Source organism: Peribacillus sp. NPDC056705, from assembly GCF_043656335.1.
In genome coordinates this window covers 1-57,671 of sequence record NZ_JBHTYI010000025.1, presented here as the reverse complement: position 1 = coordinate 57,671, position 57,671 = coordinate 1, and the positions used below count along the sequence as shown (strand labels likewise).

At 40.1% G+C, this 57,671-nt stretch carries 61 protein-coding genes and 2 riboswitches; of the genes, 12 read left to right on the top strand and 49 right to left on the bottom strand.

Annotated elements, in window-relative coordinates:
- Positions 1–233 precede the first annotated feature (233 nt).
- Positions 234–533: a hypothetical protein gene (locus ACFRAK_RS21560; protein ID WP_387603706.1), complete on the top strand. Its 300-nt coding sequence runs from the start codon at positions 234–236 to the stop codon at positions 531–533.
- Between the two features lie 763 nt (positions 534–1,296).
- Here the strand turns inward: ACFRAK_RS21560 and ACFRAK_RS21555 are convergent.
- From ACFRAK_RS21555 to ACFRAK_RS21540, 4 genes are all read right to left on the bottom strand, one after another.
- A complete protein-coding gene (locus ACFRAK_RS21555) occupies positions 1,297–1,608 on the bottom strand; it encodes an excalibur calcium-binding domain-containing protein (RefSeq protein ID WP_387603704.1) in 312 nt (103 codons plus the stop codon).
- A 120-nt stretch (positions 1,609–1,728) separates the two neighbouring features.
- A complete protein-coding gene (locus ACFRAK_RS21550; protein ID WP_387706583.1) occupies positions 1,729–2,286 on the bottom strand; it encodes a competence protein ComK in 558 nt (185 codons plus the stop codon).
- Between the two features lie 450 nt (positions 2,287–2,736).
- Positions 2,737–3,048 carry a protealysin inhibitor emfourin gene (locus tag ACFRAK_RS21545; RefSeq protein ID WP_394572478.1) on the bottom strand — a complete coding sequence of 104 codons (312 nt, stop codon included), beginning with the start codon at positions 3,046–3,048 and terminating at the stop codon, positions 2,737–2,739.
- A gap of 32 nt (positions 3,049–3,080) precedes the next feature.
- Complete coding sequence (locus ACFRAK_RS21540; protein ID WP_387603695.1) at positions 3,081–4,139, bottom strand: M4 family metallopeptidase; 1,059 nt, start codon at positions 4,137–4,139, stop codon at positions 3,081–3,083.
- A gap of 278 nt (positions 4,140–4,417) precedes the next feature.
- Here ACFRAK_RS21540 and ACFRAK_RS21535 point away from each other — a divergent pair, with 278 nt between their 5' ends.
- From ACFRAK_RS21535 to ACFRAK_RS21525, 3 genes are all read left to right on the top strand, one after another.
- Entirely contained in the window at positions 4,418–4,879 is a 462-nt protein-coding gene (locus ACFRAK_RS21535; protein ID WP_387603692.1) for a hypothetical protein, read from the top strand.
- A 423-nt stretch (positions 4,880–5,302) separates the two neighbouring features.
- Positions 5,303–5,434 (top strand): hypothetical protein, encoded by a 132-nt coding sequence (locus ACFRAK_RS21530; RefSeq protein WP_387706587.1) that lies wholly within the window; start codon positions 5,303–5,305, stop codon positions 5,432–5,434.
- Entirely contained in the window at positions 5,431–5,598 is a 168-nt protein-coding gene (locus ACFRAK_RS21525) for a hypothetical protein (protein ID WP_192206401.1), read from the top strand. The genes ACFRAK_RS21530 and ACFRAK_RS21525 overlap by 4 nt, the downstream gene beginning before the upstream one ends.
- 236 nt (positions 5,599–5,834) lie before the next feature.
- Here the strand turns inward: ACFRAK_RS21525 and ACFRAK_RS21520 are convergent, their stop codons facing one another.
- Both ACFRAK_RS21520 and ACFRAK_RS21515 read right to left on the bottom strand, forming a co-directional pair.
- Complete coding sequence (locus ACFRAK_RS21520; RefSeq protein ID WP_387603686.1) at positions 5,835–7,034, bottom strand: phosphoglycerate dehydrogenase; 1,200 nt, start codon at positions 7,032–7,034, stop codon at positions 5,835–5,837.
- A 137-nt stretch (positions 7,035–7,171) separates the two neighbouring features.
- A riboswitch (ZMP/ZTP riboswitch) is annotated at positions 7,172–7,250 on the bottom strand.
- Between the two features lie 167 nt (positions 7,251–7,417).
- A complete protein-coding gene (locus ACFRAK_RS21515) occupies positions 7,418–7,864 on the bottom strand; it encodes an ATP-dependent metallopeptidase FtsH/Yme1/Tma family protein (RefSeq protein ID WP_394572477.1) in 447 nt (148 codons plus the stop codon).
- A gap of 152 nt (positions 7,865–8,016) precedes the next feature.
- Here ACFRAK_RS21515 and ACFRAK_RS21510 point away from each other — a divergent pair, with 152 nt between their 5' ends.
- On the top strand, positions 8,017–8,796 hold the full coding sequence (locus tag ACFRAK_RS21510; RefSeq protein WP_394572476.1) for a VOC family protein: 780 nt from the start codon (positions 8,017–8,019) through the stop codon (positions 8,794–8,796).
- Between the two features lie 33 nt (positions 8,797–8,829).
- On the opposite strand, the gene ACFRAK_RS21505 is transcribed toward ACFRAK_RS21510, so the two are convergent.
- The 5 genes from ACFRAK_RS21505 to ACFRAK_RS21485 all read right to left on the bottom strand — a co-directional run bounded on the left by ACFRAK_RS21505 (position 8,830) and on the right by ACFRAK_RS21485 (position 11,741).
- Complete coding sequence (locus tag ACFRAK_RS21505) at positions 8,830–9,639, bottom strand: substrate-binding domain-containing protein (protein ID WP_394572475.1); 810 nt, start codon at positions 9,637–9,639, stop codon at positions 8,830–8,832.
- A gap of 5 nt (positions 9,640–9,644) precedes the next feature.
- The gene (locus ACFRAK_RS21500; protein ID WP_387603671.1) at positions 9,645–10,061 is read right to left on the bottom strand and encodes a VOC family protein; all 417 of its coding nucleotides are present in this window, start codon (positions 10,059–10,061) and stop codon (positions 9,645–9,647) included.
- A gap of 104 nt (positions 10,062–10,165) precedes the next feature.
- The gene (locus ACFRAK_RS21495; protein WP_260287038.1) at positions 10,166–10,657 is read right to left on the bottom strand and encodes a PTS sugar transporter subunit IIA; all 492 of its coding nucleotides are present in this window, start codon (positions 10,655–10,657) and stop codon (positions 10,166–10,168) included.
- A 69-nt stretch (positions 10,658–10,726) separates the two neighbouring features.
- Positions 10,727–11,116: an iron chaperone gene (locus ACFRAK_RS21490; RefSeq protein ID WP_387603665.1), complete on the bottom strand. Its 390-nt coding sequence runs from the start codon at positions 11,114–11,116 to the stop codon at positions 10,727–10,729.
- Positions 11,117–11,285: 169 nt separating this feature from the next.
- A complete protein-coding gene (locus ACFRAK_RS21485; protein WP_394572474.1) occupies positions 11,286–11,741 on the bottom strand; it encodes a hypothetical protein in 456 nt (151 codons plus the stop codon).
- Between the two features lie 207 nt (positions 11,742–11,948).
- On the opposite strand from ACFRAK_RS21485, the gene blaOXA reads away from it, so the two are divergent.
- The gene (gene blaOXA / locus ACFRAK_RS21480; RefSeq protein ID WP_394572473.1) at positions 11,949–12,740 is read left to right on the top strand and encodes a class D beta-lactamase; all 792 of its coding nucleotides are present in this window, start codon (positions 11,949–11,951) and stop codon (positions 12,738–12,740) included.
- Positions 12,741–13,113: 373 nt separating this feature from the next.
- On the opposite strand, the gene ppsA is transcribed toward blaOXA, so the two are convergent.
- On the bottom strand, positions 13,114–15,729 hold the full coding sequence (gene ppsA, locus ACFRAK_RS21475; RefSeq protein WP_394572472.1) for a phosphoenolpyruvate synthase: 2,616 nt from the start codon (positions 15,727–15,729) through the stop codon (positions 13,114–13,116).
- 969 nt (positions 15,730–16,698) lie between these two features.
- Between ppsA and ACFRAK_RS21470 the strand changes: the two genes are divergently transcribed.
- Entirely contained in the window at positions 16,699–17,103 is a 405-nt protein-coding gene (locus ACFRAK_RS21470) for a VOC family protein (RefSeq protein WP_394572471.1), read from the top strand.
- 168 nt (positions 17,104–17,271) lie between these two features.
- Here the strand turns inward: ACFRAK_RS21470 and ACFRAK_RS21465 are convergent, their stop codons facing one another.
- The 10 genes from ACFRAK_RS21465 to ACFRAK_RS21420 form a co-directional block, all read right to left on the bottom strand.
- Positions 17,272–17,559 (bottom strand): hypothetical protein, encoded by a 288-nt coding sequence (locus ACFRAK_RS21465; RefSeq protein ID WP_394572469.1) that lies wholly within the window; start codon positions 17,557–17,559, stop codon positions 17,272–17,274.
- Between the two features lie 104 nt (positions 17,560–17,663).
- Complete coding sequence (locus ACFRAK_RS21460) at positions 17,664–17,906, bottom strand: alanine--tRNA ligase-related protein (protein ID WP_394572480.1); 243 nt, start codon at positions 17,904–17,906, stop codon at positions 17,664–17,666.
- Positions 17,903–18,961: a threonine aldolase family protein gene (locus ACFRAK_RS21455; RefSeq protein WP_387603648.1), complete on the bottom strand. Its 1,059-nt coding sequence runs from the start codon at positions 18,959–18,961 to the stop codon at positions 17,903–17,905. The genes ACFRAK_RS21460 and ACFRAK_RS21455 overlap by 4 nt, the downstream gene beginning before the upstream one ends.
- 1 nt (position 18,962) lies before the next feature.
- Positions 18,963–19,406 (bottom strand): MarR family winged helix-turn-helix transcriptional regulator, encoded by a 444-nt coding sequence (locus ACFRAK_RS21450; RefSeq protein ID WP_387603645.1) that lies wholly within the window; start codon positions 19,404–19,406, stop codon positions 18,963–18,965.
- 1,006 nt (positions 19,407–20,412) lie between these two features.
- Positions 20,413–21,708: a hypothetical protein gene (locus ACFRAK_RS21445; protein ID WP_387706866.1), complete on the bottom strand. Its 1,296-nt coding sequence runs from the start codon at positions 21,706–21,708 to the stop codon at positions 20,413–20,415.
- Positions 21,709–21,888: 180 nt separating this feature from the next.
- Positions 21,889–23,208 carry an argininosuccinate lyase gene (gene argH / locus ACFRAK_RS21440; RefSeq protein ID WP_387706868.1) on the bottom strand — a complete coding sequence of 440 codons (1,320 nt, stop codon included), beginning with the start codon at positions 23,206–23,208 and terminating at the stop codon, positions 21,889–21,891.
- A gap of 33 nt (positions 23,209–23,241) precedes the next feature.
- Positions 23,242–24,807 (bottom strand): APC family permease, encoded by a 1,566-nt coding sequence (locus ACFRAK_RS21435; RefSeq protein ID WP_387706870.1) that lies wholly within the window; start codon positions 24,805–24,807, stop codon positions 23,242–23,244.
- Positions 24,808–25,430: 623 nt separating this feature from the next.
- Positions 25,431–25,838 carry a YbaN family protein gene (locus tag ACFRAK_RS21430; RefSeq protein WP_394572468.1) on the bottom strand — a complete coding sequence of 136 codons (408 nt, stop codon included), beginning with the start codon at positions 25,836–25,838 and terminating at the stop codon, positions 25,431–25,433.
- A 117-nt stretch (positions 25,839–25,955) separates the two neighbouring features.
- A complete protein-coding gene (locus tag ACFRAK_RS21425; protein ID WP_394572467.1) occupies positions 25,956–26,600 on the bottom strand; it encodes an MBL fold metallo-hydrolase in 645 nt (214 codons plus the stop codon).
- A gap of 212 nt (positions 26,601–26,812) precedes the next feature.
- A complete protein-coding gene (locus ACFRAK_RS21420; protein WP_394572466.1) occupies positions 26,813–27,358 on the bottom strand; it encodes a helix-turn-helix domain-containing protein in 546 nt (181 codons plus the stop codon).
- A 151-nt stretch (positions 27,359–27,509) separates the two neighbouring features.
- Between ACFRAK_RS21420 and ACFRAK_RS21415 the strand changes: the two genes are divergently transcribed.
- Positions 27,510–28,871 carry a D-serine ammonia-lyase gene (locus ACFRAK_RS21415; RefSeq protein ID WP_394572465.1) on the top strand — a complete coding sequence of 454 codons (1,362 nt, stop codon included), beginning with the start codon at positions 27,510–27,512 and terminating at the stop codon, positions 28,869–28,871.
- A gap of 254 nt (positions 28,872–29,125) precedes the next feature.
- Here ACFRAK_RS21415 and map read toward each other — a convergent pair whose 3' ends face one another.
- The 3 genes from map to azlC all read right to left on the bottom strand — a co-directional run bounded on the left by map (position 29,126) and on the right by azlC (position 31,383).
- Positions 29,126–29,866: a type I methionyl aminopeptidase gene (gene map / locus ACFRAK_RS21410; protein ID WP_387603630.1), complete on the bottom strand. Its 741-nt coding sequence runs from the start codon at positions 29,864–29,866 to the stop codon at positions 29,126–29,128.
- A gap of 432 nt (positions 29,867–30,298) precedes the next feature.
- Positions 30,299–30,631, bottom strand: coding sequence for a branched-chain amino acid transporter permease (locus ACFRAK_RS21405; RefSeq protein WP_192206430.1), 333 nt, complete (start codon positions 30,629–30,631; stop codon positions 30,299–30,301).
- A complete protein-coding gene (azlC, locus tag ACFRAK_RS21400) occupies positions 30,628–31,383 on the bottom strand; it encodes an azaleucine resistance protein AzlC (RefSeq protein WP_387603627.1) in 756 nt (251 codons plus the stop codon). The genes ACFRAK_RS21405 and azlC overlap by 4 nt, the downstream gene beginning before the upstream one ends.
- Positions 31,384–31,559: 176 nt before the next feature.
- Between azlC and ACFRAK_RS21395 the strand changes: the two genes are divergently transcribed.
- Positions 31,560–32,948, top strand: coding sequence for an aminotransferase-like domain-containing protein (locus tag ACFRAK_RS21395; protein WP_192206432.1), 1,389 nt, complete (start codon positions 31,560–31,562; stop codon positions 32,946–32,948).
- Between the two features lie 208 nt (positions 32,949–33,156).
- Here the strand turns inward: ACFRAK_RS21395 and ACFRAK_RS21390 are convergent, their stop codons facing one another.
- The 5 genes from ACFRAK_RS21390 to ACFRAK_RS21370 all read right to left on the bottom strand — a co-directional run bounded on the left by ACFRAK_RS21390 (position 33,157) and on the right by ACFRAK_RS21370 (position 39,545).
- Positions 33,157–33,843: an MBL fold metallo-hydrolase gene (locus tag ACFRAK_RS21390; RefSeq protein ID WP_394572464.1), complete on the bottom strand. Its 687-nt coding sequence runs from the start codon at positions 33,841–33,843 to the stop codon at positions 33,157–33,159.
- Positions 33,844–34,042: 199 nt separating this feature from the next.
- Positions 34,043–34,492, bottom strand: a complete 450-nt coding sequence (locus ACFRAK_RS21385; protein WP_394572463.1) for an NUDIX hydrolase — start codon at positions 34,490–34,492, stop codon at positions 34,043–34,045.
- Positions 34,493–35,136: 644 nt separating this feature from the next.
- On the bottom strand, positions 35,137–38,304 hold the full coding sequence (locus ACFRAK_RS21380) for a bifunctional cytochrome P450/NADPH--P450 reductase (protein ID WP_394572462.1): 3,168 nt from the start codon (positions 38,302–38,304) through the stop codon (positions 35,137–35,139).
- 68 nt (positions 38,305–38,372) lie between these two features.
- Positions 38,373–38,951, bottom strand: a complete 579-nt coding sequence (locus tag ACFRAK_RS21375; RefSeq protein ID WP_387603615.1) for a TetR/AcrR family transcriptional regulator — start codon at positions 38,949–38,951, stop codon at positions 38,373–38,375.
- 273 nt (positions 38,952–39,224) lie between these two features.
- The gene (locus ACFRAK_RS21370) at positions 39,225–39,545 is read right to left on the bottom strand and encodes a MazG nucleotide pyrophosphohydrolase domain-containing protein (RefSeq protein WP_387706360.1); all 321 of its coding nucleotides are present in this window, start codon (positions 39,543–39,545) and stop codon (positions 39,225–39,227) included.
- Positions 39,546–39,643: 98 nt separating this feature from the next.
- Between ACFRAK_RS21370 and ACFRAK_RS21365 the strand changes: the two genes are divergently transcribed.
- The gene (locus ACFRAK_RS21365; protein WP_192206446.1) at positions 39,644–40,225 is read left to right on the top strand and encodes an LOG family protein; all 582 of its coding nucleotides are present in this window, start codon (positions 39,644–39,646) and stop codon (positions 40,223–40,225) included.
- Between the two features lie 69 nt (positions 40,226–40,294).
- Here the strand turns inward: ACFRAK_RS21365 and ACFRAK_RS21360 are convergent, their stop codons facing one another.
- The 3 genes from ACFRAK_RS21360 to ACFRAK_RS21350 form a co-directional block, all read right to left on the bottom strand.
- Positions 40,295–40,711, bottom strand: coding sequence for an NUDIX hydrolase (locus ACFRAK_RS21360; protein WP_387603611.1), 417 nt, complete (start codon positions 40,709–40,711; stop codon positions 40,295–40,297).
- A gap of 33 nt (positions 40,712–40,744) precedes the next feature.
- Positions 40,745–41,170 (bottom strand): 3-hydroxyacyl-ACP dehydratase FabZ, encoded by a 426-nt coding sequence (fabZ, locus tag ACFRAK_RS21355; protein ID WP_387706380.1) that lies wholly within the window; start codon positions 41,168–41,170, stop codon positions 40,745–40,747.
- A 140-nt stretch (positions 41,171–41,310) separates the two neighbouring features.
- Positions 41,311–41,925 carry an undecaprenyl-diphosphatase gene (locus ACFRAK_RS21350; protein ID WP_387603608.1) on the bottom strand — a complete coding sequence of 205 codons (615 nt, stop codon included), beginning with the start codon at positions 41,923–41,925 and terminating at the stop codon, positions 41,311–41,313.
- Between the two features lie 193 nt (positions 41,926–42,118).
- Here ACFRAK_RS21350 and ACFRAK_RS21345 point away from each other — a divergent pair, with 193 nt between their 5' ends.
- Positions 42,119–42,739, top strand: coding sequence for a dienelactone hydrolase family protein (locus ACFRAK_RS21345; protein WP_387603605.1), 621 nt, complete (start codon positions 42,119–42,121; stop codon positions 42,737–42,739).
- Here ACFRAK_RS21345 and ACFRAK_RS21340 read toward each other — a convergent pair.
- The 11 genes from ACFRAK_RS21340 to ACFRAK_RS21290 all read right to left on the bottom strand — a co-directional run bounded on the left by ACFRAK_RS21340 (position 42,720) and on the right by ACFRAK_RS21290 (position 51,513).
- On the bottom strand, positions 42,720–42,914 hold the full coding sequence (locus ACFRAK_RS21340; protein ID WP_387603602.1) for a Fur-regulated basic protein FbpA: 195 nt from the start codon (positions 42,912–42,914) through the stop codon (positions 42,720–42,722). The two genes, ACFRAK_RS21345 and ACFRAK_RS21340, sit on opposite strands and share 20 nt — an antisense overlap.
- Positions 42,915–42,939: 25 nt before the next feature.
- Positions 42,940–43,146: a Fur-regulated basic protein FbpA gene (locus ACFRAK_RS21335; protein ID WP_387603599.1), complete on the bottom strand. Its 207-nt coding sequence runs from the start codon at positions 43,144–43,146 to the stop codon at positions 42,940–42,942.
- 188 nt (positions 43,147–43,334) lie between these two features.
- Positions 43,335–44,537, bottom strand: a complete 1,203-nt coding sequence (locus ACFRAK_RS21330) for a M20 family metallopeptidase (protein ID WP_387706362.1) — start codon at positions 44,535–44,537, stop codon at positions 43,335–43,337.
- A gap of 81 nt (positions 44,538–44,618) precedes the next feature.
- Positions 44,619–45,491 (bottom strand): MetQ/NlpA family ABC transporter substrate-binding protein, encoded by an 873-nt coding sequence (locus ACFRAK_RS21325; protein ID WP_387706364.1) that lies wholly within the window; start codon positions 45,489–45,491, stop codon positions 44,619–44,621.
- Positions 45,492–45,512: 21 nt separating this feature from the next.
- Positions 45,513–46,163: a methionine ABC transporter permease gene (locus ACFRAK_RS21320; RefSeq protein ID WP_053537357.1), complete on the bottom strand. Its 651-nt coding sequence runs from the start codon at positions 46,161–46,163 to the stop codon at positions 45,513–45,515.
- Positions 46,164–46,183: 20 nt separating this feature from the next.
- Positions 46,184–47,200 carry a methionine ABC transporter ATP-binding protein gene (locus ACFRAK_RS21315; protein ID WP_387603593.1) on the bottom strand — a complete coding sequence of 339 codons (1,017 nt, stop codon included), beginning with the start codon at positions 47,198–47,200 and terminating at the stop codon, positions 46,184–46,186.
- A 342-nt stretch (positions 47,201–47,542) separates the two neighbouring features.
- Positions 47,543–47,654: riboswitch (SAM riboswitch) on the bottom strand.
- Positions 47,655–47,782: 128 nt separating this feature from the next.
- Positions 47,783–48,088 (bottom strand): GNAT family N-acetyltransferase, encoded by a 306-nt coding sequence (locus ACFRAK_RS21310; protein WP_387706366.1) that lies wholly within the window; start codon positions 48,086–48,088, stop codon positions 47,783–47,785.
- The gene (locus ACFRAK_RS21305) at positions 48,085–48,255 is read right to left on the bottom strand and encodes a hypothetical protein (protein ID WP_387706368.1); all 171 of its coding nucleotides are present in this window, start codon (positions 48,253–48,255) and stop codon (positions 48,085–48,087) included. The genes ACFRAK_RS21310 and ACFRAK_RS21305 overlap by 4 nt, the downstream gene beginning before the upstream one ends.
- Before the next feature lie 95 nt (positions 48,256–48,350).
- Complete coding sequence (locus tag ACFRAK_RS21300) at positions 48,351–48,719, bottom strand: nuclear transport factor 2 family protein (RefSeq protein WP_394572461.1); 369 nt, start codon at positions 48,717–48,719, stop codon at positions 48,351–48,353.
- A 345-nt stretch (positions 48,720–49,064) separates the two neighbouring features.
- A complete protein-coding gene (locus ACFRAK_RS21295) occupies positions 49,065–50,375 on the bottom strand; it encodes an amidohydrolase family protein (protein ID WP_387706372.1) in 1,311 nt (436 codons plus the stop codon).
- A gap of 160 nt (positions 50,376–50,535) precedes the next feature.
- Positions 50,536–51,513, bottom strand: a complete 978-nt coding sequence (locus tag ACFRAK_RS21290) for a zinc-dependent alcohol dehydrogenase family protein (RefSeq protein ID WP_394572460.1) — start codon at positions 51,511–51,513, stop codon at positions 50,536–50,538.
- A gap of 211 nt (positions 51,514–51,724) precedes the next feature.
- Between ACFRAK_RS21290 and ACFRAK_RS21285 the strand changes: the two genes are divergently transcribed.
- Positions 51,725–52,063 (top strand): YmaF family protein, encoded by a 339-nt coding sequence (locus ACFRAK_RS21285; RefSeq protein WP_387603579.1) that lies wholly within the window; start codon positions 51,725–51,727, stop codon positions 52,061–52,063.
- Positions 52,064–52,207: 144 nt separating this feature from the next.
- Here the strand turns inward: ACFRAK_RS21285 and ACFRAK_RS21280 are convergent, their stop codons facing one another.
- The 5 genes from ACFRAK_RS21280 to ACFRAK_RS21260 all read right to left on the bottom strand — a co-directional run bounded on the left by ACFRAK_RS21280 (position 52,208) and on the right by ACFRAK_RS21260 (position 57,084).
- Entirely contained in the window at positions 52,208–53,053 is an 846-nt protein-coding gene (locus ACFRAK_RS21280) for an HAD family hydrolase (RefSeq protein WP_387706376.1), read from the bottom strand.
- Between the two features lie 118 nt (positions 53,054–53,171).
- On the bottom strand, positions 53,172–54,440 hold the full coding sequence (locus ACFRAK_RS21275; RefSeq protein WP_387603573.1) for a PTS ascorbate transporter subunit IIC: 1,269 nt from the start codon (positions 54,438–54,440) through the stop codon (positions 53,172–53,174).
- A gap of 30 nt (positions 54,441–54,470) precedes the next feature.
- Entirely contained in the window at positions 54,471–54,737 is a 267-nt protein-coding gene (locus ACFRAK_RS21270; protein WP_076372257.1) for a PTS sugar transporter subunit IIB, read from the bottom strand.
- A gap of 17 nt (positions 54,738–54,754) precedes the next feature.
- Positions 54,755–55,021 carry a PTS sugar transporter subunit IIB gene (locus ACFRAK_RS21265; protein WP_048883162.1) on the bottom strand — a complete coding sequence of 89 codons (267 nt, stop codon included), beginning with the start codon at positions 55,019–55,021 and terminating at the stop codon, positions 54,755–54,757.
- Positions 55,018–57,084, bottom strand: a complete 2,067-nt coding sequence (locus ACFRAK_RS21260; protein WP_387706378.1) for a BglG family transcription antiterminator — start codon at positions 57,082–57,084, stop codon at positions 55,018–55,020. The genes ACFRAK_RS21265 and ACFRAK_RS21260 overlap by 4 nt, the downstream gene beginning before the upstream one ends.
- Positions 57,085–57,671: the final 587 nt, after the last annotated feature.

Sequence of the window (57,671 nt, the reverse complement as noted above, 5' to 3'; positions counted from 1 at the left end):
CATCAAGCTCTTTTTATTTGATAGCACCAGAATCCCAATAGCGATAATAGGAAAACAATAACCTTTCATTTTAAAAAAACTTTTGACACTTCGCACTTGATGACCATTCAAGAGAATTGGCGTTGTTGCGGATTAGAAAATACAGGATTCGTTACTATATGGATTACGGGTAAGAACAGCGTGCGAATAGATTAATGCCATCAGCGGATAATATAAGCGAAGGAGTGAAATATATGCCACAAGATCATAACAATGATTCATTTAATAATGCCGGGAACCTTGATAGAGACCCAACTAATAATAATGATGACAACGATACAATTGACAGACCTGTAATGATTGATGATAGTTTGAACCCCGGATTTCAAAGGGAAGAACGTCCTGTGCCTAATGCTAATATCCCAACAATAGAGGGAGTTGCAAACATTAAAGAGCGTTTTCCTTCGGACCATGAGAGACTCATGAACAGAATTAATCTTGGTGATGCACTTATAAATCGAGAAAACACCCATTTTGGACGGTTTGAAAAATAAGGCTCTTTTCGTAAAGATTGTTGTTTTTATAACAAAACAATTTAAGGTTGATTGAAGCGCAAGTGCGAGACTCCTGCGGGAGCAGCGGGATAGGTGAGACCCCACAGGCGTTTACGCCGAGGAGGCTCACCGCCCGCCCCGCGGAAAGCGAGCATTTGAAGGGGAAATCAACCACACCGCTTTACTTGGTAAATAGCAACAAAGTATGCGAGAACAGCCAAAAATAAAAAAGAGAATTTTTAAAAACATAGTGGATTGGAACGGAAGGTACGGGACTCCAGAGGGAAAAGCGCGTGCCTGAAGCGGAAATCCCAGAACTTAGATCGAGTTCATTAAAACTAAACTAGAAGGCACAGAAACGATCAATGATATGTTGGAAATACAAAAGACCGCCAATTCGGCGGTCTTCCTCTTATTGGTTTAATTATCCCTTCCCTTTCACCCTGTAATGGACTCACCGCCCGAGTGCTTAACATTTATGTAAAGCAGCAATCTAAATAAAAGGCTCTTTTCGTAAATGTTGTTTTTAAAATGAACCGATTTAAGGTTGATTGGAGCGGAAGTGCGAGACTCCTGCGGGAGCATCGGGACAAGTGAGACCCCACAGGCGTTTACGCCGAGGAGGCTCACCGCCCGCCCCGCGGAAAGCGAGCATCTGAAGGGGAAATCAACCACACCTCACTACTTGGTAAATAGCAACAAAGTATGCTAGAACAGCCAAATAAAAAGAGACCTTCTTTTAAAAGGTCTCTTAGAATAATCCTTATTTCTCACAAGCGATCAAGTCTTTGTCACGATCGCTTTTTTTATTGGCATCATATAGCGCCTTTGAAACATAAGGTTTGTATTTCGTTTTTCCTCCTTTATTTTTAACGGAAGATGTACGAGCCACGCCTCCTTTGTAGTCTTTATTCAATGCTGTACAGTTTTTATACGTCTTCACCTTTGTTTTGGCACCGGCAACATCATTCGCGCCAAACGAGAGACCCAAAACTAGTCCAAAAGATAGTAAAATAGCAAATAATCGTTTCAAAATACGAACTCCCTTTCCTAAAATTAACTTTTTACTAATCATAATGTATCATTTCATTTTTTACAATAACTATATTTCCATATTTAAAATTAAACCCGCTCTCCCTTGATCTATTTCTAAAAAAAGACCGCCAATTCGGCGATCTTCTTCTCATTGATTTAATTATTCCTTCCCTTTCACTCTGTAATGGACCTCCCCAGGTTCTTTGCAAAAGGTGATTCCGCTTCCCGGCTCGTAATAAAAGGTCTTTCTGCCTAATGAGCGTTCATGGAAGGTCGTTTGCAAATAGGAGGCTTGATCCCTTTTGAATGAGAGCTGATTTTTGCTTAAGTTTACAGGAAGGCAATGTCCGTAGTTTGTGTGGACCAATGTTTCTTTTTCGTTCATTTCCTCGAGATCTCTAATATGGATGTAGGAAAACCAGATCCCTCCCCTTTTCCGGAATGATCGGGATGAGAACCAGACCATTCCCAGCTGGGCGTTTATGCAGACAGGCAGCCTGTATTTACCGCCAAGCACGGATTTGGCTGCTGCAAGTCCTCCATCCAGATCAAGCCCAAAGTGGTTTAGCGTGTTATTCAGGATTTCCTGTCGCGGTTGGGCTACATGGAATGTGTTCTCTCCTTCCACTACCGTGGTCATCTCCACACCATTGGAATCATAATGCTCCATCATTCCGACCGTTTCCATATTCAATAAATAGTTTTTTCGTATCATCATTCCATTCACTCCCCATTTCCCTATTCATTTTTTTTGGAGTATACTGGACATAGAGGCAGGTATACTCCTGCTCGCAAGCCCTTAGGTGATGTCTTCCAGGACGTCCTCACCTAGGGGTTTTTATTTCCGTCTCTCGCACTTTCCTTTCAGATATGTCACTCACCTCCATGCGACCATTATCCTATTTTATGTATTTTTTGTAAAATCAATCTGATTTTACCTCTATCAGAATTCTTTCCCTTTTGTGGCTGCATTGCCTGTTTAATTGGCTCACTCTATAAAAAATCTCGAATTTCCTTTTAATATCTGCTGCTCAGATCGCGATTTCCTTGTTATTTTGTGTCCATTTAGAGAACAAACAGCCAAAAAGTGAAATGAAATGACATTTTTGTGAAGTTTTAAGATACGTCAAAAAAAGCCTATCGTGATGATAGACTTTTTTTGACGTGGTTATTCTGCCATCTTTTTTTCAATCGCTAAATTCCGTAAATAATCCAATAAGGGCCGCACTTCCTCTGGAGCTGTTATGTCAGTAAAAGAGAAAGACTGCTTCTTCTTTTCATCCGCTATATCCAGTTGGTATGAAAACGCGTCGAATCCTTGCGCTTTTACTTTTTTGCTTTCGGCAGCATTAGGAAGATCAGCTGTCATCATTAAGTTCTGCAATTCTTCCTTTTGCTCTATTGGCAATTCATCTGTATCTATCTGGAAATTCAAGTCGAGGTTGGCAAATCCTCCTATGCAGCTAAATTTGATATGCATGTTAGATGAGTCCTCCTATTCATGGAATATGCCTACTCAGGCAATCCAACTGCTTTAAAAGCATTTTCAATTGTTCCTATGGCTGTTTCAGGCACTTCTCCGCTATCAACGAGTTTTTGCGCTGCTTTGATGACAATTTGCACGAATTGATTGAAGTTCGCCGTTGCAAATAAATTCTGCATCGCATTATACCAGATCAAAGCCGCCTTGTCCGTTCCGATCTCCATGGATACTAGATAAAAGGCCTTGTTTGGTATGCCGCTATTGATATGGACACCATGATTATCGCGTTCTCCTTTATAGAAGTTCTTCATATGATCTGGCTGAATATCTTTACCCATTAACTTATTGTCAAATGCAGTACCTGGCGCCTTCATCGAACGGAGTGCCTGCCCTTTCAGTGTTGGCCCCATTATATCAGCACCGATTAGCCAATCGGCTTCTCCTGCCGTTTGCTTTAAGTGAAATTGTTTTATGGCAACTCCAAACACATCTGAAAGATGTTCATTCAAAGCCCCGGACTGACCTTCATACTCCAATCCGCTTGTGAACTGCGTAACCCCATGTGTCAGTTCGTGTCCAATTACATCGAGTGAATTGGCAAAATTGCTAAAGATGACCCCATCGCCGTCACCAAATACCATTTCATCTCCGTCCCAATAGGCATTCGTGAATTTATTCCCATAATGAACGTTCAGAATGAGATCAAGGCCTTGGTTATCAATTGAATTACGGTGCAGGACATCCTTGAAATAGTCACGCACAACTCCGCTATAATCGTATGCAGCGTTAACAACAGGGTCTGCACTTGATCGATCTCCTTCTTTCCTTGCCTCATTCTGCCGGAGTTTCGTTCGCCCTTTACAATCGTAAACATGTCGGGCTGATTCACCTTGACGTTCAGATCCTGCATCCGTTAAAGCGATAACACCGTCAATATCATATTCTTTAAAGATTCTGCGCCTGCGCATTTGACGGCTTTTCGCTAAACTGATCCGTGCTTCTTCCACTTCATTTTGTGCCAAATTCTCAAGAATATAGTTAGGTACGATGAAACACTGACACCTTTTGGAACAATCCTTATTATGCATATTCGTCACTCCTTTAAAGTTTTTTAAGATTTATACCATTTCTTTTTTCAAGAGTGCTGCTTTTCTTCAACACATTTCTATAGATTACTTTCGCCGTATTTACCTCATTTCCCTTCATTCCATTCCTCGCGACCCGTTCAATCCTTTTTTCAGGCAGGGATGTAATACATCACCTTTGTTTATTGGATTATTCTGCCCGTGCTGCATATACTGGATTGTATCTTTAAACAAGGAGAGCTTCCTCAGAACATAAACAGCATTTAAGGGAGGGCATAGCATTGGTAACTTCACAGGGTACTGCTTCGGTTAGCTTTCCATTCCCATCAGTATGGGGTATCCACGCTTCAATAGCTGGCAGAACGATCATTTTGGGTACATTTTCCATTAACTCTATTACGGATAACAGGGTAATGGGTACAATTAATTTTCGGGGTATACCTATTCCGATTAATGGATTTTGGAATGAAAGCACTAAACAAATCTCATTTGATTCACCTTATGCCACATTCTCTGGCAATTTAACCATGATTGACGATAACCAGATTAGGATTCGGCATTTTATTCTACAAGGACGTTTTCTCATGAAGCCTCCCTCTCTGCAAGCAGGTGAATCTGGGTCTTGGATTGCCACCACTGATATACCTTTGAATCAATTTCCTGCTAGCGGTAGCGCCTATACCGAGCAATTACCTCCTGTTGGAGTTTTTTTAACATCGAGTATCCTTCATCATAATTTGTAGGGAAGTTGATATAGGGTAATCATGCTGTGCAGAAATCGTGTTTACCATAAGGAATCGTCTCTGTATCTCATTGGGACGATTCTTTTACGATAGCAAATTACCAAGCGCCTTATTGAACTGACAGGATGGATGAGCATTTGGAGATTATATTGATTCAGGTTCGCACCAAGTGACCCCTTGGCACTTTCACTTGCAATTCAACTGAAAGCATTGCTTATCCTGTTTGAGGGGTCTTCTGAATAAAGACATATGCCTTTTTGCCCATCCCACTAAGTAGATATTTATATGAGATAGTGATTTTGGTAGAAACTTTAACTCAAAATGAGTACAAATGGAATATAGATTGACATCATTTCCCCTGTCCTTCATACTATTGTAGTAATACGATCGACAGAATATTCTGTAAACTAAGGGGATGAAACTATGAAACCAGCAGATGTTCTTAAGGAAAATTATTGTGCAAGTTTAATGAAAGCAATAGCAGAAAATGATTTTCAAGTGGCTCAACTGCTTGATGTATTATTATTCGAGGATAACTGGGAGGATGACCTATGACTAAGCTGAGAATCCTTTTAACCATTCCAATTTTGCTATATGGAATTTACATATTTGTTGTCGTTCAAAACGATAAGAATATTCCACTTTATTTGCATCTTCTATTCGCCATCTACTTGATGTTGTTTGTACATTATGAAGAAAATCCGGATGTGAAACCATAACAGGTTTTTGATTGAAGAATTTCTATGCTTAGCAATTCGTGATGGGGGATGTTTTGATCTCAATTGAATGTATGGAGCTGCCAGGATGTGTTCGTTTTAAACCCTGGGTTCTCAACACGCAATAACTTGGCATTTCTATTACAAAAACCAATAACAAGACGTAAAAAAAGCCCCAGCTCCGTAAAGGAATTGGGGCTTTCACTTATTATTTGAGCAAGAAAGTCTTCCTGTTCAAATTAGATAATGCGAGTTGTAACGATGCCTTCGATTTGTTTGATTTTTTCTTCCAAGCCAGGAATGATATCGCCGTTTACTTCACCGTCAATGTCGATGATCGTATATGCATATCCCCCACGGCTTCTGTTAACCATGTCAGCGATGTTCAGATTAAAGCCAGATACAGCCAGTGTGATTTGCCCAACCATGTTCGGAACGTTTTCGTGGAAAGTTGCCACACGACGGTTTCCTGTATAAGGAAGGGAAGTATTTGGGAAGTTCACAGAGTTCTTGATGTTCCCTGTTTCTAAAAAGTTCTTCAACTGACGGGCTGCCATGATGGCACAGTTTTCCTCTGATTCAAGCGTAGAGGCCCCAAGATGCGGAATTGGAACGACATTTTTCATTTTCAACACGTTTTCATTCGGGAAGTCAGTAATGAACTTGCCTACTACTCCGCTTTCAAGTGCAGCTTGCATATCATCTTCATTCACTAGCTCGCCGCGTGAGAAATTCAAGATATGTACGCCCGGCTTCATGATGCTGAATGTTTCTTGGTTAAACATTCCTCTTGTGTCGTCAGTTAATGGAACGTGTACTGTAATATAATCAGATTCTGCAAACAATTCTTCAATTGTCATGGCGCGCTGTACATTGCGGGACAAGTTCCAAGCTGTATCAACAGAGATGAACGGGTCAAACCCAATGACATCCATGTCCAAATCCAGGGCATCATTCGCTACAAGTGCACCGATTGCACCTAAACCGATTACGCCAAGAGTTTTACCCTTGATTTCTTTACCAACGAATTGTTTCTTTCCTGCTTCAACAAGCTTTGGAATTTGTTCTCCTTCGCCTTCAAGCGCCTTAGTCCAAGCCACACCTGCAAAAAGGTTACGAGATGAAGCCATTAATGACGTCAGCACCATTTCTTTTACAGCGTTTGCGTTAGCACCAGGTGTATTGAAAACGACAATTCCTTGCTCCGTGCATTTATCGACCGGAATATTATTGACTCCAGCCCCTGCCCTTGCAATTGCCTTTAACTGATCGCCGAATTCCATAGTATGCATGTTAAAGCTGCGAAGAACGATCGCATCGGGGTTTTCACTGTCATTGTCGACCTTGAATTCGCCTTTATTGAATACATTCAGCCCGCTTTCGGCAATATTATTTAACGCTTTGATCGTTTTGACTTTTTCTAAAAGTAATGTGCTCATTTTGTTTGCTCCTCTTTTGCTTATGATAGTTTTGAAATTTCAAAATACTGACAGGATTCTTAAGCCCATGAAAATCTGCATACTTTAATCCTTCACTATCTATTAATATACAGAAAGAGGCAAGGGATAAAATCCCTTACCTCTGCCCAGGCGAACGGCTACGACACTATGTGTTCCCTCACGGTTATCCGTGTTTCGCCAGTTGCACATAGTCTTTTTCATTTATTTTATTCTATCAAACTATTCAGCAACCTTCAATATCATTTTCTTTTTTTTTGCAGAAGCCACCACTCATCAGAAATATCGACGAATTCTATAGGTTTATCTCCGAAATTAGAAATATATCGACGAAATCTACAGGTTTATCTTCGAAAGTTTCATTATTAACTAGGACGGTTCAATCTTTTTATTACAACTGTAAATAGTAAAACGACCAAGAACAGGATGAAAATGATTACGAACGGAATGGTCGTTGTAAAAAAGGTGACCCATCCACTTGTCTCTTTGTTTTCTGGGGTAAACTCTATTTTTTCTATATCATGTTCCTTTATGGCGTGATTCATTCTGTCTTGCCAAATTTTACTATCTGGTACAGATGCGATAAAGTATTGATCCCTTTCATACCCTGCCAACCGGCCTCTTATTTCATAAACACTATTTTGTGGCTCCACCTTTAAAAATGTCACTTTCCCATCTTCTAAAGTTGTAAAAAATTCATCTTCAGTTAATTTCTCAGTCCGTTCTTTATCATTATTAAAAACCAGCACAATTCCCAAAGTAACCAAAAAGATTAATAAATAAAATAATTTACTACGGAAAATCCGCTTCATCTCAAACCTCTCCCACAAAAACAAACTACAAAAAATAGTATCATATATAGTTAATTATTAACAATTAAACTATCGATGTATCGCTTGCTAAATAGATAATTTTAGTAAAAAATAGGAGATATAGCAAAATAGAAGTTTAAGGGGGAAAATTTTTGATTACTCATTTCGCGGATTTAGAATTACTGACAGTATCTATAGAGGGCGTAAAGCAATGCTATGCTAAACGCCTGCAGTTTCCCATTCTATTTGAATCTAAAGACTTTATTCAGTTTCAGCTTACGCCCTTTACGACGTTAAGTTTTAAAGAAGCGTTTGAACCCATTTCTCCAGCACACTTTGCTTTTCAAGTCCCCTATTCTCATTTTGATGAAGTCGCTGCATTTGTGCAACAATCCGGATTATTGGTCCTAAGCCAAGAACAGGGTCAGTATATGGACGAAACGAACGGTAGAAAAAATTTATATTTTCGTGATGGAGATGGTAACCTTCTCGAAATTATTGCCCATGGTTATGTGAATGAAGATGAACTGAAGGCATCCGGTATGCTACAAATACTTTATTTAAGAGAGATTGGCTTCCCTGTGGATTCGGTACCAAACTTACGAGAGTGGCTGAAAAGTCACTTTGGTATGAAAACGGAAAAAGATCAAGATATATTTAATTTCGTCATTAGCGGAACAGCACATGCAATAGTGGTTTCAAAACTAAGGCCTTGGATTCCTATTGCCATGAAGGCCTTACCACCAAAGATGGCGGTGACATTCGGTACACCCGATAATCGTTTTATTAATGACCTATCAAAACAAATGGATCACACTTTTTCAGATGGCTCCAAGAAACCATTTCTATCTAAGGATAGTTATTCCTTTTATATTGAACATACCCCTGAATTCAGTGAATCAATGGTTGAAAATCTGAATTTACCTATTTGAACACTTTTTCTTTGGCAAAACCAAAAACTCCTATTATTTAATAGGAGCTCCAGCTGATTTCCTGATTACCAATTCAGGCTTTAAATTGATTGTCCGATAGTCGACAGGACCGACTTCATCCACTCGCTCGATCACTAATTGTGTTCCTAAATATCCGAAATCGTAAGCAGGCTGTGAAGATACGGTTAAAAAGGGATCGAAGTCCGAGAATAATTCTAAGTCGTCAAAGCAAACGACGGCAATGTCTTCAGGGACTTTAATCTGTTTTTCTCGTAAACTTTTTATAATTTTGATGGCAATGAAATTGTTGGCGGCAAAAATCGCCGTTGGCCGCTCAGAGGGCGGGACATTCATCAATCCGTCAATGCCGTTCCATTGCTTTTCCTGTTTGTAATGGGTCTCTATGACGAAAGAGTGATCGATGGTCAAATCATTTATTTTCAGCGTTTCAATATAGGCCTGATAACGCTCTTTCGAAGTGGAGATCGTTAGCGGACCATGAACCATAGCGATTCGTTCGTGTCCAAAATCGATGAGATGCTGAAGAAGCTTTTTCGTTCCTTCATAGTTATCACCAAGTACCCGATCACAAGAAACATCTTGAATTTGCCTATCTATCAATGTAAATGGAACCCTGTTTTTAATTAATTTCTTTAAATTTTTCATCGATTGATCGCCTGTTGGTGCAATGATTACACCATCCACCCGTTTTGAAATCAATGCATCGATATATTCACTCTCTATTTCGTAATCCTCATCGGTATTGCATAAAATGAGCTGATATCCCATTTGATTGGCTTTATCCGCGGCCCACAGTCCTTCGGAAAGGACTGTGTCTTGCATTTCATTTAATTTTGATTAAATCCGCTTTCGTCCATGTAAAATACTTCCCAAGAATGCCCGTCGATATCAAGAAAACTCCAACCGTACATGAAACCATGATCAATGGCTTCATTGAAAGGCTTTCCGCCAGCATCCAGTGCCCTATTCACGATTTCATCGACTTCTTCCTTACTTTTAACGGACAGGGCGACGATGGCTTCCGTACTCGCTGCTGAATTCGGGATTTCCTTCTTCGTAAACGTTTTAAAGTAATCTTCCACCAATAACATGACATATATGGACTCGCTGATAACCATGCATGTTGCATTTTCATTGGTCATTTGCTCGTTAAACACAAAGCCGACCTTTGTGAAAAATTCTACTGAGGCATCCAAATCTTTAACAGGCAAGTTTACAAAAATCTTTTCCGCTTGAACTCCCATCCAATTCACCCTCGCTTGATTTATTTGTTCACTCACCTACTATTCGCTGCATTTTTCGATTATCCTGCTTGCAGCATAAAAGGAGAGATCACCATAAAATCTTCCTACTTCAAATAAACACTCATAATCTGTGTTTCGTTTATATTCGCTTGGGTGCTATTTGTTTTTTCCAATTTTTCAACTAGCTCGCCATTCGTGACAACAATCGGAGTTACGATGCTTGGGGCTTTGGACTTTATCAGATCGATATCAAATGTAACAAGCTTGTCTCCTGCTTTTACATTTTGCCCTTCTGCGACATGGACTTCAAATCCCTCACCATTAAGGTTAACTGTTTCCAATCCAATATGAATCAACAATTCAATGCCATGCTTTGTGCGGAGGCCCATTGCATGTTTAGTATGAAAAACCTGGATTACTTCTGCATCGATTGGAGATACGACCAACCCCTCCTCAGGAAGTATCGCTATTCCGTCCCCCATCATTTTACCGGAAAACACCGGATCTGGAACATCTTCAATATTTATTACTTGTCCATTAATAGGAGCAAGCAGCTGTTCCACACTTTCTTTTTTACTGAATAATTTTTTGAACATACTATTTCCACCCTTCTCTTTCGGTCTTGAATCTCACGAATATTTGATTAATTCTGATAATCATTTCTATTATTTATTCTTTTTTGATTTGCCTTCCGCTTTTTTCTTTATGTTCTCTTCCACTCTAAATATAACCATCTCGGTTATTAATTCATAAGGAATTGGCTTGTTTAGCGGAAACTGAACGGCCCCTTTTGAACATTTATATTCCGTTAAAGCAGATTCAAACGAAGTGATTGCGCTAGGGGTCGGATAGAATCCAATATGTTTTTTATAGGCAGCGAAATGTACCAGATTTCCATATAAAACAAAGGTAGGCATTTGATAGCTTATCTTTTCTTCTGCATCCGGCGCTGCATCCTTTATGACTTTTCTCAACGTTAGCAGTATCTCCTGAACTTCTTCGGGAAATTGTATAATATATTCATCAATTGAATGAAATGTATTGGTTCCTTCCATGGTTTCTCCTTTCTAAAACCAAATGATTAGTCATCAATACCTTTAATATAACATTTTATCCTTCCACTATCATGTTCCGTTACCTTTAAGGGAAAGGAACCCGGGCACTCGCGGCTAATTCCGCCAGTTTTCCCCAGTACAAATCATATGATTGGAGATCAAAAAATAACTATATGTGCTGAATGATGCTGCTCAATAATCCATCAAAAATCGGATCGAATTTCAATAGGGGCGTAAGCAAAATCATTTTGGCTTTCATAAACCGCTCACTTTTCATAATTCCGTTGATGATGGGGATGGTTCCAAGTGATTTACCTAAGAACACCGTTCCTTGATATTCATGGTTTTGAAGTACTTCCGTAATGACGGGATTTATATCATTAACGATCACTTTTGTTATATCTACCAATGGATGCTTGAAAATATCCTGATCGTAAGCGTAATGAACATGCACGACATCATACTGATTTTGAAGCATCACCATCGTCGAATAATAGAATAACGGCATCTCATACGTGTACCCCGCACCTGAAAACATAAAACACACGGCTGGACTTCCGTTTTCAATATGTGTGTATGTAATTTCTTTTTCATTACTATTTACTTTTCTTCGGTTAACCCTCATGATAGATTCCTCCCTTTATCCATTCTGGCATTTGCTCTATACACTCATTAGCCAGCCGCTGCATTCCTCCTTGACAGATACTATCTAGATAGTATCCAAGAATTAGGTTTCGTTTTTTATCGGGAATAGGTATACTTTATCCATTAACCTATTTTATGGAAATTACTTCTGATGATGTATCAATCCAGCCTTAAAGGAGAGTGTGTAATGAAAATCAAAACGTTATATTTCATTCTTGTCCTGCTAGTCACTGGTTCCATGGGTACGATTCAAGCAAGTGCAAACGATCAAAAGGTGAAAGAACTGGATATCGGGGAGTCTTTCGATGGTGCGGAAGGCACGATGGTTCTCCAAAACTTAAAAAATGATAAAGTATATATCTATAACAAACAGAAAAGTAAAGTACGCTATACCCCAGAATCTACATTCAAAGTCGCGAATGCATTAATCGGTCTACAGACAAAAGCGGTGAGCGATGAGTATGAAGTGAAGCGCTGGGATGGCGTAATCAGGGAATTTGAGGATTGGAACAGAGATCATACGCTGGCTTCAGCCATGAGGCATTCCGTGATCTGGTATTATCAAGCAATGGCCCGCGATATCGGGGCGGAAAACATGCAGAAATATGTGAACCTGATCAATTACGGCAATCGTGATATCTCCGGTGGGATCGATCAGTTCTGGCTCGACAGCAGCATAAAGATTTCTGCCCGGGAACAAGTCCAATTCATCGAAAACCTTGTAGAGGAAAAACTGCCTATCGATAAGCAGCATATGAGAACCGTAAAGAGAATCATGATCAATGAAGAAGCAGACTCATATGTCCTCCATGGAAAAACCGGTACACGCCTTTCTGATATGGGATTGGGCTGGTATGTGGGTTACATCGAAACGGACAAAGGCAAATGGGCCTTCGCAACGAACATGGACGGCAGCGGAAGCAAAGCCAAAACGATTACACTTGATGCCCTGAAAGAGTTGGATATCATAAAGGAATAATAGTTCACGCATGCTCAAAATTCTTGCTTTGTCTTAAAGATATCTAAAAAGTTGATTGGAATGCAAGGTACGAGACTCCTGCGGGAAAAGCGAGTGCCCTACGTTCCAACGCAGGCTTTGTGACTTGCTGAGAGAGTGCGTCCAACTCCAGAGGCTATTGTGAGTAAACGGAAACAAATTTCCCCAGAACGGTTCCCCTACAAGAGATTCGAACAAGCTAAAATAGCTTCACTTGAATAGATAACCGCGAATTTACGACGTTATTAAAATCGAAATATAAAAAAGCCCCATTCCCGGTGCTGCAGGCGGGAAATGGGGCTTTGGTTACTACATGAAAGCAAATGCTCTCCTTTTATGATTTACATGTAATGAATTATATTATTTCGATATACCCTTCTGTTCCATGCACGCGAATTCGTTGACCGTCTCTTATGATCTTGGTGGCATTTTCCACCCCGACAACCGCAGGTAAGCCATATTCACGCGCGATAACTGCTCCATGGGTCATCAGTCCGCCAACCTCGGTAATTAGACCTTTTATGGAAACAAACAATGGTGTCCAGCTAGGGTCGGTAAAGGGGGTGACCAATATATCTCCCTCATCTAAATCCGCATCTTCCATGTTTAAGATGACACGTGCCCTTCCCTCAATAACTCCGGAAGAAACAGGTAGACCTACAATAGCTTCGGCTGGCAGATTTTCTCGTTTGTACTCACCCACAATGATTTCACCATCAGACGTGATAACACGTGGCGGAGTTAGTTTTTCATATAATTTGTACTCTTCTTTACGTTTGCTGATGATCTTATAATCCAATTGATTTGTGCGTACGACTTCGTGAAGTTCTTCAAAAGTGAGGTAGTATATATCTTCTTTTTCACGAATGACTTTGGCTTGTAAGAGTTGTTCGGCTTCTTTCAGTAAAGCCTGCTTATAAACGAAGTAGCGATTAACCATGCCATATTTTGGATATTCCCGATAACCGATGAAATTCCGGACTAGGCTGATCATTCGTTTTGTTTCTTTGGCTTTTTGTTCACCATCCGGTAATTGCTTCAATCGATCTAATAACTCTTGTTCTTTTTTCAAAGCTTCCTGTCGCCCTTGCTCAAATTTCCGATTGCTGGCATTAGGCTCAAAGTTTTTGATATTGCTGAGAATCATAGGGATGAGTGTAGATGGTTTTTCGCTCCAACGAGTTTTAGTAATATCGATTTCTCCGGTACATCGCATTCCGTATTTGCGGAGATAATCATGGATAGCGTCTTGGGTTTCCTGTCCACCATCAAACTTAACCAGCTCATCCAAAAAGTTATCATCTTTTACATGTTGTAAATAATCAATTACTTCTGGATAAGGACGAATCACATCTGCGATATCCAATAGCGCCAGACCCATTTCCGAAGTAATATTGTTTGGTACAGATTGAGAAAGCGTATCTGCTGCGTTTTTTTCACCTAACCACTTGTTCATTTTTTCATTGATCCATGATGAAGCATTCATAGCAGCCATAAACACAGCTGAACTTTTTGGGTCAAATAAAATCTTCTTTAATATCTGGATATCTTCCAGAATAAAATCGAGTAAATCCGATCCTGATTTCGTTTGGATGTTTTGTTTTAACTCTTCTATCGATAGTTGACTGCTCTTAATCAAATCAGAAACGATTGTCGGGTCGTTTTCGATTTGTGCCCTAGAATCCGCGGACGACACACTTTTATTGCTTTTACCGGAACCCTGCCCTTCCTTATCATTTGGTAAGGGTTTTATGAAATCTCCTCGCTCTATTATGGTAATGAGTGCGCCTTTCATGAGCGGATCGTGTTGTCCCATGCCATCTAATAACATATTTCTGCTGTCAGGTGAAGCCAGCATATGTGTGACATCAACAAATAACCTTCCACCAGCTTTACGCATGGGTGCATTAGTCGTTAACAGGAAAAAGGACAATCCCAGCGGTTTCATGGAATCGGTCATCATTTGTTGGTGACCAACAGATACATACACGTGATTCTCCTGATCATTTGCTTCAGGAATGGGATGCAAAGTAGTGATGGGCCGGCTCTGGACAATATAAAATGTATCATCAACCAAACACCATTCGATATCTTGCGGGCAGCCAAAGTAAGCTTCGATCTGTCTTCCTGTGCGTGCTAGTTGTAATATTTGTTGTTCAGTAAGAGTTTGAGCCTTTTGCCGATCGGGATCGATCTGCTGGGTCTCCGTTCCGCCTTCTTTTAGTCCATGGATAGCCAATTTTTTGGTTGCTATCCTCTTATCGACGATTTTCTCTTCTTGCACTTTATAGTTATCAGCAGAGACCAAACCGGAGACCAATGCTTCTCCAAGTCCAAAACTCGCATCGATCGATAGCAGCTTTCGGTTAGAAGTAATCGGATCAGCGGTAAATAAAATCCCTGAAGCCTGTGGGAAGACCATCCTTTGAACGATAACGGATAAATAAACCTGATTGTGGTCAAATCCATTTTGCATACGGTAAATTACCGCGCGATCCGTAAACAGGGAAGCCCAACATTTGCTGATATGCTGAATGATGGCATCGACGCCGATGATATTTAAATAGGTGTCTTGTTGACCAGCAAAAGAGGCATGTGGCAAATCCTCAGCAGTCGCACTAGAACGCACTGCATAAGCATGTTCATCACCAAACAGGGAGAGATGGTGAGCAACAGCCTTCACTACATCGGAAGGAATTTCTACTTCCATGATGATTTTCCGAATCTTCCTGCTGATCTCGCCAATTCGATCTCGATCCTCTACTTTTAGCCGTGTTAGTTGATCCACCAATGCGCAGAAGGCTTCGTTTTGTTCAAGGGCTTTTTGATAACCTTCTGTCGTAACACAAAATCCTTCTGGCACTTGTATTCCCTGAATCTTCGATAGTTCCCCTAAATTCGCTCCTTTTCCTCCTGCGAGTAAAAGTTGCGTTTTATCGATCTCCCGAAACTCTAGTACATATGGTTTCATTTCTTTCCCTCCCATTTATCGCTCAATACCAAGACAAATCATTCTCTGATCAACCAATTGCGCGGTACACTCTTTCTTGGTCCTGGTGAAGTTCCATGTTCATCAAACACTACTTTAAAAAATAAAAAGAGGGGTTGACTGAAAAGGGCTTCATGGAGTATAATTAAAATAGGGATAGTTTATACAAAAATCCCACAAAGTTGTGTAACTATATAAATTTACCACAGTTTTTCCTTTTTATCAATGATTAAAGGAAGAAAAATTCCACAAGACAATTGACTCCAAAAAATGATATCCAAATAGACGATCATTTTTGGTTAACGTCAGGAAAATGCCGATTTACAATGATAATGAATTCAAATAGTAAAAGCCCAATTTCTATATAAAGAAATCGGGCTTTTTTCGTTCCCCCATTAAAGTGCCCTTTAATAAGGCTGTTTTCGCATTCTTTGTGCTATTTACCAAGTAAAGCTGTGTGGTTGATTTCCCCTCCAGATGCCCGCTTTCCGCGGGTGGTGAGCCTGTCCCGCTGCTCCCGCAGGAGTCTCGCACTTGCGCTCCAATCAACCTTAAATCGTTTAGTTTTAAAAACAACAAGCTTTACGAAAAGAGCCTTTAATAAAAACAATGAAGAAACTAGTTATCTCGAATTAACCTAGAATAGCAAGTGGATGCGAATCGGTCTTTTCTATTTCCATGATGGCTTTCTTGTTTTGTTGTACTAAATGAACGCTAAACCTTTTTCCAGGATCGCACCCGATTGTGGAAGATGATTATAAGTTTTGCTCACATTCCCATTATGGAAACCATTTCACCATGTTGCACGAGGAGAATAAAACAATGATATTTTTGTACATAATGATACAGGTGTAAGTTTTAGAAGTTTCCGCTTGAAAACAGAACCTATGTTCGTTTATACTTTAGCAGTTATCACTAAGGAATCCAATTTTAATTCAAAGGGGAATGAAAATGATTAAACCGTATTTAATGTTTAACAGAGAATGTGAAGAGGCTTTCAAACTTTATATGGAGGCATTTGGCGGGGAACTTATTGCGATGCAAAAATATAGCGATCTCCCTTCAAGTCCAGACTTTCCTGTTGAAGAGAGTGATAAGGAACTTGTTCTTTACTCACAATTAAGAATCACAGAAGATGGATTTATTATGGGTTCTGATTCAAAACGCGAATTGAATGATAGTGACAAAGTGGTTGTAAGCGTGGAGCTTAACTCGGAGGAAAAAGCCAGAAAGGCATGGAACCTATTAAAAGAGGATGGATCTATACATATGGATCTTCATGAAACATTCTTTGCGAAACTTCACGGTTCGTTGAAGGATAAATTTGGCATTTTATGGATGTTTACTGTCAACTAAATTGAATCCAATGCCAAAAGACAGCCCGTTATATGACTGGTTGTTTTTTTTATTCGGATCACAATCCTCATTTAAAAATCACTCAACAACCTGGCATTAGCTCCATAAAAATAGAGCTGCCAATGCAACTCCTTATTGAAGTAAGGCCTGCTTGTATCACCATACATTTCAATACAAGAAAAATAGTGTGAACCATACAAACGCAACACCAAAATCAATTAATATCCGGCTCTTATTTTCCTTTTTTAAGAGTTTTTCGAATGCGTCTATTATTGAACCAACCCCTAATAAGATTAATAAATATTTTATGAAATTAAAATTAAACTCATTTATTATTCCTAATATTAAATTCAAGCCCATTAATATTATCATTAAATATCTAATCAGAGTAAACGGTTTTGTACTTTCACTTTTTTCAAAAAACAATCCCATTACATCTTTCAACTTATTTGACATTAAATTTCCCCCATAAAACTACAAACAAATTTAATAAACTATACCATAACGCAAACTGGTCTTCTTCAGCAAAGCTAACCTTTTTTTGCATAAGAAAAGGAGCTTTAGATCAGCTCCTGGTAATGAAGTAAAGTAGCCGCTAATTGGATAACAATTGGCAGCTGTTTTTTTACTGTTAATATATTATAGGTTTCATCATCACCTTGTTTAATAACCCCTCGGTCACAAGGCTGCCCACCGCAACCTGGATAAAAAATGGTTTGATCGAACACGACAAACCGACCTTGTATCGAAACAATATTTGCCGAACATTCTTTTAGATATCTATTCTCTCTATATAACTCTATTCGTGCCCATTTTTTTCTCTTTTTATTGCCTTGATATCCTCTACCAGCATGTCAACATGTTCTTTTTTCGTAGCCCAACTAGTGCAAAACCTTACAGCACTGTGTGCAGCATCGACCTTTTCCCAAAAGGAGAATGAATACTTTTTGCCTAATTCCAAAATTACATCTTCAGGCAAAATCGGAAACTGCTGATTTGATGTGGAATCATATCGTAATGAAAATCCATTTTCAACAAATGCTTCTCGAATCATCATTGACATTTCGACGGCATGATTGGAAATTTCATAGTATAAACCATCTTCAAATAAGGTTTCAAACTGGATCCCCAATAGTCTACCTTTAGCCAGTAATCCTCCCTTTTGCTTGATAAAGTACCGGAAATCCTTTTTGAGGGCATCATTCATGATGACTGCCGCTTCACCAAACATTGCACCAACTTTCGTTCCCCCTATATAGAACACATCACATAGCCTTGCAACATCTGCCAAGGTTAAATCGCTGTCTTTTGAAGCCAAACCATACCCTAATCTAGCTCCATCCAATACCAATGGCAAACCACATTCCCGGCAAACTTTACTTAATGCTTCCAATTCTCCTTTACTATAAGTCGTTCCATTTTCCGTAGGGTTAGATATGTAAACCAAGCCTGGCTGTACCATATGCTCATGAGTAACATCATTCCAGTGAGCATCATATAATTCTTTCACCTGTTCAGCCTGAATTTTCCCATCATCACTCGGCAAAGTAAGCACTTTATGACCAGTGGCTTCAATTGCTCCTGTTTCATGTCCCGCGATATGCCCGGTAATTGCAGCAACTGCACCTTGATGCGGCCGCAAAATTGAAGCGATGATGGTTGTATTCGTTTGTGTTCCCCCTACTAAAAAGTGTATATCTGCATTCGCCGCATCACACTCTTTTCGAATGTAAGCTCTCGCGTTTTCACAGTGCTCATCCACTCCATATCCGGGTGTTTGTTCTTCATTGGTTTCTATTAATCGTTTCAGAATTCGCTCATGAGCACCTTCTGTATAATCATTTTCAAAACGTATCATCCTATATTCTCCCCAAACTATCCAGTTTCTTCTGAATGAACATCATAGAAACATGGATTTCTTTTATTTCATTTTGTGATAACCCTTGGAATAACCTCACTATTTGTTCATCAGATCTTTCATTAAGCTGGTTAAAAAGAGTCATCCCTTTAGAGGTCAACCGAATCAAACTAGTCCTGTTATCCAAGGTCGAGTTTTCCCTCATGACCAGTCCATCTTTACTCAGCTTGCTAATTATTCTGCTCATATAGCTGCGATCAATTTCCAGCTTATCAACCAAATTGTTTGCTATACACTGCTCCATCAAACCGATTTCTAAAATTACCCGTGCCTCAGTGAAGGAATACCCGGTATCCAAAATATGCTTATCCAATACACCAAGTATATTTGTATAAAATCTATTGAACTGCCGTATATCAGCCATGGTATTTTTACTAATATTCATTGTTGACTTCCTTTTTTAGTGGACTTTATCCACTAATACTTTATTGTAATTAGTGGACTTTGTCAACATTTCCATAATAAACTTGAAGAATCAATCGATCCACTAGTTTAACCAATTTCATAAAATTCACTTTTAGCTTGAAATTGGTGTAGGTTTTTTAGGATTTTTTATTCTCAAGGGAGTTACAATGATTCAATTGGAATTATAATAAAACCATTTGTTCCCTCGGAATCTGGTTTCATTGCATGCGGGTGGATTATTTAGGCTGTTTTCGCATACTTTGTTGCTATTTACCAAGTAATGTGGTGTGGTTGATTTCCCCTCCAGATGCTCGCTTTCCGCGGGGCGGGCGGTGAGCCTCCTCGGCGTAAACGCCTGTGGGGTCTCGCCTGTCCCGCTGCTCCCGCAGGAGTCTCGCACTCGCGCTCCAATCAACCTTAAAACGTTTCGTTTTAAAAACAACAATCTTTACGAAAAGAGCCATTATTTAAGATTGGGCAAATGAATGGAAATACCAAACCTCATTGGGTCCATTCATAAAAACATTCACTTATTTATATATCTACCAAGGACGATTTTTTTGACTTAAAATACTGTTACAATTTATGAATAAATTTCGTGACCTTTGAATTCAATATTAATTGAACAATCCTGCCCCTTTAGTTGCATAAGGGTAATTGGTCTGTTCCGGTGTGTAACAAGCAACCGGTTTAATTGGAAAGTTATATTCATATAAAGCTAAGGAACATCCTTTAAGTTTATTTGTTTATATATATATATGCCTAGACAAGCATTAAAAAAAGGCCCATACGGTTGTCAGGTTCACATAAAAAAATCAGGCACCCTTAATGGATGCCTTTAAATAGCCGAGCTATCTTGTATTTCATTTTCTTTATAGAAATCCTTTGGCAATATAACGGTAAAATCATGCGTTATTTTAAGATCTAGTTTAATGCTGCACTCAGGGATAAAAGCTAAATGTCTAAAAACACCCGAAAAATGGGTGCTATTTTAAACGATAAATTTTACTTGGTCTTCCTCGAGAAGAATAAGATTCCTCACCTATGATTTCTGCTAAATCTACTTCACATAAACTTACTACAATACGCCGTGCATTACTTTCATCCCAATAGAGATGCGTTGTTAAATCTTTTATTGTAAAATCGTTCAGTTTCAATCTGTTAACTAAAGCATATAATTTATTATAATTTTTCACACTTATTTTGGCTTTTTTTAGTTTTTCCATAAAATCCTTGTCATCTATCCGGTAAGAAAAACGCAATTCTTCCTCTTCACCCGCAGACTCGATCATTGTTCCGTCCTCTTGTACAATGACGATGCCCTTCTCTGACTTTTCTTTTGAAAGTTGGATCGCACGCTGAGCGTTTATTTCTGCTGAGTGAAGTGTTTGACCATATCCAATTCCTACGGTTACAGTAGCATTGGATTCATTTGACAACAGAAAGACAGTATCTTTTAAATCTTTGATTTTGGATTCAATTGTCCCCCGTGTACTAAAGATAAAGTAACGGCCATTTCCCTTCTCGACTAATGATCCCTCCAATTGTTCACAAAATCTAAGAAGAGTTTCTTTTAATTTTATCTCTAAAAATTGTAGATGGTACGAGCTTTTAGCTTTCTCAAATATTTTCTCAAAATGTTCAATTTCAATAATTTGAACACCAATTTGGGTGTCTCTAAAGTAAAAAGTTCTCGATTTTTCTGCAAGAATTCTTAATGATTGCCGAATTTCCATATCAGTTGTAGATATTCGATAGGTTGGTACTCCTGCTTCTTTTAAATTTAGATATACAGCCTCGAAGCAAGTTATTGCACCTTCCGTTTTTCCGGCTTTCCATAAATCAAGATGGAATGCGATTAATTCTTCCGTGCTTGAATTAATATTGAAGTTTTTTATGTACATTTCTTTTGGAGTAATATCAATTTGTTTTAACGCCTGTTCTAAATGGGTTGTAGTTATTTCATCGATACTTACTTTACTTAAAAATTCCTTTTGAAAATAGCCCATATGCAAAAGGCTTTTATAGATGCCTGATTCAGTATGATGAATATATAATAGGTTTTCCCCTATTCCCACAGTATTTTTTGCGACCATATATGAAATTTGGCCTGAAAAAAACCAGACATCCACATCTTTATTGAATTCCAAAACGATTTTTTCAGTTTCTCTAAAATCTTCATATGGGTAGGCTTTAAATTCCATGATCGACTCATATTCTTTACCTAAATTAATAATGCGCTCAACTGATGAATTAGGACCAACTACCCCAATTTTATACATATTTTTCTCCTTAGTTCAAAACTTAATTTCTTTAATCTTATCTTTAAAATGAAAGAAATTAAAGTTTAATCCTTCTTCTATTGGAAAAACATTTATTATGTTTTAAAAAAATATAAAGAGCTATTAGCATAGATCTTACTTATCTTCTATGCTAATAGCTCTTCAATTGGAAAAACCAGATTATTTTAATAAGTTCACCTTAATGCCTTTATTTAATATATTTTGATAATCAATAAAGTTATATAAGTCCCCTTCGATTAATGGATTTAAGCTCTTCAATTCGTCTAGAGTCAGCTCTTCTATTGCTTTATTATGATCTTCACAATAAATGACAATAGAACCAACGATACTGTGGGCATCTCTAAACGCAACCCCTTTGCTAACTAAATAATCAGCGACTTCTGTTGCATTGAGAAAGCCATATTTTACAGCTTTTTTCATATTTTCAGTATTAACCTTCATGGTAGAAATCATATTAGACATAATTTCTAGACAAGACAAAACTGTATCCAATGCATCAAAAAATGGTTCTTTATCTTCCTGCATATCTTTATTATAAGCCAATGGTAACCCTTTCATCGTTGTTAAAAGTGAAGTAAGAGAACCATATACTCTTCCTGTTTTCCCTCTTATAAGCTCTGCTGCATCAGGATTTTTCTTTTGAGGCATAATGCTACTACCTGTAGAATATGCGTCATCAATACTAATAAATTTGAACTCTTGACTGCTCCATAAAATCAGTTCTTCACTTAATCTGCTTAAATGCATCATGATGATCGAAAAACTAGACATTAATTCTAAAAGGAAATCTCTATCACTAACACCATCGAGGAAATTGTTTATAGGTTTTGAAAATCCTAACTCCTCTGCTGTCATTTCCCGGTCTATAACATGAGTCGTCCCTGCCAATGCTCCACACCCCAGTGGACTTTCGTTCAAAATTTCAATTGCATTAAGAACTCTTTTTCGATCCCTATCCAGCATATTAAAGTAGGCCATTAAATGGTGCTTAAGAGTTACTACTTGAGCTCGCTGTAGATGGGTGTATCCGGGCATAATCACATTGTTTGCTTTTGCCTTTTCTTCAAGGTTATTTTGAAGTTCTTCAATATACTCGATCACTTCTAACGCCTTATTTTTAGCGTAAAGCCTGATATCTAAAGCAACTTGATCATTTCGACTTCTTGCTGTATGGAGTTTTTTTGCTGTTTCACCTATTCGTTCAGTTAATGTCGCTTCAATAAAACTATGAATATCTTCATAATCCCCTTCGATCACTAATGTTCCGCTCTCGATATCTTCCAATATAGAAAGAAGTGACTTAATAATACTTTCTCCTTCTTCCTTGGTAAGCAATTCACATTTCACAAGCATATTTACATGTGCAATACTCCCTTTAATATCTTCAGAATAAAGCCTCATATCAACATGAAGAGAACTATTAAAGTCCTCCATTAATTTATTTTCTTCTTTTCTAAAACGTCCGCCCCAAAGCTTCATAACCATTTCTCCTTTTGTAAAATGAAGTTGCATTTAATTGTTATCCATATCCATCAATTCTTGAACATTCCCCTTTTTCCGCATGTACCAGACTCCGTTATAAACAGCGAAATAGTAAAAAACGAATCCTATTATTGCCACGATGTAAGACATAAATGGCTCTGGAATAATACCCTTACCACCAAAATTTCCGATTGATGATATCCCAACGAGCATCAGAATATAAATGACGAGATAGATACCACCAATAATTTCCATCGATTTATATTTATTGATAAAATGAGTAATTAAGTATCCAACAATTCCAATTGCTAATCCCCAAATTGCAAGTTGAACCCTACTCCAATTTGTCCAATAAATAAGTAGAGTGGCAAAAACAAAGGCTAAAGGAGCAATAAAATTCATGCCTGGGATACCGTTGTCTTTTGTCAAACCAACCTTACGAAACACCATTACTGTGACACATGCTGAGGCGTATTTAAAAATACCAATTGCTCCAACGATTGCTACAATTGCGGTCCAACTCTTTAAAGGGAACAAGAAAAGTAACCCAATGAGGAAGTTGAGAGTGAGTGCACGTGTTGGGACTCCAAATCTTTTATTAATAGTTCCGAAATAAGAAGGGAGGAATCCACTTTTCGCCATTCCAAAAACATGTCTTGAAGTTCCAGCCGTATAAGCAAGCGCCGATCCAGTTGGGGAAATCATTGCGTCCGCTGTAATGGTCCAAGACAGCCAAACCATATTCGCCATAAGTGCTAAATTCGCAAATGGAGAGTCAAATTTAATTCCGCTCCAACCATTAGCTAGCATTTCGGGCGGTACGGCCCCTATAAAAACGATTTGAAGTAAAACATATAAAATTGCTGAGACTGACAGAGATGTAATAAGAGCAAGCGGAATATTCCTTCTTGGGTTTACTACCTCGCCACTCATCATTACCACATTCCCGAATCCTGTATAGGCAAAAAATATACCACTAGTTAAGATTGCGCTTAATCCTGCGCCATATCCATTAGGGGCAAACCCATGACTTGTATAATTCTCTTCATGAAACCCTGTCATAAAAAAAGCAATGATGGTTAGGACAGGTACTATGAATTTAATCGTTGTAATAATGGTATTCGTGACAGCAAATAATTTCACTCCGAAATAGTTCACCACAACAAAGAACACCATTAAAACAGTCGATGCTAGAATTCCTGTTGTCGTTAGTTGCTCCTTAGATATATCATATAGGCCTGGCCAGAACTCATTAGCGTATTGAATAACTCCCGATGATTCAACGGGTGCAGTGGCACAGTAGCCAAGCCAAATCGAATAACTAGTCACTGTAGCAAGCAATTTCCCATGGGAATAAAGGGGATAACGACCTAAACCACCTGTTTCTGGCCTTACCCTTGCTAATTCAGCATAAACAAGAGCTATTAGAGTAATGACGAATGCAGCAATAATCCAAGACATAATAGCAGCTGGCCCAGCCATTTTTGCCGTATTCCATGGTCCAAAAAGCCAACTTGATCCAATAATTCCTCCAAGAGATAATGCAGTAAGTGACCAAAAGCCCATTTTCTTCTTCAAATATCGTTCTTGATTCATGAAATTCCCTCTCTCTTAATGGGGTATATTATTATTTGCAAACATGGATAGCTTAGTACTGTACCTAGAATAATTAACTCCTTTCAAATTTTTAAGGCAATACATCGGGAAGCTAACTTTACCTAATGGATGGAACAAAATCCAATCTAACAACTAGGACTTAGCTTAGCCAAAAAGGATTAGCTCAATTGCATATTTATTTTAAGGTTAAAAAAACGTAATTACCTTAAATTGATTTTATTTGAATCGTTTGCATTTTGCAATATTATTTTTTGAAAATTCACAACAAAACACTAAAGGATTTTTGTCACTGAGCAAATCATGATTCACCGCTTCATGCGGGCCCATTTGCATAAGAAAACAATGCATCCCAAACGAAAAAGTGCTTATGTTTTTTACAAACGAGCCCAAAAATTTCAATCTGGAGGAGTTATGGAATTTTAACTTGATGGTTATGTTGCAATACTCCATTAAGGGTACTTTTTTACATTCAAAAGGCCGCCAATTGGCGGCCTTCTTATCCAGAATACATTGATTTTTTTACTCCCTGCCCCGTTAATTCCATAGGAAAAGAGCTGCCGAAGCAACTCCCTTATTGAAGTAAGGACCATTTATTTGAAGGTTCAAAAAGCTCTTTGTTTTGTATTGTTCGGGTCGATTGTCTTAATTTTTTTAATGAAATAATAATGTTTGTAGAGGGCGAGCGCTATCAATAAGATTTTCACTAACAGGATGTCCACATAAAATACAGAAATTACGATGAAGAAATCGGCAATTACATTGATTCTGATTTTCTCTTTTCGAGTCATACCTTTTTTTTGCAGGAATGCTTCAACGTATTTTTCATATAATGAGGTGCTTTTGAACCAGTTTTCAATCTTCTTGGAACTTTTAGCAAAGCAAAAAGCAGCGAATAAGTAAAATGGACCGCCCGGCAGAACTGGTAACACAGTCCCTGCAATACCTATCAAAAGAGATATGGACCCAAGAAGAAAAAATAGGAAACTCTTTATTTTTTTAATTGTAATCACCTTTTTATTTATATTCTATCCCCTTATAACATAAAGAGGAAGTCTAATTGATTCAACGTCATTGATTAGTATCTTCCCTTTTTCTTTTCGAACTAACCTGCCCTCTTATCCATCCATTCATTCATACAGCATGGTTACGACACCAGCATATTCTGACAAATTTTCTTTGGAAATATCCAATGTCTCAGCTTCGGTTGTTCGCTGTCCGGAAATCTGAAGAAACTTATCTACCTTTGAAAACATCAGGCCAACGACTGACAATGCCTTTGTTCTATAGTGCATGGGAATTGTAATGGTAGATTTCAATTGACGCATCACTTGAGCAGCTTCTATTGCACTAATCGTGAATGTACCTCCTACAGGAATGATGAGAATGTCCACTTTTCCAATTTCATTTATTTGTTCTTCTGATAATATATGCCCTAAATCTCCACAGTGACAGATAGATAGCCCGTCCATTTGGAAACGATATAAAATATTGGGGCCTCTCTTCTCGCCATTTACCTTGTCGTGAAATGTCTTAAATCCACTAATCCTTACATCTTCGCGGATGTATTCCTTCGGCTCATTAACAAGCAAGTATTCACCTGTTGCAGCTTCAATCTTATTGTGATCGAAATGATTATGTGTAACGGCAACTATATCTGGTTCAACACTCGGCATACGATAACCGATGAAACGATGATATGGATCAATAAGAATTTTGGTTCCACTGTCGGATGTTAGTAAAAAGGCAGAATGTCCAAACCATTTTATTTTCATACTAAAATTCTCCTCACTATGCAATTGATTCAAAAGTATTAAAATCAAGCAACTTTTAAGCAAGCCCGGACCTACAGTTCAATATTTATCCATTTATTATAATTCCATTATTCATGAAATAGTCCTTCTTAACCTGATCTGCCCCTTTAGTTCCATAAGAAAAGCGATCCTCATCAAAGAATCGCGCCCAATCGTGAAAGAAAATTTTTTTATTAAAACGCAGGGGGAGTAACTGAAAATAATACAGCTGCATTCTGACTAAAATTGTTTTCCCATTTATGTTTGAAATTTGCTGGTATTTTCACACTATCACCAGCTTCCAATAAATATTCTTCTTCGCCTAAGTACAGCTTGATTTTCCCTTCCAAAATATAGGCCACTTCCTCCCCCCTATGTTCAATAGGGCTTTCTGACGAGGAGATATTTGGAGGAACTTTCATAATCGCTGTTGCTAGATTACCCGTAAAATCAGGTGACAATAACTCATAAGACAAATGATCAATGATCATTTTCTTACGTTTACTGGACCTAACGATTAAATCCTCCGTAATCGTTTCTTCAAGAAAAAAACTAAATGTTGGAACATTCAAGGTTTTAGCTAAGACCTTTAGGGTTTGAATGGAAGGATTCGCCAGCCCCCGTTCAATCTGGCTTAACATTGAAGGTGTAATTTCAGCTAATTTCGCTAACTCTCTACTACTCAATCCTTTAGCTTTTCTATATTTTTCAACTTTCTTGCCAATATCTATATTTTCCATAACTGAATCTCCTTAACGATATATTAAATCACACTTAAATAAAATTAATATAAATTAACATCGAGGTGATTGTGTGTTAAACTGTATTAAATTTTATTCAATTATAGTTTACAAAGTGACCTGTTACAAGAAAATGAGGAGGATCAAACAAATGAAAGAGATTGAAAGTAAAGAATTACAATCATGGAAAGACAAATATCCTTTATTAAAGAAGCTCATATCGATGGATGAAGTATTTTGGCTCAACCCAAATGTCGAAAAATTTCAAACCGGAATTAAAAAATCCCCCCTTACGCAAGAAGATGTAAGAGATGCAGAGGAAAGGTTGAAACGTTTTGCTCCATATATCGCCAAGGTTTTCCCTGAGACAAAAGGAACGAACGGAATCATAGAATCTCCTTTAGTGAGAATTTCTGCCATGAAGCAGTCTTTGGAACAGGATTATCAACAACCTATATTAGGAGAATTATTACTAAAGTGTGATAGTCACCTTCCTATATCAGGATCCATTAAAGCAAGAGGCGGGATCTATGAAATTCTCAAACATGCGGAAGAATTAGCCTTCCAACATCAATTGTTAACACTGGAAGATGATTATTCGATTTTGGATAGTGATAGGTTCCGAACCCTTTTCTCAAAGTATTCAATCGCAGTAGGCTCGACTGGAAATTTAGGACTTAGTATTGGCATCATCAGTGCAAAGTTAGGTTTTAATGTTTCCGTTCATATGTCAGCTGATGCAAAGCAGTGGAAAAAAGATTTGCTTAGGAGCAAAAATGTCAATGTCATTGAATATGAAGCTGATTATAGTAAAGCTGTAGAGGAAGGCCGTATCCAAGCGGATAGTGACCCAACATGTTATTTTGTGGATGATGAAAATTCCCACGACCTATTTTTAGGATACGCAGTGGCTGCATCCCGTTTGCAAAAGCAATTGGAAGAGTTAGAGATAATTGTAGATGAAAACCATCCTTTGTTTGTTTACCTTCCATGCGGAGTGGGCGGTGGTCCTGGAGGCGTAGCTTTTGGTTTGAAATTATTGTATCAAGACCATATTCATTGTTTCTTTGCAGAACCTACCCACTCGCCATGCATGCTACTCGGTTTAATGACTGGACTACATGATAAAGTTTCAGTACAAGATGTTGGCATCGATAATGTGACAGACGCGGATGGACTTGCTGTTGGAAAGCCATCCGGGTTTGTCGGTAAAACGATGGAACCCTTTTTAAGCGGCGATTATACGGTCAGTGATGAACAGTTGTATAAGTTGCTAAAAGAACTGGTCGATACAGAGGGGATCCATTTAGAACCTTCCGCACTAGCAGGCATGATAGGACCAAGTAAATTATGTAAAGAGGGCATCGATTATTTACAGAAGCATCATTTAACGGAAAAGATGAGCAATGGTACACATATTATTTGGGGGACTGGCGGAAGCATGGTTCCTGAAGAAATGATGAAGCAATATTATCAAAAAGGGTTGAAAGCAGCGTTAGGGAAACAGAAGTAATGTACGTGGCCATCAAACAAAAAAGACTGTAGGCAAAAGGATTCTATCTAACTGTTAAAACAAAGTTGATTGGAACGGAAGGTTCGGGACTCCTGCGGGAAAAGCGCGTGCCCTATGTTCCAATCAACGTTCGAATTTTCAAAAACTGTACTGTAGACCGCAGGAATGCTAGCTTGCCCCTTTAACTCCATAAGAAAAAGAGTTGCTAAAGCAACTCCCTTATTCAAGTGTTGGTTCACCGATCGAAAATTGAATTAAAGTGTGACAATGATCGGACCATTTTTAGTAAGGATAATCGTATGTTCCAATTGAGCTACATAGCTTTTTTCCGTAGCATAGGTCCAACCGTCTTCTTTTTGGAATACTTCTTCTTCAAAGGTTGAGATAAATGGTTCGAATGCGATAACCATCCCTTCCTTTAATAGTTCATTATCCCATGGATCATTATAATTACAAATATGGTCAGGCGCTTCGTGTATTCCACGTCCAACACCATGTCCTGTAAGGTTTTTGATAACGGTGAATCCATGCTGTCTCGCTGTTTCGAATACCGCTTTTCCGATTCTGCTTTTTTTGGCACCGGGTTTCGCTTTCTTAAGACCTGCTTCAAATGCCTTTTTGGCAACGTCGCATAATTTCGTTAATACTTCTTCTCCTTCCCCTACTACAAATGAGATTCCTGTATCTGCGAAATAACCGTTTTTTGAAGCAGATACATCTATATTCACTAGATCGCCTTCATGGATAACCCGATGACCTGGAATACCATGTGCCACTTCTTCATTAGTACTAATGCAAGTATAGCCAGGAAAATCATATTCACCTTTCGGAGCTGAAACTGCACCCGCTTTTTCCAAAAGTTCTCCGGCTACATCATCTAGTTCCTTGGTCGTAATCCCTGGAATTGTTCTTCGTACCAATTCATCTCTAATCGAGGCAACAATTTTGCCAATTTCCTTCAAACCGTTAAAATCTTCTTCTGTTTTAGCAATCATTTATTCCTACCTCATTATCTTTTATAGTCTAAAATCCATAAGCTAAATAAGTATTAATTGTACCTTTATTTTCCCGAAAAACAAAAGCGATGTAAATGATTCGCTACAATACCTTTTTTTGCAAGGTTACCATTAGTTTACCATAACTAATTCCAAGACGTTCTATTATTGAAAATTCCTTTACTAAAGCCCAATTGTTGAACAAAGGTCAAACAGTCCCCTTTAGCTCCATAAAAAAAAGCTGTCTTGAGGACAGCTCTGAACAATAACTATTGCAATAAAATAATGATCCTTACGGTATGACACTGCCTCCATCGTCTATTCGATAAAATCCTGTCATTTCCGTTGCACGAACACCATCTTGTCTCCGGGTTTAGCTGATTCAATAAACGGGAGTGTTGTGACGGTGTTTGATGTGCTGATTATTATCATTTAAAAAACCAATTGAACCAACATCATGTAGACAATCGTTCCCCCCGCTATGGAAAGGAGCATCATTTTCTTCCAAATGTGAAGCAGGGCAACTACCGCTATCGCCATAAATTCAGGGAGGCCATGACTTCCGGATTGTAAGCTCACATCCTTTAAACAATAAATGACCAAAAGCCCAATTACCGCGGATGGCAGTATTTTACCGAGATACTGTACATACTTCGGGGTGGGTTTACCCGATGGAAAAACGATGAATGGAAGAAACCTTGTAAGCATCGTGCCTAGAACAACCATTGCTATTGTAATGATTTGCTGTGTTAAATCCATTGTCATACGGCCTTGACCTCTACTTTCTCTAATGGCTTTCTAAGTAGGGTGAGTACCCCCAAAATTGAAAACATGGCAGGGATGATGAAATTGCTTCCGCCAAAAATAATAAGACAGACCGCTGACAGTCCAAGCCCTGCGAGAGCACTATGATGGTTTTTCTCTTTCATCCACTGTTCAATGAAAATGACTACAAAGAGGGCCGTCATAACAAAATCGAGTCCTTCTGTGTTGAACTTGACAAGGGATCCAAAAATGCCGCCAATCGTCGCTCCCATCACCCAGTAGGAATGATTGAGCAGTGTCACGAAGAACATGAACAAGCCCTTGTCTACATCCTTCGGAACATCAACGGTACAATTGATGGAAAAAGACTCATCGCAAAGCCCAAAAATCAGATACAGCTTTTTCTTCCCGGTCCCCCTGTACTTATCCAGCATGGAAATGCCATAAAACAAATGCCGTGCATTCACCATTAATGTTAGGAAAAGGGCGTTAATCGGATTGAATGCGACAAGCAATAAATTGGCTGCAACAAACTCCATTGATCCTGCAAATATTGTCAGACTCATCAATATCGGGTAAATCGCACTGAAACCTAATGAATTCATAAAGATCCCATAAGCGATGCCTAAAAATAAAAAGCCTGCAAAAATGGGCATTGTGTACGGAAAAGCTGCACGAAATGCAGGTAGCATTTGAGTTCTTTTTTTCATATAAATCACATCCTGATGGCTAAATTTATTTAAACGTAACATACAAAATCCGTACAAAAAACAAGTTAATTGTATGGATTACAATTAAAATAAAATACCCCCATTTCATTAAAATGGGGGTATTGATAGATATCCTTATATATCTCATCCCGTTTCATGATTAGAATTCCATACAAAAAATGATATGATTGTATGGAATAAGATCGTAGAGGTGAAGCATGCCAGTAAATTCATTTGACAATTATCCAATGTCCTGGAAACCTGATAAGAAAGCATTAAAGCGTCCTTTTTATAAATCCCTTGCATCATTACTTGAACAAGATATAACAAATGGTTTTTTAGCACCTGGAACGAAGTTGCCTCCGCAACGAGAATTGGCAGATTTTCTTGATTTAAACTTCACCACGATTACCCGTTCCTACAAAATATGCGAGGTAAAGGGATTAATATATGCGGTTACGGGAAGCGGAACCTTTGTGGCTCCCAACGCCACTCGTTCCATAACCATTTCCGTGGATAAAACGGCAAACAGCATTGATCTTGGTTTCGTGGCTTCTTTTGAGCAAACCAATGATATTGTATCAGAAACTATTCAAAAAACCGTGAACAAAAGTTATTTGGAGCAGCTGCTGAATTACAACGACCCGACTGGTATTCCACATCAAAAAACAGCAGCCCTAAACTGGATGGAATCTTTCGGCATTCACGCAGATCAAGAGCATATGGCCATCGTTTCCGGTGCCCAAAATGCATTGGCAGTTGCCTTGGCTGCCTTGTTTGAGCCAGGCAATAGAATTGCAACCGACTTATACACCTATTCGAACTTCATCGAGTTGGCAAAGATGTTCCATATTAAGTTGGTTCCCATTCCCGGTGACCAGTTTGGCATGCTGCCAGACGAACTTGAAAAGCAGTGTTGTCAAATAAATATTAACGGCATTTTTCTGATGCCCTCTTGCAACAATCCAACCACAATCATGATGTCGGATATTCGAAAGCAAGAAATAGCGGCGGTCATTCGCAAGCATCGTTTAATTTTGATTGAGGATGATATCCATGCATTTCTGACGGCAGGGATTATCCCCGATTACCGGCAGCCGATGTACCACTTGCTTCCAGAACAGTGCGTTTATATTTGCGGCACCTCTAAGTCAATATGTTCTGGGCTAAGGGTTGCCTATATGGTCTATGGGGATGCTTTGCGCGATAAAATTTCCCAGGCCATTTTCAACATAAATGTAAAGACCTCATCCTTTGATGCAGAGGTTATCACAGAGCTTATCCTATCAGGAAAGGCTCATGAAATTGTTTCTCAAAAGAAACAGCTTGCCAAGACTGCAAATGATATTTATTCAGAATATTTTCCTTTAAGAAAGGATGTTGGACATCCTCTCAGTCTATATCGCTGGCTTCCCATTCAAGGACATAACGATGCGTTACAGCTGGAAACAGATCTGAAAAAGCGCGGCATTCGAGTTTTTCATTCCAATCGTTTCCAAAGCGGGCAGACCACACCTGATATGCATTTGCGTATTGCACTATCTTCTACCAACTCATTTGATGAGTTAAGAATAGGATTAGACATATTAAAACAGTATCTCAACTGAAAAAAATCGGAAAATCGAGTTTTTTTAAAAAGGCTCATTTCGTAAAGATTGTTGTTTTTAAAACGAAACGATTTAAGGTTGATTGGAGCGGAAGTGCGAGACTCCTGCGGGAGCAGCGGGACAGGTGAGACCCCACAGCCGTTCACGCCTAGGAGGCTCACCGCCCGCGGAAAACTAGTGCCTGAAGTGGAAATCAAATTTTTTAACCCTATAAAGTGAATGTCCCACCATGATAACAATAGTAACTTTCAGCTTTAAGATCTTTAATCTTACTTAAAGACTGTTCTGCTTCCTCGACATTTAAACAGAATTGTCGATTGGCGATGCCCAATTCATGATTCTCTTTAACAGCTGCATCACCTGATATTACGCTTTTTATACTTGGAAAATATAATGAAATATGCCCTGAAGTATGCCCTGGTGTTGCTACTACCCTGCATTCGTTATCTAAAATCAAATCTCCATCATGTACCTTTTCATCAATTGAAACATGCTTCAATTTCTTTAATTGTTGTATAAACCATTTACCGAATTCGATTTCTTGATTTGGCATATTTTCCAGCATTCCTTCGGCTTGGACCAATCTCTCTGACTTCATTTCACCACTAATAAATTTCGATTCAACTTCACTGGCTATAATGTTAATAGAAGGATACTTTTCCTTGAAATCAAATAAGGAACCTATATGATCAATATCATAATGAGTAATGATTATATTCTTTAAATTCTTCATTTCATAACCATTTTTTATAATTTCATATTCAATTAAAGGTAAAAAATCAGGATAACCTGTATCGACCAAGGTCAGTTCATTCTTCCATATAATTAAACTAGGATTAATGTAATTTTTTTGCCCATTAAATTCAAATTCAATTGGCAGTTCTATTATCTTCATTTTTCCTCCTCCAGCCTCCCGTTTGTGATAACCGAATATTCTTTCTATTCTTCAACTACTCATTTTAACAGAATCTACCTTTCCCTGTCCGCAACGACCTAGTTATTGAAGCAAAGCAACTGTCAGTTCAAAAAGAACCCCTGTAACATATTTAAAGGGATACTAGTTAGGCAGTATCCCTTTTTAAGTAAGGCTGGTTTCATGAAATATATGTCTGGCCATTTTTGTAAGTGAATGCATGGATTCCTTCTTTTTTCAATAAAACCGGCAAATACTGCGCTACCATCTCGGCAATTCCGAGATTAAGCGGATGAAATATCCAATCAATGGATTTCCAATCAAGAATGCCTTCCCGCGTTTTTTTCGGTGTTTCATATAGTAAATCTGTATCCGCAATATACAAATATACATATATTCCATCCAATTCACCTTCTGGAGTTTCCCAGGTTACGGTTCCTTTAGAAAAAAAGGTCCCTACGTCTATGCCCGTTTCCTCATATACCTCACGCTGTGCACCTATATCAGGTGTTTCACCTTTCTCGATTTTGCCCCCCACCCCGTTCCAAACACCCATAATAGGAGCTTTCTCCCGGTTAAGCATGAGCAGTTCATTATTCTTCTTTACAAAACAGACCGTATACTTAAACATTATTCAAAGTGACCCCTTTATCGTTAATTAATGCACTTCATGGCTAGGCTGGTTAATAAGAGTGAAGCTAAAAAATACTTAACCCCTTTTTATAGGAAAGATCTTTACCTAAAAACATTGGCTTTTTTCACTTCTGCTGCCTCCAAAGTATTAACACACTCTCAAATTTTAACAATGAATATGGAATCCGTAAACGCTCTCCGCTAATGTATGAATGCACTCCCCATTAGTTCCAATACTTCTATTTTTAGCGCATTTATTCGTGAATTTGAGCGATATTACCTGAATTCACGCTATTTACTCGTGAGTTTGCGCTGTTTACTCGTGAATTCACGCTGTTTACTCGTGAATTCGCACTGTTTACTCGTGAATTCGCTGTTTACTCGTGAATTCACACTGTTTACTCGTGAATTCACGCTGTTTACTCGTGAATTCGCACTATTTACTCGTGAATTCACGCTGTTTACTCGTGAATTCGCACTGTTTACTCGTGAATTCGCTGTTTACTCGTGAATTCACACTGTTTACTCGTGAGTTCACGCTGTTTACTCGTGAATCTACGCTATTTACTCGTGAATTCGCATTTTTATCATTTCATGCATAAAGAAAGCAGCGATTCCCTTAAGAATCGCTGCACCTCCTATTTATGCTCCTGCCCAAACATCTTTGGCATATCTGCCATTTTCCTCTAATGATTGCAGCCATATTGTGGCTTCTTCTTTCGATGTTTGATAGAAATGCATATAGCTTTCGATTAGTGTTCGTTCAACATCGGGTGCCATTTTGCTTCCGTCTCCGCAGATGTATAGGTGCCCGCCTTCTTTTAATAAAGGAAGGATTTCATGGGCGTTTTCCGCTAATCGGTTCTGGACGTATGTTTTTTCTTGACCGGGACATCTGGAGTAAGCGGTGTGCAGTGTTACAAGGCCTTCTTGTTCGGCTTGCACGAGTTCTTCTTGATAGAGGAAATCGTGTTCCGGATTACGGCATCCAAAGTAAAGGTGAGCAGCCCCTAAAGTTTCACCTTTTTCTTTCAAAGCGCGGCGTGCCTGTATGAATCCCCTGAATGGTGCAATTCCTGTCCCAGGTCCAATCATGATGATTGGTTCTCCTGTTTTCTCTGGAAGTTGGAAGTTGGATTGCGGCGTATTGATAAAGCAGGCCATTTTGTCTCCTTGGGAGCGATTAGCCAAATAATTCGATGCAATTCCTTTGTATTCCCCGTTTCCGCTCAAAGCTTCTCCACGGACGACGCTGACGGTGATGCTTGCTTCTCCTTCTTTGTGGAGTGGTGAGCTTGAGATAGAATAGTATCTTGCTTTTAAAGGTGGCAGTAAAGCCAGGAAACGTTCAAATGGGATTTCACATGCAGGATACTTTTCTATAAGGTCAAGCATGGTTATGCGCTTGTTCAGGATTTCTTGTTTATAGGTACTGTCCAAAAGTAGATCTTCAAGTTCTTTTACATGCGGAGGACATACCGTATGAGCGGCAAGCGCCCGAATTTGAGACCGGGTGGCGGGTTCTTGGAACTCCACATGGTTTGATAGTAATTCTTCTAGTTTTACCGGTTTTCCTGTAGGAAGATGGGCAGCTTTTCCGGAATCCCCAGTCAGATTCACGTAATCTTGACCGTTCAGATTAAATCGACTGAGCACTCGCTCGACAAGTTCCGATGGATTTTGCGGAAGTACCCCGAGATGATCGCCTTCCTGATAATGTATTCCCTCTGGCAGAGTTAATTCTATATGCCGTGTACTTCTTCCGCTATCTTCATGTTGTAATTCTACATTCCTTTTTACGATGGAAGTAAAAGCATGATGGGTGCGGGCAAGTGGTGTGCCGCTCACATCACTTACGAAGTTCATCGTAATCGAGCTGACTGCCCGATCATTCCTATTCACTTCAATGTTCAGGGTTTTGGCAAGATTCTGCCAAAGGGCTTCTGTCCATTTCTCGTAATCTCCTTCAAAGTCATCGCTTGCATCTCCATAGCCTGTTTCCGACAGCCGCACTGCTCCTTTTTGTTCCAGTTGCTCATCAATGACGATTGGAATGCGTTGGTACGTATTGGCCCAATTGCGGTCCCCGCAGCCGAAGATCGCATATTGAACACCATCCAATGTGTTACCCTTGCTTTCCTTCAGCCATGAAACGAAGTCACCTGCATTATCCGGTGGATTTCCATTATAAGATGCCGTGACTATAAGAACAGCTCCTTCTTGAGGAAGCCGATCGGTGTAATCATTTAAAGGGGCAACCTTGGCTTTGAAGCCTTGTCGCTTCCCTGTTTCGGCAAGGTCACGAGCAATCCCTTCCGCTGTTCCCATATTTGACCCAAACAGGACGAGTAATGGTGTCCCATGTGCTGATTCGCTTGAAGATACCGTGGCTTTTTTGTCCACTGGCTTTGATTCTGGAGGAGCAGCGGTAAATGACATCGCCGGCTTCCTCGGTGAAACGCGCATGGTCAATCCGTCCGGTTTGAGAGTCAAAGTTTCTTTAACATCCAATTGATATCCTTCATGATCGATCAAGTCAAAGTGCTGTAAAACCATACCAAGCATCAGTGTCGCTTCATGAAGGGCAAACTGCTGTCCGATACAGGCACGCTGCCCGTTTCCAAACGGTTTATAAGCATGATAAGGGATGGAATCCAAATCCTCGAACCGCTCTGGAATGAACGATTCAACATCATTACCCCAAACGGATGGATCACGGTGTAGTTCGGGAATGAGCAGCGAGAACACATCGCCTTTCTTCACATTATATTTTCCACCCAGCATGGTATCTTCTTTCGCATAAACGGAAAACGCCGGAGCTGTCGGCCACAGACGAAGCGTTTCATTCAGCACCATCCTTACATATTTCAGCTTTTTCACTTGTTTGTAATCAGGAACATCATCACTTAGCACTTCATCGACTTCCTGCTGCGCTTTTTTTAACTTATCTCTGTTATTCATGAGGAAATAGATGGCGAACGATAGGAGACCGCTCGTCGTTTCATGCCCAGCTATTAAAAAGGTAATGATTTGAAAGCGAATATTTTCATCATCCAGTGATAGGCCCGTTTCGGGATCGACTCCTTTCAACATATGGGAAAGAAGGTCATCTTCTCCCTGATCACCATTTTGTTTTCGGTCAGCAATCAATTCATCCACTAGAGAGACCATATATTGAATGTCTTCCCTGAATTGTTTTTTAGATTTGATCATCAGTTTATCTTGGATGCCAAGCCGCTGCGTTTGGCTCATCGCTTCATCCAACGCACGCACCATACTGGTGACAAATGGATGGGTGGTCTCCCGATAAAAGCTGTTAAAACGGTAATTGAACCCGCAGAGTCCAATCGTATCCAAGGTCAATCGTGTCATATCTTCAGGAACATCTATCCCATCAGCCGGATTCAATCGTGCCCATTTTTGAATGAGTTGGGTAGCAAGATCCACCATTTTGGCATGATATCCCTTCATTGCTTGCTGGCTAAAGCTGGGCAGCAGGATGTTATGGGCCTTTTTCCAATTTGGCTCCTCCGTTTCACTTGTGAAAAGGCCATCGCCGCCAAATGCTCTCACTTTTTGCAGGGCTGGACCGACTTTCTTATCAAACCTTGTTTCATCACAAATTTCTTTTGCGAGGTCGGCACTGGATACGAATGTAGTGATTCGACCCGGAAATTGAAACTGAAAAACCGGCCCAAGTTCTCGTGCCAGCTTCATGAAGGACTGAAGCGGCTTATCCTTATCAATGATAGGCAGGCTGCCTAGGGGGCCATATGTCTTTGGCTGTGGAAACTGAGTTGTGTTTTCCATTTTATTAGCACCTCTTTACAATAGTTTAGAATGCGGAATGAACGTTCATTCTGTTTACGTGTTAAAATTTACCAATAATGCAATCGGACTGCATCCCAGAAGCTTTCCTCCACATCTGCCAAAAGTTTTGGGTCAGGATCTAACTCCCCGATGCGAACAAGTCGCTCAAGTTCAAGAAAAGCTCCATAAATGATGGCAATCAAAGCGGATGAAGGAAGCTCCTTTATTTCTTTTTTCTCTTTTCCTGATTCAAAGAAATTTCTAAATATATCCAATAACCCTTGAAAGCTAGCATGACTATCTTCATTTAAAAAATGGGCTCCACTATGGATTTTAATAAAATAAATTGCTTGCTCCTGCTCGGTTGTAAAGTGAACCATTGATTTAAAAATATGGTGAAACTGATTGCGAATTGAATCATCATGAGGAAATCCATTCTTGACCGTTTCAGTAAAAATATCCAAGTACTCTTGAAAAATCTTGTTGCCCAGCACTTCCTTATTCTCGAAATAACGATAAATGGTACCCGCTCCAACTCCAGCCGATGTAGCAATCATCGGAATCGTCGTCGCATCATATCCCCGTTCTGCGAATAGCTCTAAAGCGCTGGATACTATACTGTCTCGTTTATTTACTGCAGTGATCATAATGATTCACCCCTTTTTTTCAAGATGCGGAATGAATGTTCATTCCTTTCAGTGTAAGTGTATACCCAATAAAATCCCATCTCAATCGCGCATACTACCCAGATTTTGTGAATTATTTGTTAACAAAGGGGGATTAAAGTCTGGATTTTTTTATTTTCGAGGAATCAAACAGGTAATACGAACTATCATTTACCCATAAAAAAAGCTGTTAGTCACAGCTCTTCAAGTTTAAAACAGGATGATTTTCATGTTAATCCATTGAATCAAAGGTTCTTATGCATGATGATAGCGTTCAGATAGTTTCTTTTTATGGGCATTGAACACTTCTTCCAATGGGATATTGTACTTGTTCGCAATCACAATCAAGTTTCCTAGCACATCTCCCAATTCTTCGGTTAACTCCTGTTTGTTTTCTTCATACGAACCATTAACCTCATCAGGTCTATCCCTGCCAATTTCAAGGGAGCGAATGGCTCGTGCCACCTCGCCAGTTTCTTCTGCCAAAAAGCCGATGCGAATGAAAATGTCCAATTCTGACCATCCTCGTGCTTCATAATAATCTTTTACCCATTGTTGAAATTCAGTGACGTTCATATTCATCCGCCTTTCAGTTAGATTAATTCAAGTTTAACAAATCTTCCTGAATTTTGTATGATAAGAAAGGAAGATTACTAAAGGGGAGATGTGATATTTTGAAAAGTCTAGCTGTATTTTGTGGATCAAGCAAAGGTGCATCTGCTGTCTATGTAGATGAGGCTAAAAAACTGGGTGCGGAACTGGCAAAACGTAATATTACCCTGGTCTATGGAGGCTCAAGTGTAGGGATCATGGGCGCAGTTGCAGATTCCGTTCTGGAAGCAGGCGGAAAAGTAGTTGGCGTCATGCCAGATTTTCTAGAAAAAAAGGAAATAGCGCATAAGAACTTAACTGAATTGATCGTGGTGGAGTCCATGCATGAAAGAAAAGCAAAAATGGCTGAGCTTGCAGATGGGTTCATGGCTTTGCCAGGCGGGCCAGGAACATTGGAAGAATTCTTTGAGATTTTCACTTGGGCTCAGCTCGGTCTTCATCAAAAACCTTGCGGACTCTTAAATATCAACCACTATTATGATCCTTTGGTCGCTTTATTCAATCATATGTCCGACGAACAGTTCCTGCATGAAAAATTCCGTTCCATGGCGCTGGTAGATGTTGAACCAAATGGACTTCTTGATCAATTTAATACATATGAACCGCCAAGCGTAAAAACTTTCATTACCGAAAAACAAACCTGATCATAAAACAGCCGGCCAAGATCAATAATGACCTTGGCCGGTTGTGATAAACTGCTGCCTACTTAATGGTTACGGAAATATCAGGTTTAAATAATCTCCATGCCCTTTAATAAGTTGCACTTCATGTTCGGATGAAATCCAGAAGAAATGAAATGTCAGCCCCTCTTCATCTCCTCCACCCGTTGGCTGATGGTCCCATTCATCAGGAACATCATATACACGTATTTGATAAAAATATCTGTTATGTATGGCACCATCTGCGTTCTCCCAAAAATCTTCTGCAATAAACATCTGCACATGAAAATTTTCCAGACCTGTTTCTTCTTTCATTTCCCTAATCACCGCCTGGCAAGCATCTTCTTGAGGCCTCACTGTTCCCTTGGGTATCTGTATACCCGCTTCCTTAATGGGATGTTGAAAAACCAATACCTGTGTTACTCCCTTATTGATTCTTGTCACATACCCGTAGGCTTTTTTTATCGGCATCACCATCATTCCCCCGTTATTGCACATGATAGATCAATCACCAAAAGCAAATATGAGCTCTGTCTCGCATACAATTTCTCCATCGACAGTAGCCCTTCCTTTTCCTTTACCAATGGGACCTTTCAAGCGAGTAATCTCTACTTCTAAACGTAACTGGTCCCCTGGCCTTACTTGCTTTCTAAAACGACATCCATCGATTCCAGCCAAAAGCCCGATCCGCCCTTTATTTTCTTCTTTTGTAAGCATGACAACAGCACTAACCTGCGCTAATGCCTCCACGATCAATACGCCTGGCATCACTGGATAATTTGGAAAATGGCCAGTAAAAAACTCTTCATTTGCTGAAACATTTTTAATGGCCGCCGCTCTCTTTCCTTCTTCCAATTCCAGTACTCTATCAACTAAAAGAAATGGATAGCGATGCCTGATAATATCTTTGATTTCCTGGATATCAATCAATATTAAGTCCCCCATTGCAATGGATTGTTTTCCCTTTATTTTACCATCCAACAACATGATGTGGATATTTTTGTATTTATCACACTGCACTCCGTTCAACAAAAAAAGGCTGCCTGAGCAACCCTGTTTCTTGATTCCGCCTACAAATCCTTTGATCTTTTTTCCTTCGATTTTGTCAACGGGGATAGAATCATTTGTTCACACCTCTCATAGCCCCCTAATAATTTATGAATCAAGCTTATTTTAGGAACAACAATGTAAACCGCCAATCCTGAAATGGTGCTCAGGATAGCTCCGGCCAGCACATCCGCCGGAAAGTGGACACCTACCCAAATACGGGAAATGCCAACAAGGAAAGCCAGCATGATCCATAACAGCCACCATCCTCTTTTGAAAAGCCAAAAGGATATACAAAACGAGAAAAACAAGATGGTGTGATCGCTTGGAAATGAATTATCCACTGCCTTTTCAATCAGCTTATTAACATTGGTCAATTCAGCAAATGGCTGATTGTTTGAATGCAATTTCCCTGCCATCTTCCCCATCATTTCTGCTATTACAAATGTAATCATCCCACAAACAACCATCATTCTACTCTGTTCATTTCGAGTGAACCATATTACGATGACAGCTAATGCTAAGAAAAAAACCATGTACTCGGCAATGAAAATGGCAGAAGGGTTTAAATAATCATATTGTTTCCCTAGGTCATTGATCATTCTAAATACATTGATATTCAGCTCAAAAATATCCATTCCTTACCCAACCTTCCTCTTTTTCTTTCATATTAAAAGAGAAAGGAAGTAAATCTCCATCGTTCTTCCTAACAGTTCGATCCATTATCTTACAACTTTGTCACACGCGTGTTAGTTCCGCTAGTGTATTAAATCTTCTTGTATATTTCCTGAACACTCTATATAATCCATTAAAAAACGAGGAGGGATAAAAATGCTCCACATTCAGAAAAATTCCGATACTGTCATCATTGTCATCCACGAAATATATGGACTGAACCAACATATGCAGGGTTTTTGTGAGTTATTATCAAAACAGGGTTTAGATGTGATTTGTCCCGATTTGTTAGAACGGGAGACGCCTTTTGATTATTCCCAAGAGGAGGCTGCGTATCGGCATTTTATGGAGAACGTAGGTTTCACGGGCGCTTTACATAAAATAAAGGATATATTATCGGATATTAAAGATGAATACCAAAAGATTTTTATCCTTGGATTCAGTGCAGGGGCAACTGTAGCATGGCTGTGCAGTGAGGAAGAATGTGTCGATGGAATAGTTGGATACTACGGTTCGCGCATTAGGAATTATGCAGAATTAGCGCCACAATGCCCTGCATTGCTATTTTTCCCACTGGAAGAGCCTTCATTTAATGTGGACGAGTTAATTTCAGCTTTAGAAATACAGAATCTCGAAATTCATAAATTCAATGGAAAACACGGATTCAGCGACCCTTACAGCTCAAACTATCATGCAGAATCAGCACAGATAGCCGTTAGCAAAATGATGAAATTTTTTATGGATCATGAACATCGGCCTAATGCCGTTTTGCATTGATCCAATGTATCGAACCCGCATCACTATGGGGATGACAGTCATTTTGAACCTTTTTATACTCTGTTTCCAATTCTTTTAAAGTTAACTTCTTCAACTGTTCCACACTCTTATTTACAGTATGGATCATCAGTTTATAGATCAATGCCTCCCGCCTTTCTTCCACGCCCTTCCTCATTTCTCCATCTCCTTTTATTCTGAGATTATATGAAATTTATCCTTAGACAGGGGGAATGACCGTCGGATTCCTTCTCCCCGATTTTCCTTATTTTCATATATTCATTCTCTAAATCGGTTAAGGTCAATTCAAAAAGATGGCTGTCATTCTTTTTATAAACCCCCTCGTTAATTAACTTGTTTATCAGGAAGTTTCTTTTTTTCTCAATCGCTTTACGTAATAATATCCCCATGATAAATCCTCCTTATAATCTTTCGGCTTGCCCATTCAAAAAAACCGGAGACACCTCTTTACATGAAAGAAAAGTCTCCGGTTTTCCGGTCAATTAACCTATAATTCCTATTTAATTACTAGGTATTATTATTTTTAATGATACTAACTCTGTAATCCGCAGTCAATAATTTTTTTCCTGCATCTTATTTATTTTTGCTTCGCTTCATGAAATGCTGCTTTCACTTTATCCAACAGGTCTTGATCCGAAATCAATTTATACCCTGTAAGTGCAAGGGCTTTTGCTCCGGTCAGGATGGCTTTGTCTCCAGCAGGAGATTTGGCACAGTCGCGGAATTCATTCGTATGGGCAATCAGCTCATCATGGCCAATTTTTATGTAAGGATGTGCTGTCGGCACTACATGGCTTACATTACCTGCATCCGTCGAACCATAGCCGCTCTCTTTTCGAGGAGCCACCGCTTCCCCTAATTGAGCCAGTTCTTCTTTTAACAGTTCATCCAGGACTGGATTAATGACAAAATCGAGCACTTCATTTTGGAAGCGTTCAACTTTTACGTTACTTCCTGTGGCAAGTGCAGCACCTTCAGCAACAGCACGTATTTTTTTGGACACTTCTTGGCAAAGTTTCCATGTTGTTGCTCTAATGTAAAATCTGGCGGAAGCATATTCAGGAATGATGTTAGGCGCTTCCCCGCCATTGGTGATGATTCCGTGGATTTTGACCTCGGCTGGTAGCTGCTGGCGCAAAGCATTAATGCCATTGAACAGCTGAATCACCGCGTCAAGTGCATTCACGCCTTCTTCAGGTGCTGCTGCTGCATGCGCTGACTTCCCGTAAAAATGAAAATCAAGGGGGTCGACAGCCAAAAACGGACTTGTGACACCCGTTTTCCCGGCAGGGTGGATAAGGATCGCCGCATCCACCCCATCAAATAGACCGTGCTTCACAAAACTGCCTTTTGCGCTTCCATTCGGCCCGCCCTCTTCTGCCGGTGTTCCGAAAACAATCACCTCTCCGCCTGTTTCCTCCAGTACTTGAGCCAAGGAAATGCCAGCTGCAACACTCGTCGTGCCGATGATATTATGACCGCAAGCATGGCCTAAACCCGGCAATGCATCATATTCGGCTAAAAAGGCAATTGTGGGTCCTTTCTTTGAAGAGGTTTTTTTGGCGATGAATCCTGTTTCATGTCCGGCAATATTGCGGGTCACTTCAAATCCTTCGCTTCGAAGTATTCCGGTTAATGTATCCGAAGCGAAGAATTCTTGATTCCCAATTTCGGGTTTGGCATGAATGGCTTGACTCGTTTCGATATATAATTTGGAATGAAGGTCGATGTGATCTTCAATGATCTGCTGATGCTGCTTCTGCACTAATTCTCTCGCCATATTCGTATCTCCCCTTTTTGGTTTAAGGAGCCGGATAGGCATCTTGCATCCATCCGGCATTCCTCCACTTGGTCTCAAGCATTATTTTTCATTTGCTGGTTTTGTCCAAGCATCCTGGTAATTGACCAATTCATCGACAGAAACATATGCAGGAATGGTGTTTCCTTTAAACGTTTTTTCTATGAACGCTTCCACTTTTTTCGATTGATAAAGCTCCACTAATTTTTGCAGCTCAGGACGATCGGCATTTCCCTTTTTAACTGCAATGATATTAATATATGGTTTCGCCGTTTTACTTTCATGGAATAATGAATCTTTTAAAGTAAGGCCCGCTTCGACAGCAAAGTTATTATTGATGGCTGAAGCATCGGCATCATCCAATAAACGAGGCGTATTGCCGGCAGCAACAGGCTGGATTTTCAATTTTTTCGGATTATCCTTAATGATTTCCAATGATCCCGATCCATTGAATTCCTTTTTCAATGTAATCAATCCAGCTTCCTGAAGAAGGAGCAGTGCACGGCCGAAGTTTGTCGCTTCATTCGGAACGGCAATCGTAGCACCATCCGGAAGATCCTTAAGACTTTTATGTTTTTTCGAATAAAGGCCCATGGGCGCAATGACAGTCGACCCGATGGCCTCTAATTTCAGATTTTGATCTTGAACGAATTCATCGAAGTAAGCGACCGTTTGGAATGAATTGGCATCGATTTCACCTTCACTTAACGCAAGGTTCGGTTGGATATAATCATTGAAAGTGACCAGTTCGATATTAAGCCCTTCCTCTTTCGCTATATCGACAATATATTCCCATGTTCTCGTATCCCCGCTGCTGACACCGACTTTCACTGTTTTCACATCATCCGAACCGCCTGATGCACCTTCTTTTTTCCCGCATGCTGCAGACACGATGGCCAATGCCAATACGATGATCGTTAATAAGATTTTCTTCATTTCTCCTACCTCCTGTTATGTTTATCTTCTTCTGATTTTTCTTGAAACGAAATTCCCGGTGGATTGCAATAATTGAACGATGATCACGAGCGCCGCCACCGTGACGATCATCGTCATCGTATCGAACCTTTGATAACCGTAAGCCAAAGCTAGATCTCCGACCCCGCCTGCACCGACGGCACCTGCCATGGCCGTAGAACCAACAAGCCCGATTGTCGCTGTTGTAAATGTAAGGATCAATGAACTAAGTCCCTCGGGAATCAAAAAGCGGTAAATGATTTGCCATGTCGTCGCCCCCATCGCCTGAGCTGCCTCGATGATCCCTTTGTCCACTTCCAACAGGGAGTTCTCCACAAGCCGGGCAATATAAGGGGCCGCGTAAAAGATTAACGGAACAATGGCCGCATTCGTTCCGATTGCACTGCCTACAATCATTCTTGTAAACGGAATAAGTGCTACAAGCAAGATGATGAAAGGAACCGACCGCAATATATTGATGATCGGGTTCAATACATTAAAGACCCATTTATTCTCCAGGATGTGACCCTTTCTTGTAATGACAAGCAGGATACCGAGCGGAAGCCCAATCAATCCGGAAAATACCAATGAGATGGCTACCATATAAAGTGTGTCACCGAAAGCTGTCGACAGCTGATCTGCCGTTATTTCCATTCCCCAAAGCGTATTAACCATTAAATCTGCACCTCCTGGACGAGAATCCCCTCGTCTTTAATATATTGATAAGCCTTTTCCACCTCATTTTTGTTCCCGGTCACTTCGATGATCAAATTCCCGAAAGGCGTTTCCTGAATTTCAGAAATATTGGCTGATAAAACACTTAAATGAACATCATATTTCTTCGAGATCGTTGAAAGTAAAGGAGTACCCGAAGTAGTTCCAATAAAATTAATTTTCCAAATAATCGGGATATGGGACCCTATGCTTTTTAGGAAACTTTGTGGGATTTCGTCATGTATGACCGTTCTCACGAAGTTTTTTGCAATATCCGTTTGCGGCTTCGCAAAAACTTCGAAAACCGAACCTTGTTCAACGACACATCCGCCCTCCATGACCGCTACCTTATTGCAAATTTCCCTAATGACAGACATCTCATGAGTGATTAGCAGAATGGTGATATTGTATTCTTTATTGATTTTCTTTAAGAGCTGCAGAACAGCACTCGTTGTTTGTGGATCCAATGCCGAGGTAGCCTCATCACACAATAAGATCGATGGATTGGTAGCCAATGCTCTCGCAATGCCGATCCGCTGCTTTTGGCCGCCGGATAATTGTTCCGGATAACTCTTTGCTTTGCTCGATAAGCCAACGAACTCCAACAGCTCTCCTACCCGCTTTTTGATTTCTTTACCAGGGGTTCCCGATAAAATCAGCGGCATGGCGATATTATCAAAAACGGTCTTTGAGTTCAGCAAATTAAAATGCTGAAAAATCATCCCGATTTTTTTCTTTTCTGCCCGCAATTCCTTCGGGTTCAATTTGGTTAAATCCTTGCCCCCAACAATCACCGAACCATCTGAAGGATGTTCAAGCAAATTGACCAACCTGATCAACGTACTCTTCCCGGCCCCGCTATAACCGACTACACCGAATATATCCCCCTTTTCCACTGTCAAATTGATGCCCTTCAAAGCCTCGACAGTCTGTTTCTTTGTTTGATAAACCTTTTTGACATGTTGAAACTCAATCATCCAATCTCCCCCCATGCTGTTTATTTGTACGAATTCATTATCTAGAGAAGAGCTTTGCCAAGTTTCATAATGATAGGGTTAAATTTTTGGAATTCACGAGTAAATGCGCGGAATTCACGAGTAAATGCGCGGAATTCACGAGTAAATGCGCGGAATTCACGAGTAAATGCGTGAAACTCACGAGTAAATCTGCCAAACTTACGAGTAATTGCACCAATTCTCCAAATAACCATATACATTTTGAATAAACAAAAGAGGCCTCTTCCGTCATCAGACAGAAGAGGCCTCTTTTAGACATAAAAAAAGAGTAAACTCTTAAATTAATTATCTAAGAAAAGCTCCTTCTTATCTTTCAAACTTTCGTCCGTTGGAATTAGCACAGTATTTTTACAAAAGTAAAAACCCGCTGCCGAGGTATCATAGGGCCAAGTCCCTCCACATCTCTTGATAAGAATTAACGTTATATTTAATTATGTCCTTCACTATATATTCTAATTTCTCTAAAGTCAACCATATTTTTCATCACGCTAAATATTTTTATAGTATAGTGAATTGATAGATTTTAATTATATCAATATAACTTTAAATCGATTTGCTCATTCTCCATACAAGGTATTTTTCATTTTCTTCGCTTATCTTCTTCATGCCTGAATTCGTATATAAACGAATCGCCCTTCCATTATCCGGAGAAACCCTTAAATGATATTCGGAGACGTTAAATTGCCTGAAAAAGTTTTCTGCATAGCGAACCAATTCCTTGCCAAGGCCTTTACTGCGGTAATCGGGAATAAGATAAAAAAGATTCACATAGCCAATCTCTGTTCCTTCATACTCCCGAATTTGAAGTTCCATCTGGCCAATCGGTTCTTGGTCCTTTTCAATGATCACCTGTCATCCGGAAATTTCCGGACCCGTTCTTTCATTCGTTGCAGATATGTATTCTCATCTCCAAAACCATCTTCAGATCCAAAACTTACAACATAGGAATCTTTCCTAAATTTAATGATAATCTCTTTATCTTTATCGGTATCAATGGTACGAAAGATCAGATTCACCCACCCCAATCATTTTATTGAAATATTTTTTTAAACAAGCAAATCTCATTTTACTTACGCATTTTTATGATAATTCTTATTCATAAATAATAGGCCTAGCGGGGCCCTTTCGTTTTCGTGCCTTGATGAAAAAACATTTGCCATCTTCCATTCGTACATTTCCAGATTGAACTCCTTAAGGTATGTTCCACTTTATCTTCATCAAAAATCCGGTACGTCGTTAAAACGGTATCCTCAGACAATGGATGCATATCAAATTGACTTATTGTCCTCTTCACCGATCCGGCTCCCTCTTGTCCCAAAAAATCGTTTTTAGACCATATGTTACCCGAACTGCCGAACTCAAAGAAATCATCTTTCAATAATAATGAAAGCTCTTCTGGTGATTTACGGACTTCAGATTTTAACAATTTCTCCTCTAGCTGATACAAATGCTCTTTTAATAATGAAGATTCACTATCCATTCATCTTGTCCTCCTTTTTCAGCTATTGGTGAAATTCATGATCCATTGTGGCAAAGATTTTTTATCCAGTTGGTTAATATTTTGCGGTCAGCAGCATTTTTTGTATTTAACCATTTTTGCCATACCTACTTTGTTTCCATATTTCCAAGAAACTGGACTCAGGACGGATTTCAGAGTGTTAGTTACAATTTATTCTACATTACTAGCGGTCATTCCTTTTTGACGGCCATTCGCTGCGAACTATTCCTTACTGGTCCTCCCACATCTTCATCATTGGGTCCATAAAAAGAAGGAGCTGCAAATGGCAGCTCCTTTTTCTGTGCATCCGTTTGTTTTCCCACCAGGTTAACGTGATAGTGTACCTTGCAGGCGATTCGTTTCGGCGATTACTTTTTCTTCATCGATCGTTAAGCAATGTCTTTCTTTCACGACCATTTTGCCATCGATATACACATCACAAACATCATTTCCGCGTGCTGCATAAAGCAGGTGCGAATAGGCTTCACTCAGCGGCTGCAGGTGTTCTTTGTCATATGGGTAAATGGTGATGAAATCTGCTTTTTTACCAGCTTCCAGTGATCCTGTATGGCTCATGCCTATCGCTTCTGCTCCCATTCTTGTGGCCATGGCTAGTGCTGTTTGGGCAGAGAATTTAGTGGCATCCTTATAGATTCCTTTTTGCAGTAATGCAGCTGTCCTCATTTCTTCGAACATATCGAAGTTGTTATTGGAGGCGACGCCATCTGTTGCTACTCCCACTTTAATGCCTGCATCAAGAAGGCTGACGACATCGGCAATTCCAGATCCGAGCTTCAGGTTACTGATTGGATTGTGGGCAACGCGAACATCATGCTGTTTCAGTATCGCCCGCTCTTCATCATTGAGAACCACACCATGTGCCATCACGGTAGGCTGATCGAACAGACCTAGACGGCGAAGGTGCTCGACAGGACGGGATCCGTAACGCTTTTGGATGTCGAGGATTTCAAAATCCGTTTCCGATACGTGGATGTGCACCATCAAATCATTCTCTTTTGCAATCCGTGCACTTTCCATGATCGCTTCAGGTGTGCAGGCATATGGGCTATGTGGGGCGACCATGGCAGTCAGGCGTCCATCGGCAAACGTTTTATAGTTTTTTGAAAACATTTCTGCCCCCATGAGGTTCGCTTTTTGGTCTTTTTCGGTACCCAAGCTGAAGATCGTGTAGGAGAAGGCTCCGCGCACTCCTGTTTCGCCTATCGTCTCCATGACAGCACCTGCATCTATTCCATTCGGATTAAACATATCCGAAAATGTCGTGGTTCCTGATTTCATCATTTCCATAATGCCAAGCTGAGAGCTTACAGAGGCGATTTCCGTTGTAAACTGGCTTTCAAGCGGCCATATTTTCGTTTCAAGCCATGGCTTCAGCAGCATATCGTCCCCGATACCGCGTAAAAGGGTCATTACAATATGCGAATGGGCATTCACAAGGCCTGGCATGATCCATTTCCCGCCAAGGTTGACCACTTGATCTGCATCTGCCAATTGTTGTTCATCATGCTGGCCGATGTAGGATATGGTACGATCTTGTACAATCATCATGCCGTTTTCAAAGATTTGATTTTCCTTGTCCATAGTAAAAAATATAGCATTCACATATATGGTTTTCATAAGTAGTTCCTCCAAAGTCGTATCATGTATCAACATGGTCTATTCCGCATTCTAAACTAGCACCTTACAGGTAATCAAGTAATTCCATATTATCAGGGGTCATTTTCATTTACCTTAGGAACCTATTGGAAGAGCTCCAAGATGCATGACTCATGCGAAATTAGTTGTTTAAGAAAATCTTCCCTCCATTGCTGGCGACTTGAATGGCTTTTTGCACATCTTGAAGGCTGTAGTAGGAAGCCGGCATCATGAACTTCAATCTTTTATCATTAATGAAACCCAACAAAAGGTTAAACATTTCATGCCAAGTTTGTACAGAAGCCTGCTGATTCCAATGCCGAAGATGAAACATTTTAACTTCCACTTTTGTCCTTTGTGAAATTTCCGCCCAATTTACAGACTGTCCTGATAAAAGGCCGATCGTTAATAAGATGCCATTAGGCCGAACACAAAAAGCTAGCTCTGAACCATCGTTGCCGCCCACTGAATCTATGGCCGCTTTCGCTCCGCGCCCATTCGTCCATTCCATCACTTCATCATGCAAGGATGATCGGGACGTATCGATCACATATGAAGCACCAAGTTTAAGCAGTTCCTCCGTATACTTATTGTTTCTCGTTACAGCAATCAGCTTAAATCCAAGTATCTTGGATAACTGGGCAAGGATACGCCCAATGGCAGATCCGCAAGCATTTACGAGTAATACATCATCCGGTTTCAATGCCAATACTTCTGTACAGATTAGCCATGCGGTTATCGGGTTTATATATAATTGCGCTGCAATATAATCCTCGATCGAATCGGGAATGACGATGGCCAAATCCGCTGATGTTTTAACATATTCCTGCCAGGTCCCTTCACCGCGCAAAGGCAGAACACGCTTGCCTATCAGCTCGTTCGAAACCGATGGACCCACCTCTTCTACAATGCCGACCCCTTCATAACCGGGTATGGAAGGCAAGGGAATTCGGTGGGAATATGCACCGCGAATGGGCAGCAAATCAGACGGGTTAATGGGACGTGTAGTCATCCGAACGAGGACTTCCCCCTCGAACGGTTTTTGAATACATTTATTTTCAACTTTTAAAACCTTTTGCGGATTCCCGAACTCATAGAACTTAACACATTTGGCTTCCAAGATGATAATCCTCCTTCAATTCATTAGTCTTTCTATTTTATCATTTAAACTGATCCCACCTGGCACTTAAAGAGCTTTTAACCCTGGATTTATGTTCATGTATTGTGGTTTTTCACGTGTTAATCCCTTTACATAAATTTACGTTAAGAATCTTCTTATTTTTCCAAGCATATGCTTTATAAAACGTTTGTTTATACAAGGGGTGGAGAGGTTGAATAAAGTAGGAAAAGATGATTTTGTATCTGGGTTCGTACCACATCATAATCATGGATCTGTTGATTATACCTCCGTAGCTGAAGGCCATGTCCATCAATGTTTAGATGTAACTTCCCCGCCAATTCCATCACAAGAGGGAGAACATATTCATTATACTGAAGGATATGTGTTATTTGAGGATGGGCATACCCATTATTATAAGGCATATTCGGGACCACCCATTCCGGTTGGAAATGGCATGCACGTTCACTATTACGATTTTCACACAACGGAAGATGATGGGCATAGCCATAGAATTAAAGGGATCGATCAACCTGCTCCAGGGAATAAATAAGATACATGATAAACAAAAAACATCAGGGGGATGTGAAATCCCCCTGATGTTTTTTTGCCTTCGATCGTCTGACTCTAAATGCATCCAATCAACGTTCAAATCCCACAAGCAAGATTAGATCTTATTCTTGCCTTCCAGGTTATCTTAGTGAAACATTCCCTTTAAAAAGCGATACAGTCCGTCTTCTCGATATGAATGCTCCGTCACTTCAGCGGCTTGTTCTTTGACCAGGTCCGTGGCGTTTTTCATGGCAACGCAATGCCCGGCGAGTTGGAATAACGGGAGGTCATTTTCGCCATCGCCTACTGCCAGGATATTTTCCGGTGCCAGCTGGAAATGCTTCAGCAGCAGGTGAACGCCTGTTGCTTTTGTGATGCCTTCCACGGTCACTTCTACATTATGATGGGTGGAGGAGGCTGTGGTAAAGGCATTGTACTGCTTGATTTTCCCCAGCTCCGCTTTCCATTTTCGAATCGTATTCATTTCATTGCTGAAGAAGTAGATTTTGGCTACGCTGCCTATATCCAGTTGTTCTGACCATCTTATTTTGTCTTCCACTGCATCCTGTCTTGATAGCCATTCATTTTCATCGACTGTCTCAGGCTTTGGCATCAAACCTTGTTTAACCATATAGTCTTTATCTTTAAGTAATGCCATCCGTGTTCCATCGTTCGGATGAACTTCGTAAAAAATCTCTTCCGCTCCTGCTTTGGCGACCAATTCTTCCACAAGTTCCGGCGGCAGGGCGTGTTCGACTATCTGCTTCTTTCCGATGAATACGGACATTCCATTGGCAGTCACCACTCCATCGGCTTCCATGCCGGATGGCAAAACGTCCCTCATTTCTTCAAGCGTCCTTCCTGTTGCAATGAAAATCAGCTTGCCTCTTTTCCTGAGTTCGCCTATGTATTGTTCCAGCGTCTCGTTCACAGTGTTTCTTTCGTTCAATGTCGTGCCATCCAAATCGAGCACAATCGCTTTGTTGGTCATGCAAATCACCTCAAAAATCCGATTGATATGAAAATGCCAACAGCCCATTATCTATAAAGATCTTAGGCTGTTGGTTTCATTCATTTATTTTTGTTTCTTTACTTATCAGTATAACAGTTTAGGATAATCCTAAAAGTTTCATGACGCTTAGGATCAAGAGACCGACCACACCAAAGTCCGAATCACCGAATGTGGTACCTTCGAACCCTACATCCCCCAAGAAGACCAGGAGTATTGCCGGCAGGAAACTAATGATGAGCCCGTTGGCAAAGGATCCTAGCATCGCTCCGCGTCTGCCTCCTGTGGCATTTCCGAATACTCCTGCTGCAGCTCCGGTGAAGAAATGCGGTACGAGCCCTGGAACGATTACTTTCAATCCAAGTACCGGAAGGAGGAACATGGATAATAGTCCAGCCAAGAAACTGAATAGGAACCCGATGATCACTGCATTTGGAGCGAATGGAAAAATGGTCGGACAGTCCAATGCAGGTTTTGTATTCGGCGCGACTTTATCGGCAATCCCTTTGAATGCAGGGACGATTTCAGCAATTAACATCCGTACTCCTGCAAGGATGATATAGACTCCTGCAGCGAATGTTATCGCCTGGATGAAAGAGAATACGATGAAGTTCGAACCGCCGGATAATTCCGTTTCAATATAGTTCTGTCCGGCAAATAATGCGACGATCACGAAGAACATCGTCATTGTAAGCGATACAGCGACTGATGTGTCCCTCAGGAATCCTAAAGATTTTGGAACCTTGATTTGCTCTGTCGTTTTTTCCTTATTTCCAAACCATTTTCCAACAGTCGCGGATACAAAATATCCTATTGTCCCGAAATGTCCGATGGCAAAATCATCGCTTCCGGTAATCTTCCGTACGTATGGCTGAAGGAGGGCTGGGAACATCACCATGCATACTCCCAATAGAATGGAACCGACCAAGATAAGCGGAAATCCATCGAGCCCGCCGACCGAAAGCGTGACTGCAAGTAAACAAGCCATGAATAAGGTATGGTGTCCCGTTAAGAATATATATTTAAATGGCGTGAAACGAGCCAGCAAAACATTGACAACCATACCAAAAACCATGATTAGTGCAGTCGAAGTCCCAAAATCACTTTGGGCGGCTGCGACAATGGCTTCGTTATTCGGTATGACGCCTTGTACATTGAATGCATGATCGAACATTTTACTGAATATATCAAGGGCGCCAATGAGCACTGCCGCTCCCGCTCCAATGATAATGAAGCCCATGACGGTTTTTAGCGTTCCAGATACAACATCCGCACTGGATTTCCGCTGTAACAGCAGGCCGATGAGGGCAAACAGCCCCACAAGTATGGAAGGTGTACCCAAGATGTCATTCATGATAAGTTCCAGCATTGCCTCTCCCCCTCTTCTTATGTTTACTTCTTATAGATGTGAAGCCAACTTCGATGTGATTTCAGGAATGCTCATCATGTTTTCCAGTGTGACGATCGTCCGGGTTCCATCATCCAGCTGACCGACAATATCCGCCGCTCCCAGGTAAATATCCGCCTGAACCGTTTTTGCGGATGCCAGATCCGTATGATCCACCTCGGCTGTCTTACCCATTTCCGTCAATGCTTTCTTCACATTCATCTCCATGATGAAGCTGCTTCCCAATCCATTTCCGCATACTACCATGATTTTCTTCATATCAATCTCTCCTTTTTTTATCCTACATGCATTTCCAATTTAGATTTGATTTCAGGGATGCTCATCATGTTTTCCAGTGTGACGATCGTCCGGGTTCCATCATCCAGCTGACCCACAATATCCGCCGCCCCCAGGAAAATATCCGCCTGAACCGTTTTTGCGGATGCCAGATCCGTATGATCCACCTCGGCTGTCTTGCCCATTTCCGTCAACGCTTTCTTCACATTCATCTCCATGATGAAGCTGCTTCCCAATCCGTTTCCGCATACTACCATGATTTTCATTCCGCTTCCTCCTTCGAATATTTATGAACGTAATCCATAAGGACCGATTTATCTGAAGTGCTTAAAATTTCTTCTATATTGGCTGGTTCATTCAATAATTGAGTGAGCTGGATCAATGCCCGCAGGTGCGAATCGTTATCCACGGCCGCCAAAATGATTATCAGGCGTACCGGTTTATCCGGCGCAAAGTCCACGGCTTCATCCAATTTCAGCAAACTCATGGATAAAGACCTGACCCCCTGCTCCGGACGTGCATGGGGAATCGCCACTCCAGGCGTTATCACTACATATGGTCCATTAGTTTCTATCGCCTCGATCATGGCATCCACATACCGTTCCTCTACGGTTCCTAAGTCCACGAGAGGCTTGGCCGCGACTTGAATGCCTTCTTTCCAATCGGAAACATGCCGCTGTAATTGGATCGTTTGCATATTGAGCAGTTCTTCTAACACAGGCTTCTCTGCCTCCTTTAAAGAAAATTGGGTTATTTTTGGTGTATGGGTATACACATTCGACTTCAATGCTTTTTCAAGCTGATCCTGTTCATGGATGGTTGCATACTTGGATATGATCTTTAATAAAGCTGCAACATCCACACTTTCCGTCGTATATCCATACAATTCCTGCATGACCTGCTGGCGTAATGTATGTTTGTCCTGCATTTCCAAAATGGGCGGTACAACGAATAATGCCGCTTTTGTTCTCATATGCACCGTTGAAAAAACAAGATCGTACGACAGTGGGTATTCAGCCGCATTTCTAACGGACAGAACGTCCAGGAACAATATATCCGGAAATAATTCCCTCAATGTATAAATGAGGATATTGCTGATGCCAATGCCATTCGGGCATACGACAATTGCCCGTTTTCGATCATCCAATGTCGTCCCTTGCCTGCGCAGCCATCCGCCAAAATAGACGGTGAAGTATGCGACTTCCTCTTCCGATACCGGACAGCCAATTTCTTTCTCCAGCACCCACAGGGATTTTTTTGTCAAATGATGCAATTCAGGATAGACCTTCTGCACCCGTCCCGTCATCGGGTTCATTTGCGGAAGACCATACCGCAGGCGATGATATGCCGGTTTGAAATGAACGTATAATTGTTGGAATAGCTGTTCTTTGTCTTTCAAGTGAACAAATGCCAGCCTCTCGAACTCTGCCACGATTTCCTGCAAAAGGTGTTGAATGGCTTCATCATCCTTAAGAGGCGAAATATCCTTCGTTCGATTCATGCTCAGTAAATGTAAGGTTGCGTATAAGTTTTCCGTTTCGCTCCATACTGATTGAAAGGCATTCGTTCTGGTCATTTCCTCAACCATTTTGTATTCTTCCGTCGCAACAAACGGCGCCCAGCTCTGGTCTGCCTGTAACTCTTCCCCTTTTCCTATGAGCTGATCAGTACATAGAAATAAATAGCTCAGTTCATGAAGCCGTTCATCCGTAAAGGTGATGCCCAATTTACGTTCGATCCTTTCAAGCTGAAACCGGATCGGGCTGATTTGCTTTTCATGGTTTCCCCATATGCATTCCATGATCAACTCACTATTGGGACTGTTCAGTACATCATGCACGAGACGTTCAATGATATATCTCTTTACTCGGGTTTCCCCAATCACCACATAGCCATCTTGTTTGGAATACTGGATTTTGAGCGAAATGTCCCTGTTTTTCTCTTTAAGTCTTTTTAAATCCTTCAACACCGTATTACGTGAAAGCCCGGTGATCGCCTGGAAATGATAGACGGACAATTCTTCTCGGCTTAACAGGATCATAAGGTAAAAAACTTTTTCCCTATCTGTCTCTGAAAATATATAATTGCGTTTTGTCAGTTTTACATTCAATTCTTCATCCCTGATCGTTTCAGAAAAGGAGTAGCCCATTTCACGATTATATTGAATCGGTTGATATCCATGAAATTGGAGCCAGTCATTCGCTTTGCTCAGACCATATTGGATTTGCCTTCTCGTCAGACCTGTTTGGGCTTCAAGTTCTTTCATTTTTGAAATGGGCGAATGCTGTAATAGTTTTAGTAAATTGGCGCTTCTTTCATCTAAAAACATTCTCAATCCCTCTCCCTGCTTCTACGATATCTCACTTCTTATTAAAAATGTAGCGTTTCTAAGTCCGAATGTTGTCATAGGTACTGCACAATAATATACTCTTTAAACAATTGTGCACAATAGCGCATCTTTTTATTTCGTAAGCGATTTACAATAAAATTCGAGGCATATTGGAATGCATGATAGTGAGGCCTGGGGGCGGGTTGTAGCTGAGGGTTTGGAATGATAAGCCGTTTTAAAGGGGCTAAACTTTGGCGATGGAATTCGGAATACGCATTCTTCAGCCAATCAAAATGGCATATTTTCCAAACCCTCAAAAAACGTTCGGAGTTGATTTCAGAAATTCATTGAGGGTTTCATAAAACAGTCAAAAACCATTAAGGATCTTGTTTTAAATCATAGTCTTTAAAACAAAGCCTCCCGGACCGACCGCGGAAAGCGAGTGCCTGGAGAGGACATAAAAAAAACTGTAGGCAAGCTCGATTTTCATCAAGTTGATCTGACCCAATAAAGTTAGACATATAGTTTAAGCAGCTTCTAAGACTTGAGTTCGGTATTCTATCGGACTCAGGTCGTTTAATTTTCTC

Bases quoted from the DNA above. Each gene is read 5' to 3' on its own strand.
- ACFRAK_RS21270 (WP_076372257.1), bottom strand. From the start codon at position 54,737: ATGAAGAAAATCATGGTAGTATGCGGAAATGGATTGGGAAGCAGCTTC.
- ACFRAK_RS21420 (WP_394572466.1), bottom strand. From the start codon at position 27,358: ATGGAAAATATAGATATTGGCAAGAAAGTTGAAAAATATAGAAAAGCT.
- ACFRAK_RS21470 (WP_394572471.1), top strand. From the start codon at position 16,699: ATGATTAAACCGTATTTAATGTTTAACAGAGAATGTGAAGAGGCTTTC.
- ACFRAK_RS21445 (WP_387706866.1), bottom strand. From the start codon at position 21,708: ATGTATAAAATTGGGGTAGTTGGTCCTAATTCATCAGTTGAGCGCATT.
- ACFRAK_RS21370 (WP_387706360.1), bottom strand. From the start codon at position 39,545: ATGAACGTCACTGAATTTCAACAATGGGTAAAAGATTATTATGAAGCA.
- ACFRAK_RS21415 (WP_394572465.1), top strand. From the start codon at position 27,510: ATGAAAGAGATTGAAAGTAAAGAATTACAATCATGGAAAGACAAATAT.
- ACFRAK_RS21560 (WP_387603706.1), top strand. From the start codon at position 234: ATGCCACAAGATCATAACAATGATTCATTTAATAATGCCGGGAACCTT.
- ACFRAK_RS21295 (WP_387706372.1), bottom strand. From the start codon at position 50,375: ATGAAAACCATATATGTGAATGCTATATTTTTTACTATGGACAAGGAA.
- ACFRAK_RS21330 (WP_387706362.1), bottom strand. From the start codon at position 44,537: ATGGCGAGAGAATTAGTGCAGAAGCAGCATCAGCAGATCATTGAAGAT.
- ACFRAK_RS21275 (WP_387603573.1), bottom strand. From the start codon at position 54,440: ATGCTGGAACTTATCATGAATGACATCTTGGGTACACCTTCCATACTT.
- azlC (WP_387603627.1), bottom strand. From the start codon at position 31,383: ATGTTACGTTTAAATAAATTTAGCCATCAGGATGTGATTTATATGAAA.
- ACFRAK_RS21380 (WP_394572462.1), bottom strand. From the start codon at position 38,304: ATGGAAAACACAACTCAGTTTCCACAGCCAAAGACATATGGCCCCCTA.
- ACFRAK_RS21320 (WP_053537357.1), bottom strand. From the start codon at position 46,163: ATGGAAATAACGGCAGATCAGCTGTCGACAGCTTTCGGTGACACACTT.
- ACFRAK_RS21425 (WP_394572467.1), bottom strand. From the start codon at position 26,600: ATGAAAATAAAATGGTTTGGACATTCTGCCTTTTTACTAACATCCGAC.
- ACFRAK_RS21335 (WP_387603599.1), bottom strand. From the start codon at position 43,146: ATGGGGATATTATTACGTAAAGCGATTGAGAAAAAAAGAAACTTCCTG.
- ACFRAK_RS21360 (WP_387603611.1), bottom strand. From the start codon at position 40,711: ATGCCGATAAAAAAAGCCTACGGGTATGTGACAAGAATCAATAAGGGA.
- ACFRAK_RS21405 (WP_192206430.1), bottom strand. From the start codon at position 30,631: ATGACAATGGATTTAACACAGCAAATCATTACAATAGCAATGGTTGTT.
- ACFRAK_RS21435 (WP_387706870.1), bottom strand. From the start codon at position 24,807: ATGAATCAAGAACGATATTTGAAGAAGAAAATGGGCTTTTGGTCACTT.
- ACFRAK_RS21530 (WP_387706587.1), top strand. From the start codon at position 5,303: ATGAAACCAGCAGATGTTCTTAAGGAAAATTATTGTGCAAGTTTAATG.
- ACFRAK_RS21465 (WP_394572469.1), bottom strand. From the start codon at position 17,559: ATGTCAAATAAGTTGAAAGATGTAATGGGATTGTTTTTTGAAAAAAGT.
- ACFRAK_RS21545 (WP_394572478.1), bottom strand. From the start codon at position 3,048: ATGCATATCAAATTTAGCTGCATAGGAGGATTTGCCAACCTCGACTTG.
- ACFRAK_RS21390 (WP_394572464.1), bottom strand. From the start codon at position 33,843: ATGAAGATAATAGAACTGCCAATTGAATTTGAATTTAATGGGCAAAAA.
- ACFRAK_RS21260 (WP_387706378.1), bottom strand. From the start codon at position 57,084: ATGTTTTTAGATGAAAGAAGCGCCAATTTACTAAAACTATTACAGCAT.
- ACFRAK_RS21525 (WP_192206401.1), top strand. From the start codon at position 5,431: ATGACTAAGCTGAGAATCCTTTTAACCATTCCAATTTTGCTATATGGA.
- ACFRAK_RS21515 (WP_394572477.1), bottom strand. From the start codon at position 7,864: ATGAAGCGGATTTTCCGTAGTAAATTATTTTATTTATTAATCTTTTTG.
- ACFRAK_RS21350 (WP_387603608.1), bottom strand. From the start codon at position 41,925: ATGGATATTTTTGAGCTGAATATCAATGTATTTAGAATGATCAATGAC.
- ACFRAK_RS21280 (WP_387706376.1), bottom strand. From the start codon at position 53,053: ATGACCAACAAAGCGATTGTGCTCGATTTGGATGGCACGACATTGAAC.
- argH (WP_387706868.1), bottom strand. From the start codon at position 23,208: ATGAAGCTTTGGGGCGGACGTTTTAGAAAAGAAGAAAATAAATTAATG.
- ACFRAK_RS21300 (WP_394572461.1), bottom strand. From the start codon at position 48,719: ATGGATAGTGAATCTTCATTATTAAAAGAGCATTTGTATCAGCTAGAG.
- ACFRAK_RS21375 (WP_387603615.1), bottom strand. From the start codon at position 38,951: ATGATCACTGCAGTAAATAAACGAGACAGTATAGTATCCAGCGCTTTA.
- ACFRAK_RS21345 (WP_387603605.1), top strand. From the start codon at position 42,119: ATGCTCCACATTCAGAAAAATTCCGATACTGTCATCATTGTCATCCAC.
- blaOXA (WP_394572473.1), top strand. From the start codon at position 11,949: ATGAAAATCAAAACGTTATATTTCATTCTTGTCCTGCTAGTCACTGGT.
- ACFRAK_RS21265 (WP_048883162.1), bottom strand. From the start codon at position 55,021: ATGAAAATCATGGTAGTATGCGGAAACGGATTGGGAAGCAGCTTCATC.
- ACFRAK_RS21395 (WP_192206432.1), top strand. From the start codon at position 31,560: ATGCCAGTAAATTCATTTGACAATTATCCAATGTCCTGGAAACCTGAT.
- ACFRAK_RS21315 (WP_387603593.1), bottom strand. From the start codon at position 47,200: ATGATTGAGTTTCAACATGTCAAAAAGGTTTATCAAACAAAGAAACAG.
- ACFRAK_RS21550 (WP_387706583.1), bottom strand. From the start codon at position 2,286: ATGATGATACGAAAAAACTATTTATTGAATATGGAAACGGTCGGAATG.
- ACFRAK_RS21495 (WP_260287038.1), bottom strand. From the start codon at position 10,657: ATGTTCAAAAAATTATTCAGTAAAAAAGAAAGTGTGGAACAGCTGCTT.
- ACFRAK_RS21385 (WP_394572463.1), bottom strand. From the start codon at position 34,492: ATGTTTAAGTATACGGTCTGTTTTGTAAAGAAGAATAATGAACTGCTC.
- ACFRAK_RS21555 (WP_387603704.1), bottom strand. From the start codon at position 1,608: ATGATTAGTAAAAAGTTAATTTTAGGAAAGGGAGTTCGTATTTTGAAA.
- ACFRAK_RS21500 (WP_387603671.1), bottom strand. From the start codon at position 10,061: ATGGGAGTTCAAGCGGAAAAGATTTTTGTAAACTTGCCTGTTAAAGAT.
- ACFRAK_RS21540 (WP_387603695.1), bottom strand. From the start codon at position 4,139: ATGCATAATAAGGATTGTTCCAAAAGGTGTCAGTGTTTCATCGTACCT.
- ACFRAK_RS21505 (WP_394572475.1), bottom strand. From the start codon at position 9,639: ATGCAAGACACAGTCCTTTCCGAAGGACTGTGGGCCGCGGATAAAGCC.
- ACFRAK_RS21520 (WP_387603686.1), bottom strand. From the start codon at position 7,034: ATGAGCACATTACTTTTAGAAAAAGTCAAAACGATCAAAGCGTTAAAT.
- ACFRAK_RS21490 (WP_387603665.1), bottom strand. From the start codon at position 11,116: ATGGAAGGAACCAATACATTTCATTCAATTGATGAATATATTATACAA.
- ACFRAK_RS21485 (WP_394572474.1), bottom strand. From the start codon at position 11,741: ATGAGGGTTAACCGAAGAAAAGTAAATAGTAATGAAAAAGAAATTACA.
- ACFRAK_RS21450 (WP_387603645.1), bottom strand. From the start codon at position 19,406: ATGAATATTAGTAAAAATACCATGGCTGATATACGGCAGTTCAATAGA.
- ACFRAK_RS21325 (WP_387706364.1), bottom strand. From the start codon at position 45,491: ATGAAGAAAATCTTATTAACGATCATCGTATTGGCATTGGCCATCGTG.
- map (WP_387603630.1), bottom strand. From the start codon at position 29,866: ATGATTGCTAAAACAGAAGAAGATTTTAACGGTTTGAAGGAAATTGGC.
- ACFRAK_RS21455 (WP_387603648.1), bottom strand. From the start codon at position 18,961: ATGATACGTTTTGAAAATGATTATACAGAAGGTGCTCATGAGCGAATT.
- ACFRAK_RS21340 (WP_387603602.1), bottom strand. From the start codon at position 42,914: ATGAGGAAGGGCGTGGAAGAAAGGCGGGAGGCATTGATCTATAAACTG.
- ppsA (WP_394572472.1), bottom strand. From the start codon at position 15,729: ATGAAACCATATGTACTAGAGTTTCGGGAGATCGATAAAACGCAACTT.